This window comes from Methylobacterium sp. E-065 (assembly GCF_022829605.1).
GTDB lineage: Bacteria > Pseudomonadota > Alphaproteobacteria > Rhizobiales > Beijerinckiaceae > Methylobacterium.
Genome location: NZ_JAKSYD010000153.1, coordinates 1 through 55,118 on the forward strand (window position 1 = coordinate 1; position 55,118 = coordinate 55,118).

Annotated in this window: 54 protein-coding genes and 1 pseudogene (1 of these 55 running past the window's edge); 27 read left to right on the top strand and 28 right to left on the bottom strand. The window is 69.6% G+C overall.

Features of this window, described 5'->3' with window-relative positions; all coding sequences use genetic code 11:
- From MKK84_RS20245 to MKK84_RS20270, 6 genes are all read left to right on the top strand, one after another.
- The coding region (locus tag MKK84_RS20245) for a DNA translocase FtsK (RefSeq protein ID WP_279599624.1) at positions 1-1,073 on the top strand (1,073 nt) is incomplete at its 5' end.
- 469 nt (positions 1,074-1,542) lie between these two features.
- Entirely contained in the window at positions 1,543-2,031 is a 489-nt protein-coding gene (locus MKK84_RS20250) for an Hsp20 family protein (protein ID WP_243922892.1), read from the top strand.
- A gap of 128 nt (positions 2,032-2,159) precedes the next feature.
- Positions 2,160-2,696, top strand: a complete 537-nt coding sequence (locus MKK84_RS20255) for an Hsp20/alpha crystallin family protein (protein ID WP_243922894.1) — start codon at positions 2,160-2,162, stop codon at positions 2,694-2,696.
- A gap of 118 nt (positions 2,697-2,814) precedes the next feature.
- Positions 2,815-3,258: a hypothetical protein gene (locus MKK84_RS20260; protein WP_243922896.1), complete on the top strand. Its 444-nt coding sequence runs from the start codon at positions 2,815-2,817 to the stop codon at positions 3,256-3,258.
- A gap of 16 nt (positions 3,259-3,274) precedes the next feature.
- The gene (locus MKK84_RS20265) at positions 3,275-3,619 is read left to right on the top strand and encodes a hypothetical protein (RefSeq protein WP_243922898.1); all 345 of its coding nucleotides are present in this window, start codon (positions 3,275-3,277) and stop codon (positions 3,617-3,619) included.
- A 125-nt stretch (positions 3,620-3,744) separates the two neighbouring features.
- Complete coding sequence (locus tag MKK84_RS20270) at positions 3,745-4,482, top strand: NADH dehydrogenase ubiquinone Fe-S protein 4 (protein WP_243922900.1); 738 nt, start codon at positions 3,745-3,747, stop codon at positions 4,480-4,482.
- A gap of 183 nt (positions 4,483-4,665) precedes the next feature.
- Here the strand turns inward: MKK84_RS20270 and MKK84_RS20275 are convergent, their stop codons facing one another.
- From MKK84_RS20275 to MKK84_RS20285, 3 genes are all read right to left on the bottom strand, one after another.
- Positions 4,666-5,706: an aldose epimerase family protein gene (locus MKK84_RS20275; RefSeq protein ID WP_243922902.1), complete on the bottom strand. Its 1,041-nt coding sequence runs from the start codon at positions 5,704-5,706 to the stop codon at positions 4,666-4,668.
- A gap of 4 nt (positions 5,707-5,710) precedes the next feature.
- On the bottom strand, positions 5,711-6,994 hold the full coding sequence (locus MKK84_RS20280; protein WP_243922904.1) for a nuclease: 1,284 nt from the start codon (positions 6,992-6,994) through the stop codon (positions 5,711-5,713).
- 132 nt (positions 6,995-7,126) lie between these two features.
- Complete coding sequence (locus MKK84_RS20285; protein WP_243922906.1) at positions 7,127-8,029, bottom strand: hypothetical protein; 903 nt, start codon at positions 8,027-8,029, stop codon at positions 7,127-7,129.
- A 296-nt stretch (positions 8,030-8,325) separates the two neighbouring features.
- On the opposite strand from MKK84_RS20285, the gene MKK84_RS20290 reads away from it, so the two are divergent.
- The 3 genes from MKK84_RS20290 to MKK84_RS20300 are packed head-to-tail and all read left to right on the top strand — an operon-like array spanning position 8,326 to position 10,819.
- Positions 8,326-9,279 (top strand): lipid kinase, encoded by a 954-nt coding sequence (locus MKK84_RS20290; RefSeq protein ID WP_243922908.1) that lies wholly within the window; start codon positions 8,326-8,328, stop codon positions 9,277-9,279.
- Positions 9,276-10,034, top strand: a complete 759-nt coding sequence (locus tag MKK84_RS20295) for a TerC family protein (RefSeq protein WP_243922910.1) — start codon at positions 9,276-9,278, stop codon at positions 10,032-10,034. The genes MKK84_RS20290 and MKK84_RS20295 overlap by 4 nt, the downstream gene beginning before the upstream one ends.
- Complete coding sequence (locus tag MKK84_RS20300) at positions 10,034-10,819, top strand: ABC transporter substrate-binding protein (RefSeq protein ID WP_243922912.1); 786 nt, start codon at positions 10,034-10,036, stop codon at positions 10,817-10,819. Before MKK84_RS20295 ends, MKK84_RS20300 begins: the two co-directional genes overlap by 1 nt.
- 6 nt (positions 10,820-10,825) lie before the next feature.
- Here MKK84_RS20300 and MKK84_RS20305 read toward each other — a convergent pair whose 3' ends face one another.
- Both MKK84_RS20305 and leuS read right to left on the bottom strand, forming a co-directional pair.
- Positions 10,826-11,023, bottom strand: a complete 198-nt coding sequence (locus tag MKK84_RS20305) for a DUF2283 domain-containing protein (RefSeq protein WP_243922914.1) — start codon at positions 11,021-11,023, stop codon at positions 10,826-10,828.
- Positions 11,024-11,289: 266 nt separating this feature from the next.
- Positions 11,290-13,875: a leucine--tRNA ligase gene (leuS, locus tag MKK84_RS20310; protein WP_243922916.1), complete on the bottom strand. Its 2,586-nt coding sequence runs from the start codon at positions 13,873-13,875 to the stop codon at positions 11,290-11,292.
- Between the two features lie 176 nt (positions 13,876-14,051).
- Here leuS and MKK84_RS20315 point away from each other — a divergent pair, with 176 nt between their 5' ends.
- Positions 14,052-14,804 (top strand): YggS family pyridoxal phosphate-dependent enzyme, encoded by a 753-nt coding sequence (locus tag MKK84_RS20315; protein WP_243922918.1) that lies wholly within the window; start codon positions 14,052-14,054, stop codon positions 14,802-14,804.
- Between the two features lie 178 nt (positions 14,805-14,982).
- Here MKK84_RS20315 and MKK84_RS20320 read toward each other — a convergent pair whose 3' ends face one another.
- The 4 genes from MKK84_RS20320 to MKK84_RS20335 form a co-directional block, all read right to left on the bottom strand.
- Positions 14,983-15,930: a UDP-glucuronic acid decarboxylase family protein gene (locus MKK84_RS20320; protein ID WP_243922919.1), complete on the bottom strand. Its 948-nt coding sequence runs from the start codon at positions 15,928-15,930 to the stop codon at positions 14,983-14,985.
- Positions 15,931-15,997: 67 nt separating this feature from the next.
- Positions 15,998-17,326 (bottom strand): UDP-glucose dehydrogenase family protein, encoded by a 1,329-nt coding sequence (locus MKK84_RS20325; RefSeq protein WP_243922921.1) that lies wholly within the window; start codon positions 17,324-17,326, stop codon positions 15,998-16,000.
- A gap of 45 nt (positions 17,327-17,371) precedes the next feature.
- On the bottom strand, positions 17,372-18,313 hold the full coding sequence (locus tag MKK84_RS20330; protein ID WP_243922923.1) for a glycosyltransferase family 8 protein: 942 nt from the start codon (positions 18,311-18,313) through the stop codon (positions 17,372-17,374).
- Between the two features lie 357 nt (positions 18,314-18,670).
- Complete coding sequence (locus MKK84_RS20335) at positions 18,671-19,177, bottom strand: L,D-transpeptidase (protein ID WP_409566530.1); 507 nt, start codon at positions 19,175-19,177, stop codon at positions 18,671-18,673.
- A 471-nt stretch (positions 19,178-19,648) separates the two neighbouring features.
- On the opposite strand from MKK84_RS20335, the gene MKK84_RS20340 reads away from it, so the two are divergent.
- From MKK84_RS20340 to MKK84_RS20355, 4 genes are all read left to right on the top strand, one after another.
- Entirely contained in the window at positions 19,649-20,335 is a 687-nt protein-coding gene (locus tag MKK84_RS20340) for a response regulator transcription factor (RefSeq protein WP_243922927.1), read from the top strand.
- Positions 20,336-20,399: 64 nt separating this feature from the next.
- Positions 20,400-20,891, top strand: a complete 492-nt coding sequence (locus MKK84_RS20345; protein WP_243922928.1) for a cyclic nucleotide-binding domain-containing protein — start codon at positions 20,400-20,402, stop codon at positions 20,889-20,891.
- Between the two features lie 35 nt (positions 20,892-20,926).
- The gene (gene dapD, locus MKK84_RS20350) at positions 20,927-21,802 is read left to right on the top strand and encodes a 2,3,4,5-tetrahydropyridine-2,6-dicarboxylate N-succinyltransferase (protein ID WP_243922930.1); all 876 of its coding nucleotides are present in this window, start codon (positions 20,927-20,929) and stop codon (positions 21,800-21,802) included.
- Positions 21,803-21,880: 78 nt separating this feature from the next.
- On the top strand, positions 21,881-22,735 hold the full coding sequence (locus MKK84_RS20355) for an alpha/beta fold hydrolase (RefSeq protein WP_243923043.1): 855 nt from the start codon (positions 21,881-21,883) through the stop codon (positions 22,733-22,735).
- A 92-nt stretch (positions 22,736-22,827) separates the two neighbouring features.
- Here the strand turns inward: MKK84_RS20355 and MKK84_RS20360 are convergent, their stop codons facing one another.
- A complete protein-coding gene (locus tag MKK84_RS20360; protein WP_243922932.1) occupies positions 22,828-23,115 on the bottom strand; it encodes a hypothetical protein in 288 nt (95 codons plus the stop codon).
- Positions 23,116-23,329: 214 nt separating this feature from the next.
- Here MKK84_RS20360 and MKK84_RS20365 point away from each other — a divergent pair, with 214 nt between their 5' ends.
- The 5 genes from MKK84_RS20365 to holA all read left to right on the top strand — a co-directional run bounded on the left by MKK84_RS20365 (position 23,330) and on the right by holA (position 29,353).
- Complete coding sequence (locus MKK84_RS20365) at positions 23,330-24,229, top strand: acid phosphatase (RefSeq protein WP_243922934.1); 900 nt, start codon at positions 23,330-23,332, stop codon at positions 24,227-24,229.
- 129 nt (positions 24,230-24,358) lie between these two features.
- Positions 24,359-26,575: a TonB-dependent siderophore receptor gene (locus MKK84_RS20370; RefSeq protein ID WP_243922936.1), complete on the top strand. Its 2,217-nt coding sequence runs from the start codon at positions 24,359-24,361 to the stop codon at positions 26,573-26,575.
- Between the two features lie 107 nt (positions 26,576-26,682).
- A complete protein-coding gene (locus MKK84_RS20375) occupies positions 26,683-27,651 on the top strand; it encodes an AEC family transporter (RefSeq protein WP_243922938.1) in 969 nt (322 codons plus the stop codon).
- A 119-nt stretch (positions 27,652-27,770) separates the two neighbouring features.
- Positions 27,771-28,316 (top strand): LPS assembly lipoprotein LptE, encoded by a 546-nt coding sequence (lptE, locus tag MKK84_RS20380; RefSeq protein WP_243923045.1) that lies wholly within the window; start codon positions 27,771-27,773, stop codon positions 28,314-28,316.
- Positions 28,317-28,321: 5 nt separating this feature from the next.
- Entirely contained in the window at positions 28,322-29,353 is a 1,032-nt protein-coding gene (gene holA / locus MKK84_RS20385) for a DNA polymerase III subunit delta (RefSeq protein ID WP_243922940.1), read from the top strand.
- Between the two features lie 153 nt (positions 29,354-29,506).
- On the opposite strand, the gene MKK84_RS20390 is transcribed toward holA, so the two are convergent.
- The 4 genes from MKK84_RS20390 to mnmG form a co-directional block, all read right to left on the bottom strand.
- Positions 29,507-30,406, bottom strand: coding sequence for a ParB/RepB/Spo0J family partition protein (locus tag MKK84_RS20390; RefSeq protein ID WP_243922942.1), 900 nt, complete (start codon positions 30,404-30,406; stop codon positions 29,507-29,509).
- Positions 30,407-30,468: 62 nt separating this feature from the next.
- Positions 30,469-31,326, bottom strand: a complete 858-nt coding sequence (locus MKK84_RS20395) for a ParA family protein (protein ID WP_276081665.1) — start codon at positions 31,324-31,326, stop codon at positions 30,469-30,471.
- On the bottom strand, positions 31,323-31,961 hold the full coding sequence (rsmG, locus tag MKK84_RS20400; RefSeq protein WP_243922944.1) for a 16S rRNA (guanine(527)-N(7))-methyltransferase RsmG: 639 nt from the start codon (positions 31,959-31,961) through the stop codon (positions 31,323-31,325). Before rsmG ends, MKK84_RS20395 begins: the two co-directional genes overlap by 4 nt.
- Positions 31,958-33,850, bottom strand: coding sequence for a tRNA uridine-5-carboxymethylaminomethyl(34) synthesis enzyme MnmG (gene mnmG, locus MKK84_RS20405; protein WP_243922946.1), 1,893 nt, complete (start codon positions 33,848-33,850; stop codon positions 31,958-31,960). The genes rsmG and mnmG overlap by 4 nt, the downstream gene beginning before the upstream one ends.
- A 388-nt stretch (positions 33,851-34,238) precedes the next feature.
- Here mnmG and MKK84_RS20410 point away from each other — a divergent pair, with 388 nt between their 5' ends.
- Positions 34,239-34,388, top strand: coding sequence for a hypothetical protein (locus MKK84_RS20410; RefSeq protein ID WP_243922948.1), 150 nt, complete (start codon positions 34,239-34,241; stop codon positions 34,386-34,388).
- A gap of 153 nt (positions 34,389-34,541) precedes the next feature.
- On the opposite strand, the gene MKK84_RS20415 is transcribed toward MKK84_RS20410, so the two are convergent.
- On the bottom strand, positions 34,542-34,763 hold the full coding sequence (locus tag MKK84_RS20415; RefSeq protein ID WP_243922950.1) for a heavy-metal-associated domain-containing protein: 222 nt from the start codon (positions 34,761-34,763) through the stop codon (positions 34,542-34,544).
- Between the two features lie 64 nt (positions 34,764-34,827).
- Positions 34,828-35,700, bottom strand: a complete 873-nt coding sequence (locus MKK84_RS20420; protein WP_243922952.1) for a MipA/OmpV family protein — start codon at positions 35,698-35,700, stop codon at positions 34,828-34,830.
- Positions 35,701-35,987: 287 nt separating this feature from the next.
- Between MKK84_RS20420 and MKK84_RS20425 the strand changes: the two genes are divergently transcribed.
- Positions 35,988-37,427 (top strand): EAL domain-containing protein, encoded by a 1,440-nt coding sequence (locus MKK84_RS20425; RefSeq protein ID WP_243922954.1) that lies wholly within the window; start codon positions 35,988-35,990, stop codon positions 37,425-37,427.
- A 131-nt stretch (positions 37,428-37,558) separates the two neighbouring features.
- Here MKK84_RS20425 and MKK84_RS20430 read toward each other — a convergent pair whose 3' ends face one another.
- The 6 genes from MKK84_RS20430 to bla form a co-directional block, all read right to left on the bottom strand.
- On the bottom strand, positions 37,559-38,503 hold the full coding sequence (locus tag MKK84_RS20430; RefSeq protein ID WP_243922956.1) for an OprO/OprP family phosphate-selective porin: 945 nt from the start codon (positions 38,501-38,503) through the stop codon (positions 37,559-37,561).
- On the bottom strand, positions 38,449-38,826 hold the full coding sequence (locus MKK84_RS20435) for an OprO/OprP family phosphate-selective porin (protein WP_243922957.1): 378 nt from the start codon (positions 38,824-38,826) through the stop codon (positions 38,449-38,451). The genes MKK84_RS20430 and MKK84_RS20435 overlap by 55 nt, the downstream gene beginning before the upstream one ends.
- 235 nt (positions 38,827-39,061) lie before the next feature.
- Complete coding sequence (gene panC, locus MKK84_RS20440; RefSeq protein ID WP_243922959.1) at positions 39,062-39,910, bottom strand: pantoate--beta-alanine ligase; 849 nt, start codon at positions 39,908-39,910, stop codon at positions 39,062-39,064.
- 161 nt (positions 39,911-40,071) lie between these two features.
- Complete coding sequence (locus MKK84_RS20445) at positions 40,072-40,407, bottom strand: hypothetical protein (protein WP_243922961.1); 336 nt, start codon at positions 40,405-40,407, stop codon at positions 40,072-40,074.
- Between the two features lie 101 nt (positions 40,408-40,508).
- Positions 40,509-40,997, bottom strand: coding sequence for a YbaK/EbsC family protein (locus MKK84_RS20450; protein WP_243922963.1), 489 nt, complete (start codon positions 40,995-40,997; stop codon positions 40,509-40,511).
- A gap of 21 nt (positions 40,998-41,018) precedes the next feature.
- On the bottom strand, positions 41,019-41,900 hold the full coding sequence (bla, locus tag MKK84_RS20455) for a class A beta-lactamase (RefSeq protein WP_243922965.1): 882 nt from the start codon (positions 41,898-41,900) through the stop codon (positions 41,019-41,021).
- A gap of 141 nt (positions 41,901-42,041) precedes the next feature.
- Here bla and mnmE point away from each other — a divergent pair, with 141 nt between their 5' ends.
- On the top strand, positions 42,042-43,367 hold the full coding sequence (gene mnmE / locus MKK84_RS20460) for a tRNA uridine-5-carboxymethylaminomethyl(34) synthesis GTPase MnmE (RefSeq protein ID WP_243922967.1): 1,326 nt from the start codon (positions 42,042-42,044) through the stop codon (positions 43,365-43,367).
- A 14-nt stretch (positions 43,368-43,381) separates the two neighbouring features.
- On the opposite strand, the gene MKK84_RS20465 is transcribed toward mnmE, so the two are convergent.
- Both MKK84_RS20465 and abc-f read right to left on the bottom strand, forming a co-directional pair.
- Positions 43,382-43,861, bottom strand: coding sequence for a hypothetical protein (locus MKK84_RS20465; RefSeq protein ID WP_243922969.1), 480 nt, complete (start codon positions 43,859-43,861; stop codon positions 43,382-43,384).
- 84 nt (positions 43,862-43,945) lie between these two features.
- On the bottom strand, positions 43,946-45,568 hold the full coding sequence (gene abc-f / locus MKK84_RS20470; RefSeq protein WP_243922971.1) for a ribosomal protection-like ABC-F family protein: 1,623 nt from the start codon (positions 45,566-45,568) through the stop codon (positions 43,946-43,948).
- Between the two features lie 185 nt (positions 45,569-45,753).
- Here abc-f and MKK84_RS20475 point away from each other — a divergent pair, with 185 nt between their 5' ends.
- Positions 45,754-46,014, top strand: a complete 261-nt coding sequence (locus MKK84_RS20475) for a hypothetical protein (RefSeq protein ID WP_243922973.1) — start codon at positions 45,754-45,756, stop codon at positions 46,012-46,014.
- A 37-nt stretch (positions 46,015-46,051) separates the two neighbouring features.
- Here the strand turns inward: MKK84_RS20475 and MKK84_RS20480 are convergent, their stop codons facing one another.
- From MKK84_RS20480 to MKK84_RS20495, 4 genes and pseudogenes are all read right to left on the bottom strand, one after another.
- Complete coding sequence (locus MKK84_RS20480) at positions 46,052-46,438, bottom strand: PIN domain-containing protein (protein ID WP_243922975.1); 387 nt, start codon at positions 46,436-46,438, stop codon at positions 46,052-46,054.
- 20 nt (positions 46,439-46,458) lie between these two features.
- A pseudogene (locus MKK84_RS20485) lies at positions 46,459-46,700 on the bottom strand (AbrB/MazE/SpoVT family DNA-binding domain-containing protein).
- A gap of 190 nt (positions 46,701-46,890) precedes the next feature.
- Positions 46,891-47,805: a neutral zinc metallopeptidase gene (locus MKK84_RS20490; RefSeq protein ID WP_243922977.1), complete on the bottom strand. Its 915-nt coding sequence runs from the start codon at positions 47,803-47,805 to the stop codon at positions 46,891-46,893.
- A 143-nt stretch (positions 47,806-47,948) separates the two neighbouring features.
- A complete protein-coding gene (locus MKK84_RS20495; RefSeq protein WP_243922979.1) occupies positions 47,949-48,830 on the bottom strand; it encodes a uracil-DNA glycosylase family protein in 882 nt (293 codons plus the stop codon).
- A gap of 406 nt (positions 48,831-49,236) precedes the next feature.
- Between MKK84_RS20495 and MKK84_RS20500 the strand changes: the two genes are divergently transcribed.
- The 4 genes from MKK84_RS20500 to MKK84_RS20515 form a co-directional block, all read left to right on the top strand.
- The gene (locus MKK84_RS20500) at positions 49,237-50,910 is read left to right on the top strand and encodes an electron transfer flavoprotein-ubiquinone oxidoreductase (protein ID WP_243922981.1); all 1,674 of its coding nucleotides are present in this window, start codon (positions 49,237-49,239) and stop codon (positions 50,908-50,910) included.
- A 127-nt stretch (positions 50,911-51,037) separates the two neighbouring features.
- Positions 51,038-51,256: a hypothetical protein gene (locus MKK84_RS20505; protein ID WP_243922982.1), complete on the top strand. Its 219-nt coding sequence runs from the start codon at positions 51,038-51,040 to the stop codon at positions 51,254-51,256.
- A gap of 141 nt (positions 51,257-51,397) precedes the next feature.
- A complete protein-coding gene (locus MKK84_RS20510; protein WP_243922984.1) occupies positions 51,398-53,266 on the top strand; it encodes a tetratricopeptide repeat protein in 1,869 nt (622 codons plus the stop codon).
- A 343-nt stretch (positions 53,267-53,609) separates the two neighbouring features.
- Positions 53,610-55,118, top strand: the 5' portion of a protein-coding gene (locus MKK84_RS20515; protein ID WP_243922986.1) for a formate--tetrahydrofolate ligase. Its footprint extends 165 nt past the window's final position; the window shows 1,509 of its 1,674 coding nt (coding positions 1-1,509); its start codon is at positions 53,610-53,612; its stop codon lies off the right edge, out of view.

A 55,118-nucleotide genomic window follows, 5' to 3' on the forward strand; every position in this document is an offset into this window, starting at 1 on the left:
AGTCGGTGGCGATCAACACCATGATCCTGTCGCTGCTCTACCGGCTGAAGCCGGAGGAGTGCCGCCTGATCATGGTCGATCCCAAGATGCTGGAGCTGTCGGTCTATGACGGCATCCCGCACCTGCTCTCCCCGGTCGTGACCGACCCCAAGAAGGCGGTGATCGCCCTCAAATGGGCCGTGCGCGAGATGGAGGAGCGCTACAAGAAGATGTCCAAGATCGCGGTGCGGAACATCGACGGCTACAACGCCCGGGTTGCGGAAGCCGCCGCCCGCGGCGAGGTCCTGACCCGGACCGTGCAGACCGGATTTGACCGTCATACCGGCGAGGCGGTCTACGAGGACGAGGCCATGGACCTCGCGCCGCTGCCGTACATCGTGATCGTGGTCGACGAGATGGCCGACCTGATGATGGTGGCCGGCAAGGACATCGAGGGCGCGATCCAGCGTCTGGCCCAGATGGCACGCGCGGCCGGCATCCATCTGATCATGGCGACCCAGCGCCCGTCGGTGGACGTGATCACCGGCACGATCAAGGCGAACTTCCCGACCCGAATCAGCTTCCAGGTGACCAGCAAGATCGATAGCCGCACGATCCTGGGGGAGATGGGCGCGGAGCAGCTGCTGGGTCAGGGCGACATGCTGTTCATGGCCGGCGGCGGGCGCACGACCCGGGTGCACGGGCCGTTCTGCTCGGACAGCGAGGTCGAGACCGTGGTCGCCCACCTCAAGCGCCAGGGCCGCCCCAGCTACCTCGACGCCGTCACGGCCGATGACGAGGAAGGTGCCTTGGAGAAGGGCGCCAAGGGCAAGGCCGGTGCGGCGGAGCTGGAACTCGACGGCGCGGTGTTCGACCAGGGCTCCTTCGGCGAGACCGGCGGCGACCTCTACGACCAAGCCGTGCAGGTGGTGCTGCGCGACCAGAAGGCCTCGACCAGCTACATCCAGCGCCGCCTGCAGATCGGCTACAACCGCGCCGCCTCGCTGATGGAGCGGATGGAGGTCGAGGGCATCGTCGGCCCGGCCAACCATGCCGGCAAGCGCGAGATCCTGGTGGAGGATGCGGTCGGCTGAGGATCGTGGGGCGCCGGCGCATCCACGGGGGGCCTCCCCCGCTGGAGCTACGATGTTCAGACATCTCGGACTGAAGCGCGGGGCTCCCTCTCCCCGCGCGGGGAGAGGCCCGCATGGACCACGTCGTCCGTGCGGGAAGCGAAGCGGCGGCGAGGGGGCGGCTCTGGAAGATACTCCTCCGTTCGAGCCCTCTCACCTCCGGCTGCCGCCTCGCTCCGGCGATGACAAGGTCGCTGGAGCCCCCTCCGTGCTCGCGGGGCGAGGGGGGATCCCAGTCGGCACATCGCGAGGGCGATTGCCCCGTTCGCACACTCACTATCCAAAGCGCAAAAATTTTCGCTCGTTCCCGGAACCTACCCTTCATCCGCACGTTACGCGCGTGCGGGGCCTGAAAATGGGCTCGCTTGAGGGCGCCGGACCCGGTGTCTGGCGTCGCTTGTAGTCACGTTGCTCACAGGAGGATGTGGTTATGAGGACTTACGACGTTTCGCCCCTGTTCCGGTCGTCAATCGGGTTCGACCGCCTGTTCGAGCTGCTCAACCAAGCCGAGCGCGTCGAGCCGTCCACCGCTTGGCCGCCCTACAACATCGAGAAGGTCGCCGAGGATGAGTACCGCATCACCATGGCGGTGGCGGGCTTCACGGCCGACGAGATCGAGCTGACCCAGCAGGACACCACCCTCCTCGTCGCCGGCCAGAAGGCCGCTCAGGAGGGCGAGAAGCAGTGTCTGCACCGCGGCATCGCAGCCCGAACCTTCCGGCAGACGTTCAATCTGGCCGAGCACGTGAAGGTGGTGGACGCGAGCCTGGAGAACGGCCTGCTCACCGTCGCGCTGAAGCGCGAGGTGCCGGAGGCCCTGAAGCCCCGCCGCATCGCCATCGGCGGCGTCACGGCGACGGCGGGCCAGGACAACGCCCCGACGCAGATCAGCCGCGTGCGCGAGGCCCAGGCGGCCTGATCCCGCATCCGCCGGCCCGGGCTCCGCCGGGGCCGGACGGACGCCATTCCAGACGACACTCTCTTGGGGGTCCCCGGACCCGGGGGCCCGCTCCCGCAACTGGCAACATCTGCGATGGAGAGAGCATCATGAGCGTGAGAGATCTAATTCCCTGGAACCGCAGCACCGGCACCCCCGCCCCGGCCAGCCTGCCGAGCGAGCCGACGAGCCCGTTCCTGGCCCTGCACCGCGAGGTGAACCGCCTGTTCGACGACGTGTTCAACGGGTTCGGCGTGCCGAGCCTGGCGCATATGAGCCTCGCGACTCGGAGCGTCGGCTGGCCGAACGTCGAGGTGGTGGAGGCGGAGGGCGGCGCCCTGCGCGTCTCTGCCGAGCTGCCCGGGCTCGACGAGAAGGATGTCGAGCTCCTGGTCGAGGATGGCGTGCTCACCCTGAAGGGCGAGAAGCGCGCCGAGACCACCGACAAGGAGCGCGGCTATTCCGAGCGCAGCTACGGCCGCTTCGAGCGGTCGATCGCGCTGCCCTTCGCGGTGCAGGACGATAAGGCCGAGGCGACCTTCCGCAACGGCGTCCTCACCGTGACGCTGCCACGCTCGGCCGAGGTGCCGGAGCGTCGGCGCCGCATCGCGATCAACGGCGGCGGTGCTTCGGCGGCCAAGCACTGAGCGGCGCCGAGGCGGTTGAGACCGAACGCATGACGGAGCGGCCGGCGCGTCCTCCAAAGGGGGCGTGCCGGCCCATTCCAGCCTTTGCCCGCCTGCGGCGGGTCCCGAGGAGGATTTCATGCAGCAGATCGACATTCATCCCATTCAGGCCGGCCCGGTCGGTGCCGGTATCGAGCGCCTGGGCGTCGAGCGTCTGGGCCCGGTGACGGCCGCCAACCTGCGGCCGCCGGCGGTCGACCCGTTCGAGGCCTTCGTGGCGCCGGGCGACGTCTTCCGGCAGCCCCGCGAGGTGCTGACCTATCCGGGCTTATCGGTCGCCGAGAAGCGGGCGATCCTGGCCTCCTGGGCCTCCGACGCCCGGGCGGTCGAGTCCAACCCGACCCTGCGTTGCCTGCCGGGCTGCCGGGCCGAGCCCGTCCCGATCGACGAGATCCTGGAGGCGCTCCAGGCCCTCGACGAGGGCTCCCCTGCGCCGGCTGCGCCGCGCCGACCGCTCTTCCCGGCGGCCTTCACCCGGCGCTGGGACGGAGGCCGGAGAGCGCCCGGATCTGCCTTGAACTGAACCGGGAGGGCGTTCCATGACGATGGTCCACCTGAACAATCCGCATCACGACCTCTGGCGCCGGCGGCGGCACCGCGCCCGCAACCAGGCGGGCGTGACCAACGAGTCCATGCTGGTCAGCTGGCTGCTGACCGCCGTGATGTGCCTCGCCCTGGCGGCGCCCTGCCCGCCCGCGGCCCTGCCCTGGGTGGCGGCCGGGCTGCTGAGCCTGTCGGGCTTCGCGTGGCTCGGCCTCGCCCTGATCCGGGGCGTCCCGCCGGGCGCATCCCCCGCCCTGACGGCCTGGGACGCCGCGCTGCTGTCTTTCGCGGCGAGCTTCGGCGTCCAGACGGCTGCGCGGCTCGGGCTCCTCGGAGCCTGACACCCGTGAACGATAGCCATGCGCCTTACCCCGGAGGATGCCACCGGCCCCCGGGGTGAGGCGGGATCGGGGCCCGGCAGAGCTCCGGTCCCGGTCGCGATACTGAGATATGTCGGGAGGTCACCATGGAGGAACGGACGATCGAAGCTGGCCACAACAACCCGCCCATGGCGGTGCCGCCCGGCTGGCTCGCCGGCCGCACGGCCCGGATCCGGCGCCGCGAGCGCCCGGTCGACACCGCGGGCCGCGCCCGGACGGGGACGTGGCTCCTCACCGTCGAGCGCGAGACGCCGCCCGAAATCGAGCCCCTGATGGGCTGGACAGCCGGCGACGATCCCCTCGCCACGCAGGTTCAGCTCGGCTTTCCCACCCGGGCCGAGGCGATTGCCTATACCGAGCGCCACGGCCTGACCGACACGGTCGAGCCGGAGACCGCCGTCACGGGCCCGACCCCGGTCGCGCCGACGATCCCGTCCTGGCGGCCCGGCCTGCGGCCGCGGCCTCCGCACCCACCGGCTCGACGCGCCGCGGGGCGCCGCCGGGCCACACCGGAGCTTCCGGATCTGGAGCGGGCGCTGGTCAACCCGGCGGCGGTGTTCGCCGCGCCCGCGCAGGTGCTCGACCATCCTCGGCTGCTGCCCGGCTGCAAGCGGGAGATCCTGCGGCGCTGGGCCTGGGATGAGTACCTGAAGGAGGTGGCGGCCGCCGAAGGCATGGCCGAGGGCGAGCCGTCGCAGCTCGACGCCGTGACGGCCGCACTCCTGGCGCTCGGCGAGACCTGGCGTCCCCACCCGGCCGCGCCGGCCGCCGCAATGCCCGTGTCGGAGGAGCGCGCCTCAAGGGATCTCGCGCGGGCCGCATGAGGCCGGATCGAGCGCGGGTCCTCTCTGCCGCTCGGGCTGGGAGATTCATAGGGGACGGTCTGAAGCCCGCGCGCGCCTCTCCCCGCACGTGGAGTGGGGGGAACACGGCGTTCAGCCGCGGCGCAGCCGGCACCGTGCGAATCCGCTTGCACCGCGCAGGAGCCGCTGTGAGACCAGCGTCGCCTATGCCACCGAGAACCGGAACTCCGTGGCCGCCGAAAAGGTCTCGCCGGGGCGCAGCACCGCGGACGGGAAGCTCGGGTGGTTCGGGGCGTCGGGGAAGCCTTGCGTCTCGAAGCAGACTCCGTCGCCGGAGCGATAGATCCGGCCGGACGGCCCGATCAGCGTGCCGTCGAGATTGTTGCCGCTGTAGAGCTGCAGCGCCGGTTGCGTGGTCCACACGTCGAGCCGGCGCCCGCTGCCGGGATCGATGCAGGTCGCAGCCGGCCGTAGGGTCCCGGCCGGGCCGCGCAGCGCGAAGGTGTGGTCGTAGCCCTTGGCGTAGGCGACCTGCGGATCCCCGGTCCGGATCCGCTCCTCCAAGGTCCGCGGATCGCGAAAGTCGAACGGCGTCCCGGCGACAGGCTGGAGCGCGCCGGTCGGGATCTGGGTCGCATCGGTCGGCGCGAAGGCATCGGCCTCCACCTGCACCCGATGGCCGAGGACGCTGCCCGCCCCCTCCCCGGCGAGGTTGAAGTAGCTGTGGTTGGTGAGGTTCAGGATCGTGGGCCGGTCGGTCTGGGCGGCATAATCGATGCGCAGCACCCCGTCCGCCGGCAGGCTGTAGGTCACGCGGACGTCGAGGGTCCCGGGGAACCCCTCCTCCCCGTCCGGCGAGCGGCGGCTCAGGACGAGGCGCGTCGCGTCGGAGCCTTCCACCCGCCACAGGCGCCTGCCGAAGTTCTGCGGGCCGCCGTGCAGGGTGTTGGGCCCCTCGTTCACCGGCAGCTGATAGCCGTGTCCGTCGAGGCTGAAGCGCCCGTTCGCGATCCGGTTGGCGTAGCGGCCGACGATCGCGCCGAAGCTCGGGCTCACGGTCTCGTAGCCCTTGAGCGTCGCGAGGCCGAGCACGACGTTGGCCGTGCGCCCGTCCCGGTCGGGCACCTCGATCGCCGTGACGACGGCGCCGAATTCGATGACGGCGACCCGCAACGAGTCCCGGCTCAGGCTATGGCGGGCGACCGGGTGGCCATCCGCGGTCCGTCCGAAGGTCTCGGCCGGCATCCGCCTAGCGCTTCCACACGCCGAGCCGCTCGCTCCGGGCGTGATCCTCGGCCGCGACCAGTTCGGGGCTCGCCTCCGGGGAGGCACGGCCGCCGCCGTTGAACAGCACCACCTCGGAGATGTCGCGCCCGTCCACGAGGCAGTTCATGGTGGCGCTGCCGGGGGCGGGCTGGCAGGTCACTTGCCGGCTGCCGATGTAGCGGGCCAGTTCCTCCGCCTGTCCGCCCCGCACCCACTCGACGCCGAACAGGTGCACCACCTTGCCGCCAACCTTGAGGGTCGCGGTGTCGATCACCTGCGCCTGTCCCGCGATGGCGTTCGGCGGCAATGGTGTGTCGGGCTCGGCATCGCCCGCGGTTTCAGGGGGCGGCGTGACCGTATCGGGGGCGGCGGACGGCGCGCTCGGGGTGCCCCCACCCTGGGCCGCACTGTTCGGGGCTGTGCCGTTCGGAGCCGTACTGTTCGGAGCCTCCCCGCGGGACGCCGCCGGAGCGGCGGGGCGCGGCGCGATCGGCCCGCTTCTCTCCAGGACAAGACCGGCGGCGATCACAGCCACCAGCGTGCCGGCGGCCGCACCCAGGAGCAGGCGGCGCTGCCGGTGGGACCCGTCATCCACGCCGCCGAAGCCGAACCGGTCGCGCAGGCGATCCCGGCCGTCGCGGAGCGTCTCGCCGAACCGGCCGGGCCCGCTGTTCCAGGCCGCCGCCGGATCCGTCCCCGGGGCTGCTCCGCCCGCCCCCTCGGCCGGGCTGGCGAGCCGGCCGCGCAGGCGCGTCCGCAGGGTCGCGAACCGGCCGGCGGCGTTTTGGGCCAGGACGCGACCCTGCTCGGAGGAGCGCTCCGCCAGGGAGCGGGCCCGTTCGGACTGCGCGCCGACGAAGCGTGCGGTGGCGGCCTTCATCTCGTAGGCGCCGGTCAGCAGGGCCGAATCCCGGGGCTCCTCGATAGCGGGCGCGGCCGGTTCGACCTCCGGCTCGGGGGGGAGGAACAGGGCGGGATGGCGGCTGCGCAGTTCCACGACGAGATCCGCCAGGGTCATCGGTGCATCGGACCCGTCCCGGTGGCGCACGACACCCTGCCGGTCGAGCACGCGGATGCCGGTCCCGGCCTCATCGGGGATGCAGGCGGCCTCGGCCAGAAGTTCGAGGGTCCGCACCGCCACGGGCCGCGGGCGGGCGCGGGCAATCTCCTCCCGGATCGCCGCGCGCAGGGCGTGGCGGCTGGGATCGTCGAGGGCCGGACGGGCCGGTTCCGCCTCCTGTTGCTCCACCAGAGTCGACGACGTCATTCACCCGATCCCGGCACCACCCAGGCGCGGCCCGGAATCGATCGGCCGGGGCCTGCGCGGGAGCGCCTTACAATACATCTGATCGCCGGGATTCGTCTCCTCGGCGATCCGCCGCACGCGGCGACAGGCTCCTTACGCCTTGCCGGGCGAGGCGGCCAGGGTCCCGGCCTGGATGCTCCGCCGCAGGACACGGCCGGTCTCGCCCAGGATGTAGGGCCGCGCGCCGGCAAAACCCACCTCCAGGATCAGCTCGGCCTCGCCGATGGACACGGCGCCGCGCCCCGGATTGGCGGTGCGGAACTCGACCAGCGTGCGGATCGTGCAGGTCTCGGCGTCGCAAGCGGCGCGCATGGCCCGCGGCTCATAGCGCCGCTCGGGCCAGCGCTGGACGAAGCTGCGCTTCTCGGCGACGAGCCCCGCCGTGGTGACCGGACGGCCGTAGAAGCGCACGCGCGACGCGTAGTACCGGGTCGCCGCGCCCACCATGGTGTCGTCGGACCCCGAGACGGTGGCGAGGTAGCTCGCCGTCAGCGCCCGGGCGGCGGCGACGCGCTCGGCCGACACGCCCGGTGCCGGGCCGAATGCGGCCGGCGTCTCCGCAAGGCGGTGCGGACGATGGGTCTCCTGACGCGCTTCCTGGCGCGCTTCGTGGTGCTCCCGGCGGCGCAGGCTCTCGCGGACCGGCGGACGCTCCAGGGCAGCCGCCCGCTTCGGACCCGGCGCCCGCGTCGCCGCAGCCTTCGGCAGGGCGTCCTCGCCGGGTTCCGGCTTGGCGGCCTGACGGACCGGCGCGGCGTCGCGCGGCGTCTCGGGCTGGGCCTTCGCGGCATTCGTCTCCGGGTTCTGGGGCATGGCGGCCTTCAGCGATTCCTTCGCGGCACCGGCGGCCCGCGGCGGCGGGTCGACCCAGCCCCCCTGGCTCGCCGCGCCCTGCTGCTGGGCCGCAGCCGTGCCCGCGAGGGCGAGCGGCAGGAGCATGCCAAGGACGAGCGATTGGGTGCGTGCCTGGAGTCGGGCGGGGCGGGTGGCGGACATCGGTGCCTTCCTGGCGGCCGGGGCGGACAGTGACGAGAACGCGCCCGCGGGGGTGGGGAGTTCCACGCAGATCTCGGGCGCGATTGACATCCTGCCTGATCGTACGGCGGCGGGCAGCCTTGGATTGCGGGGATGATGGGGTTGCGTTCGTCCGTTTGGGTACCAAGTCGGGGACAGTCTTGGCTTTGGTCGTTCCCAGGCTCCATTCCGCCCGCTCTCCCGCCGCTGCGCATCGAGGTTTTCGTGGCCCGACCTGACGCCAAGGCCTGCCCGACCCCGCGACCCGGGAGCCCCCGATGAGCGCCGCGCCGCGCCGGGCCTTGCTGATCTGCAACGCCAAGGCCCGCAATGGCGGGTCCGACCTGGACGAGATCCGTCGGATCCTGCGCGCGGGTGGGATCGAGCCGGTGGAGCCGCCGCCGGATGCCGATTGCCGCGCCGAGATCCGCAAACACGCCGGGGCGGTCGATCTCGTGATCCTCGGCGGCGGCGACGGCACCATGAACTTCGCCGCCCCGGCCCTGGTGGAGACCGGCCTGCCGCTCGCGATCCTGCCGCTCGGCACGGCCAACGACCTCGCCCGCTCCCTCAACCTGCCGCCCGATCCCCTGGACGCCGCCCGCTTCATTCCGACCGCCGAGGCGCGGCCGGTGGATCTCGGCTGGGTCAACGGGCACTACTATTTCAACGTCGCGAGCATCGGCTTCTCGGCCGAACTCGCGGGTGAGCTGACGGCGGAATCGAAAAAGACCTTCGGCGTGCTGGGTTACGCGGTGGCGGCGATCCGGGTGCTGCGCCGGGTCCGGCCCTTCACGGTGACGATCGAGCATGATGGCACGGTCGAGAAGGTCACCACCATCCAGGTTTCGGTCGGCAACGGCCGGCACTACGGCGGCGGCATGACGGTCGCGGAGAGCGCCGCGGTTGATGACGGCAAGCTCGATTTCTACAGCCTTGAGATCGATCATTGGTGGCGGCTGATCGCGCTGCTGCCTGCGCTCCGGCGAGGCACCCACGGCCGGGCGGCCGACGTGCGGGCCTTCCACGCCCAGGAGATCCGGATCACGACCCGCCGGCCGCGGCCGGTGAACACCGATGGCGAGTTGACCACGCACACCCCCGCGCATTTCAAGGTCTTCCCGAAGATCCTGCAAGTCTTCGCCCCCGAGCCGGTGCGCGGCCCGAGTTCGTTCGACCTCGGCACCCTCGGCAGCCGCCTGTTCCCGACCAGCGAGGCCCCCCGCCCGTGACCGACCTGATCCAGCTCGCCAGCCAGCCCGCCGTCTGGGTCGCGCTCGCCACCCTCGTGGTGATGGAGGTGGTGCTCGGTATCGACAACCTGATCTTCATCTCGATCCTGACCAACAAGCTGCCGGCCGACCAGCAGACCCGGGCCCGGCGGATCGGCATCGGGCTGGCGCTGATCCTGCGCCTGGGACTGCTGGGCACGGTGGCGTTCATCGTGCACCTGACCGAGCCGGTCTTCTCGGTGTTCGGGCAGGACTTCTCCTGGCGCGACCTGATCCTGATCGGCGGCGGCCTGTTCCTGCTCTGGAAGGCCACCAAGGAGATCCACCACTCTGTGGACCCGGAGCCGAAATCGGAAGAACCCGGCGGCAGCCTGGGCTTCGGCGCGGCGATCGGCCAGATCCTGCTGCTCGACCTCGTGTTCTCGATCGACTCAATCATCACGGCGGTCGGCATGACCGAGCACGTGCCGGTGATGATGGTGGCGGTGATCGTCGCCGTGGCGGTGATGCTGCTGGCCGCAGAGCCGCTCTCGGCCTTCATCGCCCGCAACCCCACCGTGGTGATGCTGGCGCTCGGCTTCCTGATCATGATCGGCATGGTGCTGATCGCCGAAGGGTTCGGGGCGCACGTGCCGAAGGGCTACATCTACACCGCCATGGCGTTCTCGGCGGGCGTGGAGGGCCTCAACATGCTGGCCCGGCGGCGACGGCGTGGCACCAGGGCTGCAGTGCCCGGTCGGGTCGAGCGAGCCTGATGCGGATCCTCGCGGCGCTCGGCCTGTTGCTCGTCCCGGTCCTTGCCTACGCGGAGACGAAGCCTGCCATGTCCGATCCCGCCATCCTGCACGACCTCGCCCCCACCGGCACGCTCAGGGCGGCGATCAACCTCGGCAATCCGGTTCTGGCGCAGGCCGGACCGAACGGGCCCGCGGGGGTGTCGGTGGATCTCGCCCGGGCACTCGCCGCGCGGCTCGGCGTCAAGGTGGCATTCGTGACCTTCCCAGGGGCGGGCGCGGTCTCGGGCTCGGCGGGGTCGGGCACCTGGGACATCTGCTTCCTGGCGATCGACCCGAAGCGGGCCGAGGGCATCGCCTTCACGACGCCCTACGTGCTGATCGCCGGCAGCTACCTCGTGCCGGACTCCTCCCCGATCCGGACTCTGGAGGCGGTCGACCGCGACGGCGTGCGGATCTCGGTGGGCCGCGGCAGTGCCTACGACCTGTTCCTGAGCCGGAGCCTCAAGCACGCGACCCTGGTGCGGGCGCCGACCTCGGCCGAGGCAGTCACGGCCTTCGCGCAGGACGGGCTGGAGGTGGCCGCCGGGGTGGAGCAACCGCTCGCTGCCTACGCGGCGGCGCATCCGGAGGTGCGGTTGCTGCCGGGGCACTTCATGGAGATCCCGCAGGCGATGGGCCTGCCGGTCGGACGCCCGGCGGGGGCGGCCTACCTCGCCGATTTCCTGGCGTGGGCGAAGCGGGACGGGCTCGTGCGCCGCGGCCTGGAAGCCAGCGGACAGGATCCGGGGCTGGCTGCGCCCTGAGCCGCCTTACGCCGCGCTGAGATGCGCCAGATCCACGCCGGCCGAGAGATGCGCCTTGGTATCCAGGATCTCGATGGCGACGACGCGGCCCTCCGCATCGAAATCGAAGATGATACCGGGGCGCAGCTCTTCGCTCTCGCTGACCGATGTATCGGCCAAGCGTAGGTAGAGGGCGTCAGCCTCCGGGTCGTATCTGACTTTCATGTCGGCGCCTCCAGCCACGATCGAGGAAGAGCGTGATGATGGCCTTCGGCGACCCCGGCGCCATAACGGGGGCCTTGGACAGCAGCGCCGTCAGCTCATCGAGTCCGCTTATCCCACCCACACCCTCATCCTGAGGTGACCGCGTCAGCGGGCCTCGAAGGAACCCTCCAGGGATCGCGCGGCTGGCTGGAGCCCTCCTTCGAGGCGGCCGCTGCGCTGCGGCACCTCAGGATGAGGGACAGGGTGGGATCGGGCTGGTCGATGGATCACACCACCAGATTCACGATCCGCCCCGGCACCACGATCACCTTGCGGGGTGCCCTCCCCTCCAGGATCGTCTGGACCACCTCCAGCGCCAGGGTCGCGACCTCCACGGCTTTGGCGTCGGCGTCCCGCGGCACGGTGACGTCCGCGCGCTTCTTGCCGTTGATCTGGACCGGCAGGGTGATCTCGTCCTCGACGAGCAACCCGGCTTCCGCCTCCGGCCAGGGCGCCTGCGCGACGAGCCCGGAGCCCCCCAGCACCGTCCAGCACTCCTCGGCCAGATGCGGCATCATCGGCGCGATCAGCTGCACCAGGATGCTGGCCGCCTCCTTGGCGACAGCCGGCGTGACCGGGCCGCGCAAGCCATCCTCCAGGGCGTTGGCCAGGGTGTAGATGTGGGCCACGCAGCGGTTGAAGCGCAGGCGCTCGATATCGTCCTGCACGGAGGCCAGCGCCCGGTGGGCGGCCTTGCGCAGGGGCAGGTCCGCGGCGCCGTCACCGGTCGCCTGCCCGGCGGCGTTCACCAGACGCCAGACCTTCTGGACGAACCGGGCCGCGCCCTGCACGCCCTCCTCGGTCCAGATCACGTCGCGCTCGGGGGGCGAGTCGGACAGCATGAACCAGCGCGCCGTGTCGGCCCCGTAGCTCGCAATGATGTCGTCGGGGTCGACCACGTTCTTCTTCGACTTCGACATCTTCTCGATCGGGCCGATCGCGATCGGCGCCTGAGTTTTCACGTGAAACGCGCGGCGCTCGCCCTCCCCCGTGGAGAAGCGGATTTCGGCCGGCGGCACCCAGGCGCCGGCCGCATCCTTGTAGGTCTCGTGGACCACCATGCCCTGCGTGAACAGGCCGGCGAAGGGCTCGGCGACGCCGGCCCAGCCGGTCTCGCGCATCGCCCGCATGAAGAACCGGGCGTAGAGCAGATGCAGGATCGCGTGCTCGATGCCGCCGATATACTGGTCCACCGCCAGCCAGTGATCGACCACGGCGCGGTCGGTGGGCGCGTCGGTGAGCCAAGGCGCGGTGAAGCGGGCGTAGTACCAGGACGAATCGACGAACGTGTCCATCGTGTCGGTCTCGCGCCGCGCCGCCGCGCCGCAATGCGGGCAGGACACGTTGCGCCAGGCGGCGTCGCGCTCCAGCGGATTGCCGGGCTGGTCGAACGACACCTCCTCGGGCAGCTTCACCGGCAGGTCGGCCACCGGTACGGGGACCGGCCCGCAGGATTCGCAGTGGATGATCGGGATCGGGCAGCCCCAGTAGCGCTGGCGCGAGACACCCCAATCGCGCAGGCGGAACTGGACCTTGCGGGTGGCGACCCCCTCCCCTTCCAGACGCCGGGCCACCGCCTCGAACGCCGCGTCGGTGCTCATCCCGTCGAGGAAGCGCGAGTTGATCATCCGCCCGTCCTCGACATAGGCGGTGTCGGTGATCACGAAGCTCGCCGGGTCCTGGCCCTCGGGGCAGACCACGGGAATGTTGCCGAGCCCGTACTTGTTGGCGAAATCGAGGTCGCGCTGATCGTGCGCCGGGCAGCCGAACACCGCGCCGGTGCCGTATTCCATCAGCACGAAGTTCGCCACGTAGACCGGCAGCTCCCAGGATGGGTCCAGGGGGTGGCGCACGGTGAGGCCGGTGTCGAAGCCGTGCTTCTCGGCGGTGTCGATCGCGGCCTGGGCGGTGCCGGTGCGGCGGCATTCCTCGATGAAGCCCTGCAGCTCCGGCCGTCCCTCGGCCAAAGCGGCCGCCAGCGGATGGTCGGCCGCGATCGCCAGGAACTTCGCGCCGAACAGCGTGTCGGGCCGGGTCGTGTAGACGGTCACCGAATCGAGGGCGCCGGCGACCGGCTGTGCCAGGGCGAACCGGACTTCCAGGCCTTCCGAGCGGCCGATCCAGTTCTTCTGCATCAACCGGACCTTCTCCGGCCAGCGGTCCAGCCCGTCGAGGGCGGTCAGCAGATCCTCGGCGAAATCCGTGATTTTGAAGAACCACTGGGTCAGCTCGCGCTGCTCCACGAGCGCGCCCGAGCGCCAGCCGCGCCCGTCGATCACCTGCTCGTTGGCCAGCACGGTGTGGTCCACCGGGTCCCAGTTCACCTTGGCGGTGCGGCGGGTGACGAGGCCCTTGTCCAGGAAGTCCAGGAACATGCGCTGCTGGTGCTTGTAGTAGTCGGGATCGCAGGTCGCGATCTCCCGGCTCCAGTCGAGCGACAGGCCCATGGCCTTCAGCTGGTCGCGCATGGAAGCGATGTTGGCGTAGGTCCAGTCCCGCGGGTTGACCTTGCGCTCCATGGCGGCGTTCTCGGCCGGCAGGCCGAACGCGTCCCAGCCCATCGGGTGCAGCACGTTGAAGCCGCGGGCGCGCTTGTAGCGAGCCACCACGTCGCCCATCGCGTAGTTGCGGACATGGCCCATATGGATACGCCCCGACGGGTAGGGGAACATCTCCAGCACGTAGTATTTCGGGCGGCTGTCGGCGTTGTCGGTCTCGAACAGCCGCTGCTCCGCCCAGGCGCCCTGCCAGCGCGGCTCGGCATCCTTGGCGTTGTAGCGCTCGACGGGTTGGGGAACGGCGGTGCTGGTCATGGATCCGGCGGGGTCAGGGGCTCGTCGATCATTCCGCGGAATGACGACGGCACGGTCGCGTCGCGATAGCATATCTGCGCGGGAGCCGGTCAACGCAGCGTACGATTCGGGCTTGCACGGAGCGCGCGAGCGCATAGGTCGGAACCGGCGCCCGGCAGTGACAGGACAGGCACGCGATGGACGACGCGATCACTGATTCGAGCGCCCCGGCGACGGATGGGATGGGACACCCGACCGCGAAGCTGCCGGTCGGGCAGGCCGACGTCGCCGCTGGGCTCGCCGAGGTGCGGGCGGCGATCGCCCGGGCGGCCGAGGATTCGGAGCGTGACTCGTCCGAGGTCCAGCTGGTCGCTGTCTCCAAGACCGTGCCGGCCGAAGGCATCCTGCCGGCGCTCGAGGCGGGGCAGCGGGTGTTCGGCGAGAACTACGTGCAGGAATCGACGGCGAAGTGGCCGGACCTGCGCGCCCGCTACCCGGATGTGGAACTGCACCTCGTCGGGCCGCTGCAATCCAACAAGGCCCGGGAGGCGGTGGCGCTGTTCGACGTGATCCACGCCCTGGACCGGCCGTCGCTGGCCGCCGCGCTCGCCAAGGAGATCGCCCGGTCGGGGCGCGCGCCGAAGCTGCTGATCCAGGTCAACACCGGCGCGGAGCCGCAGAAGGGCGGTGTCCTGCCGGACCAGCTCGCCGCCCTGCTGGCGGAATGCCGCGACACGCACGGGCTGGCGATCCAGGGGCTGATGTGCATCCCCCCCGCGGAGGATCCGCCCTCGGCCCATTTCGCCCTGCTGGCGCGGCTCGCCAAGGAGCACGACCTGCCGATCCTCTCCATGGGCATGAGCGCCGACTTCCCGGCGGCGATCCAGCTCGGCGCCACCCATGTCCGGGTCGGGACCGCCATCTTCGGGGCGCGCAAGCCGAAAGGGTAGCGGCGCCTGGCCCATGTCCCGGTTTCGAAAGGGCGAGCCCTTTCGCGGGTCCAGGGCAGAGCCCTGGTGAACATCTCAGGGCCGAGCAACTCAGGGGCAAGCCACTCAGGGCTCTGCCCTGAGAACCCGCCCAAGGGCTCGCCCTTGGGAATCCCGATCTGGGCCGGCCAGCACGCCCCTAAAGCGTCGAGCGGAAATACGCGATCGTCCGCTCCAGCCCCTCGCGCAACTGCACGGTCGGCTCCCAATCCAGCACGGCCTTCGCCTTCCCGATATCGGGCCGGCGCTGCCGCGGGTCGTCCGGCGGCAGGGGACGGTGGGTGATCCGCGAGCGCGAACTCGTCAGCTCGATCACCATGTGGGCGAGGTCGCGGATCGTGAACTCGTTCGGATTGCCGATGTTGATCGGTCCGGTCACCTCCGGCCCGCTGTCCATCAGGCGGACGAAGCCCTCGATCAGGTCGCTCACGTAGCAGAACGAGCGCGTCTGCTCCCCGTCGCCGTAGAGCGTGATCTCGTCGCCCCGAAGCGCCTGCATGATCAGGTTGGAGACGACGCGGCCGTCGTTCGGGTGCATGCGCGGGCCGTAGGTGTTGAAGATGCGCACGACCTTGATCGGCAGATTGTGCTGGCGCCGATAGTCGAAGAACAGGGTCTCGGCGCAGCGCTTACCCTCGTCGTAGCAGGAGCGGAAGCCGATCGGGTTGACGTGGCCGACGTATTCCTCGACCTGCGGATGCACTTCCGGGTCGCCGTAGACCTCCGACGTGGAGGCCTGGAACACCTTGATCCGCAGCCGCTTGGCCAAGCCCAGCATGTTGATCGCGCCGATGACGCTCGTCTTCGTCGTCTGGACCGGGTCGAACTGGTAATGCACCGGCGAAGCCGGGCAGGCGAGATTGTAGATCTCGTCGACTTCGACGTAGAGCGGGAACGTCACGTCGTGACGCATGATCTCGAAGCGCGGATTGCCCAGCAGATGCGCGATGTTCCGCCGTGTGCCGGTGTAGAAGTTGTCGACGCACAGGACTTCATGTCCGTCATTGAGCAGCCGCTCGCAGAGATGCGAACCGAGGAAGCCGGCACCGCCCGTCACGAGGATCTTCTTGGTATCGTCGTAGCGCACGCTCGAACCCTCCTTCCACCCAACACGCCCTGCCCCGCCGGGGTGCGGCCGCGGCCCCGCCGATCCCTCACGCGTCGAGGGCGGGTCCGTCCCCGCGTCGACCGACGCTCGTGTAGGAAAATCCGTGACGGCGGGCCGTTTCCGGTTCGTAGATATTGCGCAGATCGATCAAGACCGGTGCTGCCATGATCGCCCGCAGCCGGGCCAGGTCGAGGGCCCGGAAGGCGTTCCACTCGGTCACGATCACCACCGCGTCCGCCCCCTCCGCGCAGGCATAGGCGTCGTCGGCGAAGTCCACGCCCGGCATCAGCGGGCGGGCCTGCTCCAGGCCCTCGGGATCGTAGGCGCGGACACGGCAGCCCGCATCCTGCAGGCCGGTGGCGATCGCCAGGGACGGGGCCTCGCGCATGTCGTCGGTGTCCGGCTTGAAGGTGAGGCCGAGCATGGCCACGGTCTTGCCTCGCACCGATCCGCCGCAGGCCCGGATCACCTTGCGGGCCATCGCGCGCTTGCGGCTGTCGTTGACGGCCACGACGGTCTCGACGATCCGCAACGGCACCTCGTGGTCCTGCGCGGTCTTCACCAGCGCCAGGGTGTCCTTCGGGAAGCAGGATCCGCCATAGCCCGGACCGGCATGGAGGAATTTCGGCCCGATCCGTCCATCGAGGCCGATCCCGCGCGCCACGGCCTGCACGTCGGCCCCGACGACCTCGCACAATTCGGCGATCTCGTTGATGAACGTGATCTTGGTCGCCAGGAACGCGTTGGCGGCGTATTTCGTGAGTTCGGCCGTGCGCCGGCCCATCACGAGGATCGGCGCCGCGTTGAGGTACAGGGGGCGGTAGATCTCGCGCATGACCGCCTCGGCGCGCGGATCGTCCACGCCGATGACGATCCGATCGGGCCGCTTGAAGTCGGAGATCGCGGCGCCTTCGCGGAGGAATTCCGGATTCGAGACGACCGCGATGTCCGCCTCGGGGGCGATCTCACGCACGATCCGCTCGACCACGTCGCCCTCCCCCACCGGAACGGTCGACTTGGTCACGATGACCGTGAATCCCCTCACCGACCGGGCGATTTCCTGGGCGGCCTCGCGGACATAGGTCATGTCGGCGAAGCCGTCCCCGCGGCGCGACGGCGTGCCGACCGCGATGAAGACGGCCTCCGCCTGGGCGACCGCGGGGCCGAGATCCGTCACGAAGGCCAGCCGGCCCTGGGCGACGTTGTCGGCGACGAGGTCGCCGAGGCCCGGCTCGTAGATCGGCATCCGCCCCGCATTCAGGGCGGCGATCTTCGCGGGATCCTTGTCGATGCAGACGACAGAATGGCCGAAATCCGCCAGGCAGACCCCGGTGACCAGCCCGACATAGCCCGATCCGACCACGGCCAGACGCATATGCTCCTCCTCGGACCTCGGTCCGCAAGATCTGCAGGATCCCGTTCAGATGATCGTATCCAGCTCCTGCACGATCCTCCTGCGGCGGGAGTAGACATTGTCCCAGATATACGGCTCGACGATACACTTGTACCGGGTCTGGAGGATATATTTGACCTTCTTCAGGCCTTTGAGAGGCTGGGTCTTCCGATTGGTGTTCGGAAAGGATTTCGCAAACTCGGTATAGACCTGAAAATAGGCGTCTCCCCAGGGGGTGAAAGGGCCGTGCCAGGGGCGTGGGTTCGAGCAGAAATGCAGCAGATGGGCGGGCACCTCTCGGAAATGGCTGTAGTTCATGAGGAAGGTGGGAAAATTCCATCTCATGGACATCAAATTCTTGTTGCCAGCTAATATAATATTCAGAGCGTCCTGATCGAAGAAGGTGAAAGCGTTCTTGTTCCGGGCGAGCAGACCTTTGATCTCCGACCGCAGGTCGCCGATGATGCTCCGCTTGAGTTTCATCACGCCCGAATTGAAGTACCGCTCGTGATCGGCCTCGTTGATGTCCAGGGATCGGAAATATCGCTTGATCCGCTTCGCCATCCGGGTGTTGTCGTTGACGATCAAGGTCATGGCATCGCGGGCCGCCACGAAATCGTGGTGCGCCAGACCGGGCGCGAACAGGTCCTCGAGGGAGTTGGGCACCTGTGTATCGCCGTCGATATACACCAGATTCCTGTATTGTGCCGGAAGCGCCTTGTCGAGAAACAGCCGCGCGTAGGCCAGGGGGACGCCCTCAAGTTCAGATTGCGGCATCAGGATGAATTTGACTCCGGACGCCTCGGAAAGTGTCGCCGCCAATCGTGTGTTGTCGTTCGGCTCATCGAAACACACGATGGCAACATCGGCGCGCTCATGCGGCGTGTTTTTTCTGACCTGCAGGGCACTCAATGTTGCAGGAAACAGATAATTCGAATCGACAGCATAGCAAACACAATTGTCCTGCATTGCCGCCTCGGCTTCAGATCTTAATCCATGCTTAAAAGTGGCATATCATGAAGCATTAACGAAAGCAAATTGTGCATTTGTAAGTTTTTCAAGCTAAAATACTTGTATTTTTTAAAACAGTATTCGGTTCGCATCAAAATATTTCTGAAATCGAGTCGCCCCACCGTAGAGCAGAAATTCGACAATCCGGTCGCTCGCCGAGATCACTCTGAATAGAAACGAATGCAGATTTGCGATGTTTTCTCATACCGAAGACGGCTATACACAGCCTTCTTGACAGTTCGAAATCAGAATTCATAAATCGCGGATACATTCCGATCGGCGAACTCACGAACGCGTGAACAAGCCGGTGCGCCCTCACCCGATCCGCAGACAGGTCCGTGGCCCGAGCCGCCGCAGCAGCCGCAACAGATCGGCCCGGGCGAGCGCGACGCAGCCTTCCGTGGGGCGGTAGCCGTCCCGGGCGAGGTGCAGGAAGATCGCCGACCCCCGCCCCCTGCGAATCGGCCCGCGGTTGTAGTCGAGGTCGATCACCACGTCGTAGAGCCCGTCGTCCCGCCAGAGCGTTTCGGCGCTGACGCCCGGGGCCGGCAGGCGGATCGGGCGGTTGTAGCGGCGGTCCCGGCTTTCGTCGCACCAGCCGTCGCCGGGCCGGGTCGCCCGGAGCGGCAGGGCCGTGCGTGGGCGAAGCCCGAGATGGTCGGGCCGGTAGGCGCCGCCGCGCAGCCGGAACCGTCCGCGAGGCGAGCCGCCGTCGCCCTCACGCTTGTCGACGACGATGCCGCCGGCGCCGAGCGCGCAGGGAATCACCGTGGGTCCGACCAGCAGGTGGCCCCGGGACCGGTTGCCGATCACCGCGCGCATGCGGATCTCGCGCAAAGTCACGGGGACGCCGTCCTCGGCCCGTCCGCCCGGCCGTCGCCGCATGTCCGCCCTCCCCTCAGCCAGCCGGCTGGCCGGCCTCGACCCGCGCGCCTTATGCCCGATATTCGTGCCCGGACGGATGAAAATTGCGCACAAGGCAATTTCCCGCCACAAAGTGTGCTCTATCCTTGCCCGGAGCCTGGGGCGTCAGCCGGGACTTGGGAGGAGACCGGTCCCGCGCCAGCGCGAGAGGGGCACCTTCGGAGTCCGGCACGGCGGCCCGGCCACCGCAGCAGACCCGCTCGCCGGGGCGCCCTCCGCCTCGACGGTGCAATGATGCGGAAACGAAGGCCTCCGCAGGATCGCCGCGATCACGTATCGCGGCGATCCTGCCGAGAACCGCTAGTCTTGCGTGCTGCCCCCCGGGAGGATCGCCCTCCCCCACCGGCGGCCTGTCCTGGGACCCGGACGATGTCGAATGCCTACCGCCTGCTGATCTGCGATGATGACGCGATCCTGCGCGACACCCTGACCGAGCAGCTCGATCTCTGCGACGAGTTCACGGTCTTCACCGAGGCGAACGCCACGGACGCGATCCGGCGGACCGCCACGGAGCGCATCGACCTCGCCGTGATGGATGTCGGCCTGCCCGATCTCGACGGGCGCGAGGCCGTGCGCCGGATGCGCGCCGGCGGCTTCCGCGGACCGGTGATCATGCTCACCGCCCAGGATTCCGAGGCCGATCACGTCGAGGGGCTGGAGGCCGGCGCCAACGACTACGTCACCAAGCCGTTCAAGTTCGGCATCCTGCTGGCCCGGATCCGCGCCCACCTGCGCAGCCACGAGGCCTCCGAGGACGCGGTGTTCCAGATCGGCCCCTACACGTTCCGGCCCGGCGCCAAGCTGCTGGTCGGCGAGCGCGGCTCGAAGCTCAAGCTGACCGAGAAGGAGACCGCGATCCTGCGCTTCCTCTACCGGGCGGGCCGGGCCGTGGTGAACCGCGACACATTGCTGGCGGAGGTCTGGGGCTACAACGCCCACGTCACCACCCACACGCTGGAGACGCATATCTACCGGCTGCGCCAGAAGATCGAGCCCAACCCGGCTACCGCCGCGATCTTGGTGACGGAGGGCGGTGGATACAAGTTGCTGCCCTGACGAAAAGACGTTTTACGTATATGCGACCAATCGGTACGCGTATGCGCAGGGTAGTGAGGCGTTCTTGGGGCTCGACGACGATATCGCGATCCTCGCCGGTGCGCCGCTGTTCGGCTTCCTTGATCGGGATGCCCTGCGCCTGCTGACCTTCGCGGCCGAGCGACGCGACCTCGCGGATGGTGACCTGCTGTTTGCCCGCGGCGACCCGGCCGATGGCGGCTTCGTGGTGATGTCGGGCACGATCCGGCTCGAACCCCGGGACGCCCACGCCGAGCCGGTCCGGGCCGGCCGCTCCGCGCTGATCGGGCAGCTCGCCCTGTTCGTGCGCGGGACGCGCCCGACCGTGGCCCGGGCCGAGAGCACCACCGCGGTCATGCGCATCACCCCGACGCTGATGCGCCGCGTGCTGGAGGAATTTCCGGAGGCCGCGCAGGCCGTCCACGCGACGCTGGCGGACGACCTCGCCGACTTGGTGGCCGACCTCGACCGGGTGCGCGCGCTCCTCGACGTGATCGACGGCATCTCCTCAGGTGACAGCCCCGGTGCCCGCTTGTAAGCACGGGCTCCCGCCACGAGAGTGTTTCGACCTCCATGTCCCAGGCCGGCAAGCCCATTTCTGATCTCGCCCATTCCGATCTCGCCCAGACCATCGAAGCCGCCTGGGAGGACCGCGCCACTATCTCGACCGCGACCCGCGGCGCGGTGCGCGAGGCTGTCGAGGCGGCACTCGATCTGCTCGATTCCGGCAAGGCCCGGGTCGCCGAGAAGAGCGGCAACCACGATTGGGTGGTCAACCAGTGGCTGAAGAAGGCGGTGCTGCTCTCCTTCCGTCTCAACGACATGGCGACGATCGCGGGCGGCCCCGGCGGCGCGCCCTGGTGGGACAAGGTCGCCTCCAAGTTCGCCGGCTGGGGCGAGGCCGAGTTCCGCGCCGCGGGCCTGCGCGCCGTGCCGGGCTGCTTCGTGCGCCGCGGCTCCTACATCGCGCCCGGCGCCGTGCTGATGCCGAGCTTCGTCAATCTCGGCGCCCATGTCGGCGAGGGCACCATGGTCGACACCTGGGTGACGATCGGCTCCTGCGCGCAGGTGGGGAAGAACTGCCACATCTCCGGCGGCGCCGGGATCGCGGGCGTGCTGGAGCCGCTCCAGGCCAACCCGGTGATCATCGAGGACGATTGCTTCATCGGCGCCCGCGCCGAGGTGGCCGAGGGCGTGATCGTCGGCCAGGGCAGCGTCCTGTCGATGGGCGTCTATATCGGCGCCTCCACCAAGATCGTGGACCGCACCACCGGTGAGGTGATGTACGGGCGCGTGCCGCCCTACTCCGTCGTGGTCTCGGGCACGATGCCCGGCAAGGCCCTGCCGGACGGCTCGCCCGGCCCCGGCCTGTACTGCGCGGTGATCGTCAAGCGCGTCGATGCCGGCACCCGGTCCAAGACCGCCATCAACGAGCTGCTGCGCACCTAAACCGCACGCCAGGGCTTTGCCCTGGCAACCCACCCAAGGGCGCGGCCCTTTGGGATCCCCGATCGGGTGGACCGCCGGATGGACACGCAGGCGCTGAACCTCACGGTGGCGGGCCGGCCGGTGCCGACGCCCTGCGACGTGATCGGGCAGGGGAAGGCGGCGCTGCTGTTGCCGGCCCTGTCGACCATCTCGGCGCGGGCCGAGATGCAGGCCCTCGCCCGTGCCCTCGGGTCCGCCTATCGCTGCCGCATGCCCGACTGGCCGGGCTTCGGCGCCCGGTCGCGGATGCGGGTGCCCCTGGCCCCGGAAACCTTCCACACCTTCCTGGATGCGCTGCTCGAAGCCGCCCCGGGCCCCTACGCCCTCGGGGTCGCGGCCGGGCACGCCGCCGGCTATCTGGTCGCGGCGGCGCGGCGTCATCCGAAAGCCTTCGACCGGCTGGTGCTGGTGGCGCCGACCTGGCGCGGGCCGCTGCCCACCGCGATGCCGGCCCGCGCCCACTGGTTCCCGCGGATCCGCCGGGCCGTGGAGGCGCCGCTCCTCGGCGAGGCGCTTTACCGGATCAACATCAGCCCGCCGATCATCGGCCGGATGATGCGCGCCCATGTCTACGCCGACGCCGCCCGGGTGACCCCGGCCCTGATCCGCGAGAAGCACGCCATCACCCGCCAGCGCAACGGCCGGTTCGGCACCGCCGCCTTCGTGACCGGCGGCCTCGATCCGGTGGGCAGCCGCGCCGATTTCCTCGACCTGTTCGCGGGCGACCTGCCGCCGATCTTGGTTCTGCGCCCCGACGGCGCGCCGCGGCGTTCGGGCGCCGAGATGGACGCGCTGATCGCCTCGGGCCGGGTGACCGGCGCCGCGATCCCCGGTGCGCTCAGCCCGCATGAGGAGCACCCGGAGGCGGTCGCGGCCGCGATCCGGGCGGCTTGAGGATCCATAGGGCAGGGCGCCCGGAGGATATCGAGCGGCATTGCGACCATGCCGCCCCGGTCTCGATCCGGCTTCAGGCGCGGCTCAGATGTTCACGCCGACGCTGCCGCGCTTCTGAACCCGCGGGCAGCCGCCTCGGTCTCCTCGATAAGCGTATCGAGAGCCGTCAGGCTGCTGCTGATCTGAGCGTTCAGGTCGGCGCGGATCTTGTCGATCCGTGTGTGACCGGTCAGCTCTTGTCCTTGCAGGCCGGCAATTTGCGCCGTCAGGTCGGCACGTCTCCGTTGCAGGTCTATCAGGAGCACCTCGACCTGCGCCGTCATCAGGTCCGCGGCCTGAGCTGAGTCGGCCAGTGAAAGGGTTGCTTCCGCTTCGGTCATGGCAGCTTGATTCTCCCTCCGGCGGAGAGGGCTAGATCATGTGGCTCGTTCCAAGCTTGGCGGCGACCCTTTGGGTCAAACGCTGCGCTTGGCGAGGGTCGAGCGCCCCCTGGACACGATCCTCCGCCTGTGCGCGGACTGACTGGGCCGGCTGAACCGTTCGTCCGGCAGAGCGGGAGCACCCGCGGAAGCATCCGATAGAATCCCGGATCCAATGATGCGCCTCTTGCTCCGGCCCCCCTGCCTTTCGGCAGTCCTCGTCCTTCTGCTGGCGTCCGCCGGTCCGGCCTGCGCCGAAGAGGCGCCCCGCCCCGCCCCATCGCCTGCACCCTCGGCTCCGCCCTCCCTCGGCGCCGACACGCTCAAGCCCGGCAAGCCGGCCGTGAAGCCCTACCTCGCCGATACGGCGCTGCCGGACGCGATCCAGATCCTGCCGCCGCCGCCGGCCCACGACGCGCCCCTCGACAAGGCGGACCGGGCGGCCTTCGCCACCACCCGCGCCCTCAAGGGCAGCCCCCGCTGGGAGATCGCGGCCAACGACGTGTCCGAGGGGGCGGCCGCGGTGCTGGAGAACTTCGCTTGCGTGCTCGGGACGCGGATCGACCAGGCCCGGGTGCCGGCGGTGATCAACCTGCTGGAGCGCGCCCGCCTCGACCTCGCCCATGCCACCCGGGGTCCAAAGGTGCATTACCGGCGCCTGCGCCCGTTCGTGGGCAACGAGGCGCCGATCTGTGTGCAGCGGACCGAGAAACTCGCCGACAGCTTCAGCTACCCCTCCGGCCACGCCACCCAGGGCTGGGCCTATGCGCTGATCCTGGCCGCCCTGGTGCCCGAGAAGGCGACCGCGATCCTGGTGCGCGGGCGGGCCTACGGCGAGAGCCGCGTCGTGTGCGGCGTGCATTGGCTCAGCGATGTGGTGGCCGGGCGCCTCACCGGCACGTCGGTCTTCGCCGCCCTGATGGGTGATCCGACCTTCCGGGGCGACATGGAGAAGGCCCGCGCCGAACTCCGCGCCGCCATGACGAATGCCGGGACGGGCGCCGGGGCGGCCTCTGATCAGGCCATCTGCACCCGGGAGACAGAGGCTCTGCGCGAGCCGCCGCTGGAGTTCTAGGCTCGAACGATTACAGTTTTTAAGTCTTCTAAGTGTGTGATTTACAACACGTATTTGGCTTGATCAATAAACCGTGAACGATCAATCGTGAGCCCAGTGCCGATCTAAAGGCACGCAACAGGGTTCTTGATGTCCATGCGTACCGCCCGACTCGGGCTGCTCCTCGCCTCCACCACCCTCGCGGGTCCCGCCCTCGCGCAGGACCGAAGCGTGCAGCTCAACGAGATCTCCGTGGAGGCCGTCGGCCCCGGCCCCGCGGTGGCGGCCGGCGCGGGGCTGGGCGGGAACGTGAGCAGTGGCGACGGCGGCACGGCGGCGACCAGCGGCGGGGGCGGGGGGCCGTCCGGCATCACCGGCTACGTCGCCCGGATCAGCCCCACCGCGACCAAGACCAACACGCCGCTGATCGAGACCCCGCAATCGGTCTCGGTCGTCACCCGCGAGCAGTTGAACGACCGCAACGTCCAGAGCTTCAGCGACGCGCTGGCCTACGTGCCGGGGGCGAGCGTCAACGTCTCGGGCTTCGATCCGCGCTTCGATCAGGTCTTCATCCGCGGCTTCGACGTGCTGTCCAACCAGGGCACCTACCGCGACGGCCTGCGCCAGATCGGCAGCGGCTTCATCTTCCCGCGCATCGAACCCTACGGGCTGGAGGCCGTGACCGTCCTGCGCGGGCCGACCTCGGGCCTCTACGGGCTGGGCTCGCCCGGTGGCATCCTCGACGCGACCTCGAAGCGCCCGGTCTTCGCGCGCTTCGGCGAGGTCTGGTTCCAGAGCGGCAGCTTCGACCGCTTCCAGGGCAACTTCGATGTCGGCGGCCCGGTGGAGGGCTCGGGCGGCACCATGGCGTACCGGCTGACCGGCGTGCGGCGGGAAGCCGGCACCTTCATCGGCCGCGGCACCAACGACGACCAACTCAACATCGCCCCGGCCTTCACGTGGAAGCCCTCGGCCGATACCACCTTCACCTTCCTGAGTGAGTTCCAGGTCCGGAACACGCCCGCGACCGTGTTCTACTACAACGATCCCGGCTTCCGGGTGACCAAGTACTACAGCGGCGACCCGCGCTTCGCGGGTCTCGACCAGACCCAGTACCGGGTCGGCTACGCCTTCGAGCACCGGTTCTCGGAGGATCTGATCTTCCGCCAGAACTTCCGCCACTACGGCGTCTTCCTCAGCGCCAAATACACCGGGATCGATTCGATCAACGCGGCGCGCACGCTGGGCTCCCGCTCGACCGGCTACATCCGCGAGGGGCTGGTGCAGCAGACGTTGGACAACCAGCTCGAGGCGCACTTCGTCACCGGCCCGGTCGCCCACACCCTGGTGGCCGGCGTGGACTACGCTCATTACGGGCTGAGCAACCGCTTCGGGGCCGGCCCGGCGCCCGACCTCGACCTGCTCACCCAGAATTACGGCCGGCAGTTCATCCCGACCCCGACGCTGGGGAGCCCGACCCGGCAGGCGCAGGATCAGATCGGCGTCTACCTGCAGGATCAGGCGCGGTTCGGCGACTTCATCCTGACCCTGAACGGGCGCCACGACTGGATCTCCCAGGACAACCGCGCGACACCGGTCAGCGCAGTCACACGCCAGGACAACACCGCCTTCACGGGCCGCGTCGGCCTAGGCTACGTCCTGGCGCCCGGGCTCGTGCCCTATGCCAGCTACGCCACGACCTTCACGCCGCAGGTGGGCACCGACGTGCGCGGGCAGGCCTTCAAGCCCGCGACCGGCGACCAGATCGAGGCCGGCGTGAAATACCTGATCCCCGGCACCAACATCCAGACGGCGTTTGCGGGCTTCGACATCGAGCAGTCGAGCATCCTGCGGACCGACCCGACCAACCTCGCCTTCCAGGCCGCCACCGGCGCCGTGCGCTCCCGCGGCTTCGAAGCCGAGGCGACCGCCAACCTCGCGCCTGGCACGAACCTGACCATCGCGTACACGCACCTCGACTTCCGCTTCGTGAACCAGACCTCGTTCACGGGCGCGACGCAGGACGGGAACCGCGTTTCCGGCATCCCGAGCGACACCTACGCGTCGTTCCTGACCTACGCGTTCCCGACCTACTCGCCCCTGCGCGGCCTGACGATCGGCGGCGGCATCCGCTACATCGGCACGAGCTTCGCGGATGACGACAACACGGTGCGCAACCCGACCGTGACGCTCTACGACGCGCTGGTCGCCTACGATTTCGCGGCGATCGACCCGAAATACCAGGGCCTGCGCGCGCAGATCAACGCCACCAACGTGTTCGACCGGACCTATAACACCTGTGCATTCGGCAATTGCTACCGCGGCGCGCCGGCCACGGTGATCGGCAGCCTGATCTACCGCTGGTAGCAGGCCCGGCAGGGGACACCGGCATGGCAGGCTCCCGCTCCCGGCACTGGAGATCGGCGCGCATTTCGTCCTAAGGCCGGAGCCTCGTCCTCCGGTCCGGACCCGCCATGCTGTCGACCCTCTTGGTCGTGCTGCCGATCTTCGCGCTTGTCTTCGCCGGGTGGCTCGCCCGGCGGACCGGCGTGCTCGGCGCCGCCGCCACCACGGAACTCAACCGCTTCGTGGTCTTCCTGGCCCTGCCGGCGCTGCTGTTCGACGTCACCGCCCACGCCCATTGGGCCGATCTCTGGAAGCCCGGCTTCATCGGCGCCTTCGGGCTGAGCAGCCTCGCGGTCTTCGCCTTCACCGTCCTGATCCGGTGCGGGGCCGGGCGACCGCTCGCCGATTCCGCCCTGGACGGACTCAATGCCGGCTACGCCAATACCGGTTTCATGGGCTTCCCTCTGGCGCTCGTAGTCTTCGGGCCGGAGGCGCTCGCACCCACCACGGTGGCGGTGATCCTCACCGTCTGCGCGGTGTTCGCGGTGGCGATCGTGCTGATCGAGATCGGGCTGCGCCGGGCGGACTCGGCGGGCGGGCAGGGGAGTTCGCGCGTTCCAATCTGGCTCGCGGTCGGCCGCTCGCTGGTGCGCAACCCGCTGCTGGTCGCCCCGGCGCTCGGCGCCCTGGTGCCGAGCCTCGGCCTCGCCGTCCCGGCGCCGGTGGAGACGTTCCTGAAACTCCTCGGGGGGGCAGCCTCGCCCTGCGCCCTGGTGGCGCTCGGCCTGTTCCTGGCTCAAAGGCGCCGGAGCCGGGGCGGGGCAGGGCGGGATGGGCATGCGCGGATCGCGGCCTTGCTGGTCGCGCTGAAGCTCGCCGCCCATCCGCTGCTGACCTACGGGCTCGGCCGGTACGTCTTTGATCTGCCGCCGCTCCAGCTGCACACCGCCGTGCTGATGGCGGCGCTGCCCACCGGGACCGGGCCGTTCATGCTGGCGGAGTTCTACCGGCGCGAGGCCGACCTGACCGCCACCGTGGTGCTGGTCTCGACCGTGCTGGCGGTGCTCACCGTCTCGGGATACCTGGCGACACTCTGAAACCAGCCGACCACGCTCTCGCCGCAGTGGAATCGTAACCCGCGCCGCGTAGCTTGGTGGCGCGGCACGCGGTGTCCGCGCTAGAACGATCCGGCGAAGCGGGGCGGAACGACGGCGTGATGGTGGGTTCGGGCGTATCACTCGCGGGGCGGATCGCCCGCTTGACCTGCGTGGCCGGCTTGGCCTTGAGCCTGTCGGCCTGTTTCCGTCCGCTCTATGGCCCGACCGCCTCGGGTGAGTCGGTCCCGGCGCTGCTGGCCGCCGTGCAGGTCGACGACGTCGCGATGGCGCAGGGCCAGGAGCGGCTCGGCCACTATCTGCGCAGCGAACTGGTGTTCGACCTCGACGGCTCGGGCCAGCCAGCGACCAAGCGCTACCGGCTCAAGCTCTCGGGCTCCGAGATCGTGCAGACCCCGATCGTGTCGTCGACCACCGGCCGCGCCGAGGCCGGCACCCTGGTGGCCAACATCAAGTACAGCCTGGAGGACATGGCGGGCACCAAGGTCTACAGCGATGGCGTGGCCACCTCGACCGCGACCTACGACCGCTCGGTCCAGCGCTTCGCCAGCCAGCGGGCGGCGCGCGATGCCGAGATCCGGCTCGCCAGCGTGCTGTCCGACCAGATCAAGAGCCGACTGGCCGCCGTCCTCTCCACCAAACCGTAACCGGCATGACAGCCGTCAAGGCCGGTGAGATCGAGGGGCTCCTCCGGCGGGGGCCCGATCCGCGCATCCCGGTGATCCTCGTCTACGGGCCCGATACCGGCCTCGTGACCGAACGCGCCCGCAAGCTCGCCGAGGATTTCGTCCCCGATCCGGCCGATCCCTTCGCGCTGGTACGGATCGACGGCGATGCTTTGGCCTCCGACCCGGGCCGCCTATGCGACGAGGCCGGCACGATGGGCCTGTTCGGCGGCCGCCGGTCGATCTGGATCCGGCCCGGGAGCCGCAACTACGCACCGGCCGTCGAGGCGGTGCTGTCCGCGCCGGTGGCCGAGGCCCGCATCGTCGTCGAGGCGGGCGACCTCGCCAAGAACAACCCGCTGCGCACCCTGTGCGAGCGCTCCCCCCGGGCGCTGGCGATTCCCTGCTACGCGGATGACGAGCGCACGCTGGCCGACCTGATCGACCGGACCCTTCAGGAGCGCGGCCTGCGGATCGACCGGGCCGCCCGGGAGGTGCTGGCCCGTAGCCTCGGCGGCGACCGCCGGGCGAGCCTGATGGAGATCGAGAAGCTCGCCCTCTACGCGGCCGGAGAGGGCACCGTGACGCTGGATCACGTGGAGGCCATCACCAGCGACGTGGCGGCGAGCGTGCTCAACACGCTGATCGACGCCGCCTTCGACGGGCGCCACGCGGCCGTGGAGCGCGATTACCGGCGGTTCCGGCACGAGGGCCTGGATCCGGGCGTGGTGCTGGGCTCGGCCCTGCGACACGCCCTGACGCTGCTGACGACGCGGCTGGACAACCCCGACAAGACGCCCGCCATGATGGTGGCGACGTGGCGGGGCCTGCATTTCAAGCGCAAGGCCAGCCTGGAGGGGCAGCTCGGCACCTGGGGGCCCAGCACCCTGCGTCAGGCCGCGGTGGCCCTGCAGGGGGCTGTCCTGGCCTGCCGGCGGGCCGAACCGGAGCTGGCGCACGCGCTTGCCTCCGCGGCGCTGCTGCGGGTCGCGGAAGCAGGCGCGCGTCGGCGTCGGTAGAAGTCCCGGTTTCAAAAGGCCGAGGCCTTTTGCGGGTGCAGGGCAGAGCCCTGATGGATTCGGGCGAAGCCCGTTTGTCGGTCTTCGCCCGATGTCGGAGCTCCGCCCCGACACCCCGCCAAAGGGCTCGCCCTTTGGGAACCTCGACTCCGCTCAGCCGTCCGAGACCTTGAACCGGTTCAGCAGCGCCTGCAGCTCGTCCTGGGTCTCGTAGCGGATCCGGATCTCCCCCGAGGCCTCGTCCTTCGGGCGGTACGACACCTCGACGCCCAGTGCCCGCCGGATCCGCAGCTCCAGATCGCGCACCGGCGCGGCGCGCTCGGCCGACAGGCGCGGGCGGCCGGGGCGAGGGGTCTCGCTCGGCTCGGCCTCAGCCTCGGCCGAGGCCAGGGCCTCCACCTGCCGCACCGATAGGCCCTCGGCCACGACCCGACGGGCCAGACCCTCCGGGTCCTTCACCGACAGCAGGGCGCGGGCATGGCCGGCGGTCAGCTCGCCGGCGGAAAGGCGGTCCTGCACGGCGGGCGGCAGGTTGAGCAACCGCAGGGTGTTGGCGAGGTGGCTGCGGCTCTTGCCCAGGATCTCCGCCAGATCCCGTTGGGTATAGGAGAAGTCCTGCATCAGGCGCTCGTAGCCCGAGGCCTCCTCGATCGGGTTCAGGTCGCTGCGCTGGACGTTCTCCAGAATGGCGAATTCCAGCGAGGCGCGGTCGTCGATCTCGACCACCACCACCGGCACCTCGTCGAGCCCGGCCCGCTGGGCCGCCCGCCACCGCCGCTCGCCGGCCACGATCTCGAACGTGCCCGGCACGTCGCCGATCGGGCGGACCACGATCGGCTGGATCAGGCCGCGCTGGGTGATCGAGGTCGCGAGTTCGGCGAGTTCCACCTCACCGAAGCTGCGCCGCGGGTTACGTGGGTTGGGCCGCAGGAACTCGATGGCGACCTTGCGTTGCCCCTCGATCTTCGCGGGCGTCGGCGCGGCATCGCTGAAATCGCCGATCAGTGCGGCGAGACCGCGCCCCAGCCGGGGTCTTGCCCCCTCCTCCGCCATGCTTGCCACCCGTCTCACGCTCCACACGCACCCCCGGTTTCGTGGGGGCTCTCTCGTCGCCGTCAGGCCGCCGCCGGAACCCGGCCCTCGCGCTGGATCACCTCCGAGGCGAGGCGCAGATAGGCTTGGCTGCCGGCGCATTTCAGGTCGTACAGCAAGGCCGGCTTGCCATGCGACGGGGCCTCCGAGATCCGCACGTTGCGCGGGATCACGGTCTCGTAGACCTTGTCGCCCATGAAGCCGCGCACATCCGCCACCACCTGGGCGGAGAGGTTGTTGCGCGGGTCGAACATCGTCAGCACGATACCCTGGATCGTCAACTTCGGATTGAGAGCGCCGCGCACCTGCTCGACGGTCCGCAGCAGCTGGCTGAGGCCCTCCAGGGCGAAGAACTCGCATTGCAGCGGTACCAGCACGGCATCGGCCGCCGCCAGGGCGTTGATGGTCAGCAGGTTGAGCGAGGGCGGGCAGTCGATCAGCACGTAGCTGATCCGGCTCAGGCTCGGCGCCTGGGTCAGGCTCTTGAGCGTGCCGCGCAGCCGGTGCGCCCGATCGGGCAGGGTGGCGAGTTCCAGCTCCAGCCCGAGAAGGTCCATGGTCGAGGGCGCGATCGACAGGCGCGGCACCGCCGTGGGAATCACCGCCTGGGCCAGCGACGCCTCGCCGGCCATGACCTCGTAGGTCGAGACCCGCCGGCTTGCCCGGTCGATCCCGAGGCCCGTTGAGGCGTTGCCCTGGGGGTCGAGATCGATGACCAGCACGTCCTCGCCGATCGCGGCGAGCGCGGTGCCGAGGTTGATCGCCGTCGTCGTCTTACCGACGCCGCCCTTCTGGTTGGCAAGCGCCAGGACGCGCAGAGGTCGACGCACGGAAGACTCCATGGACCGGTCGGCGGGCTCGCCGAGGATGGCTTCGCTCATCGATGACTCGGGGCGGCGAGGGCGGTGACGCGCACGATTCGGGCTTCGGAATCGGTCCGGCTCGGCACGAGGTCGTTAACGACTGTCCACTGCGCGGCAGCCTGGGTCAATTCGGCTTGCGCATCCCGGCCCTTCGGAAACAGACCGGTGGTACCCGTTTTCAACAATGGCTCCGTCCAGGCGAGAAGTTGGGGCAGGGGCGCGAGGGCCCGGGCGCAGACGATTTCGGTGGCTCCGACATAGTCGCCGATCACGGTCTCGATCCGCGCGTTGCGCACCCGGACCGGAGCCCCGGTGAGACGGGCCGTCTCGGTCAGGAAGGCGCATTTGCGGGCGTTGCTCTCCACGAGATCCACCCGGATGCCCCGCTCCGCCCCCGCGATGGCAAGGATCAGCCCCGGGATACCGGCGCCGGAGCCGAGATCGAGCCAGGTTTTCGCCTCCGGGGCCAGATCGAGGAGCTGGAGCGCGTCGTCGATGTGCCGGCTCCAGACCTCCGTCAGGGTGGCGGGGCCCACGAGATTCTTGATCGGCTGCCAGCGGCGAAGCTGAGCCACGTAGATGTCCAGACGCTCGGCTGTTTCACGTGAAACATCCGAGGCGGCGAGGATGCGGGCGCGGTCGGGATCGGTCATGCCGACGGACGACCCAAACCTACCCGATCACCCCGGCGGGCATGGGCGGCCAGCAGCGTCAGGGCGGCAGGCGTCACGCCCTCGATCCGGGCCGCCTGCCCCAGCGTGCCGGGCCGCACGGTCTCGAGCTTCGTGCGCATCTCGTTGGAGAGCCCGCTGATCGCCGCGTAGTCCAGACCTGCCGGCAGCCGCACCGCCTCGTCCCTTCGGAAGGCCGCGATGTCGGCGTTCTGCCGGTCGAGATAGACCGCGTAGGTCGCGTCGGTCTTCAGACGGTCGGCGACCAGCGACGGCACGGCAGCGAGGTCCGGCCAGATCGCCGCGAGATTCCACCATTCGATCTCCGGATAGGCAAGGAGCTGAAAGGCGGTCCGCCGGATCCCGTCGCGGTTCAGGCTGAGGCCGTGGCCGGCGGCTTGGCTCGGCGTCAGCGTCAGGGCATCGAGCCGGGTACGGGCCGCGTCGAGCGTCTGCTGGGATGCCGCGAAATGCGCTGCGCGCCGGGAGCCGACGCAGCCCAGTTCGACCCCGCGGGGCGTCAGACGCGCATCGGCGTTGTCGACCCGCAGGGACAATCGGTACTCCGAGCGCGAGGTGAACATCCGGTAGGGCTCGCTGACCCCATGGGTCACGAGGTCGTCGATCATGACGCCGAGGTAGGATTCAGCCCGATCGAAGATCGCCGTCTCGAGGCCACCCGTGCGACGGGCCGCGTTTAGGCCGGCCACCAGACCCTGCCCCGCCGCCTCCTCGTAGCCGGTGGTACCGTTGATCTGCCCGGCGAGGAACAGGCCGGGACACCGCTTCACCTGCAGCCCCGTATCGAGTTCGCGGGGATCGACGTAATCGTACTCGATCGCGTAGCCGGGCCGCAGGATCTCGACGCGCTCCAGGCCCGGGATCAGCCGGACGAGGTCGTGCTGCACCGCCGCGGGCAGGGCCGTGGAGATGCCGTTCGGGTAGATCGTCGGATCGTCGAGCCCTTCAGGCTCCAGGAAGATCTGGTGGCCCTCGCGGTCACCGAAGCGCACCACCTTGTCCTCGATCGACGGGCAGTAGCGGGGGCCCCGGCTGGCGATGCCGCCGGAATACATCGGCGAGCGGTGCAGGTTGGCGCGGATCAGATCGTGGACGGCTTGCGTCGTCCGGGTGATGCCGCAGCGGATCTGCGGGTTGGTGATGCGTTCGGTGAGCGTCGAGAACGGCACCGGATCGGCATCGGCATCCTGCATCTCCAAGCTGGCCCAGTCGATGGTCCGGCCGTCGAGGCGCGGGGGCGTCCCGGTCTTGAGGCGGCCGAGGCGCAGGCCGAGGCGATCGAGGGTCCGAGCCAGCCCGATCGCGGGGGCCTCGCCGACCCGGCCAGCCGGGATCTGGCGCTCGCCGATATGGATCAGGCCCCGCAGGAAGGTGCCGGTGGTCAGCACCACCGCACCGCAGGCGAGGCTGCGCCCGTCCGCCAAGACGAGGCCCTGGATCTGGCCCGCCGCATCCAGGACCAGATCCTCGCAGGCGCCCGCCACCACGGTCAGGCCCGGGATTTCGGCGATGGCAGCCTGCATGGCGGCGGCATAGAGCTTACGGTCAGCCTGGGTCCGCGGCCCGCGCACGGCTGGCCCCTTGCGGCGGTTGAGCAGGCGAAACTGGATGCCGGCCGCATCCGCGACCCGGCCCATCAACCCGTCCAGGGCATCGACCTCGCGCACGAGGTGGCCCTTGCCGAGCCCCCCGATGGCGGGGTTGCACGACATCGCACCGATCGTGGCCGGATCGTGCGTGACGAGGGCCGTGCGCGCGCCGCAGCGCGCCGCGGCGGCCGCCGCCTCGACGCCGGCATGGCCGCCACCGACGACCGCGACGTCGAACCGGTCGGAGGAGGGGAGGGGCATCGAATCTCGAACTGCGTCTGCGGACATGTCGCCGGATGGTCCCAAGGGGACGTTGGCGGCCAAGCGTTGTGTCAGCCGGTCTAGAGGCGCGCGGCCGCAACGGTCAACGGGCCGGCGCCGGGTGGCCCCAGCCCACTCGGGCGCCAAATTTCTCGATACGGTGCACGAATACTGTATTTTTGATTCTATCTGGATGCGATGAAACTGATCAGCGTTGCTTTACTTTTCATCGGCCGATGAAGACCTGATGAACGCGTCTTGCCAGCTGGATGTCCGCGTGCAAACCTGCCCTGTCCCCGATTCCTAGCTGGGCGCCGGTGTCCGGCAGGCACCCGGGAGACCTCGCTTCGCAGCGTCGCCGTGGTGACGCGCGGTGGGGGAGACAACGATGTCCTCGCTTACGATCGGTCTTGGCGCTGCCTGCTGCGCGGCCGGCGCCGCCGCCCACTTCCTCGACACCACCCATCGCAAGGAGGGCGTGTTCGGGCTCGCGGCCTTCGCCCTGCTGCTGACCGGGATGTACCTGAGCCGCGCTTAGCGGTTGATCGCTTCGCAATCCCGGGTTTCCAACGGGCGAGCCCTTTGGGGGGTGCTCAGGGCGGAGCCCTGAGAGGCTTGGCCCTGAGACATCGACCAGGGCTCTGCCCTGGACCCGCGAAAGGTCTCGACCTTTCGAAACCAGGACTGGGGCTCAGCCCGTCATGGCCGTGGCCGTGTAGCCGGCCTTGGTGAGGGCCTCGGCGATCGACAGCGCCTGCGCGTCGGTGCGGATCGCCACCCGTCCCGCCGCCCGGTCCACCTCAACCTCGGCTGCGGGGTCGAGGCGCTTCACCGTGCGGATCACCGCAGCGGCACAGCCGTCGCAGGTCATGCCCTCGACCCGCATCAGCAGGTCGGCGTGCGTCGCATCCATGTGAGCCTCCGTGATCCGTATCGCCGGAATGTCGGAGCCCGGAGCGACCTGCGCAAGCGTGGGCTCAGAACAGCGCCGGCATCCGGAACGCGTAATCGATCCGCAGGCCGAACTGGTACTGGTTCGGGTTGCCGAAGGGCCGGCGCACCAGCGGGCTCGCGCCGGAGGCCCCGAGGATGCGGTTGTAGCCGGCAAAGGCCGAGTAGGCCCACGTCTCGCTCTGCGTGTAGGTCACGCCGCCGAGCACGCCTGCCGAGTAGAAGCTGGCCGGATCGTACGGGGTGACGCGGCCGTTGAGCGCGGCCTCGACCGGCGACACGCCAAAATACTTCCGGGCGTAGCTGGCATCGCCCATGTTGAAGCGCGGCCCGATCGAGAACAGGAAATTGTCCACCGGGATCAGGTAGTCGGCCGCCAGGGAGCCCACCGTGCCGTGATGCCCGTAGACGCCCTGCCGAGCCTCGACCCGGGTGCGGATGAAGGAGACCGGGTAGAACTCGGCGAACACGCCGGGCTCGACCGCGAAGCGCGCGTCGCGGAAGCCGAACAGGTGCCGCCGGTCGTCGCCGTAGTAGCGCCCGGGCACGAACCGCGCGGTCGGACCGATCCGGAAGGTCCCGTTGTCGAAGACCGACAGGCTGAAGCCGTCGTCCGGCGTCGAGAAGCGGCGCGGCTCGCCCACCTTCCGGATGTCGATCGAGGGATAGAACACCGCCGCGTAGTCGCTGGCCCCGGGGTAGCGCGGGATCGCCTGGATCGAGCCGCTCAGGGTCACGATCCACGTGCTGGGATCGACCATGGTGAAGGTCGGCGTTTGCCGCGGACCATCGACGGCGAGATCGGCCGCGCGGGACGCGGTGGTGCCGCACGCGGCGAGAAGCGCACCAGCGCCGAGAAGGGCGCGGAGTCGGGATTTACGCGGGGGCACAGACGTCATGGCCACGCTTTATGGCGCGTTTTGCTGACCGGTGCATTTGCAAGGCGCGCAACCCATCCCGGATCGCCACGCAATCAGGCGCGCCGTGACGATTCCGCAACGTTCCAGCGGGCGCGGGCGTCACACCCCACGGAATTAACAGGCTTCCGATCGCTGGGCGTCGGCCCACGGCCTTGCCGCGCCGGTCCCTCCGGGCCATTGATCGACGCATTCGATTCGCGCCCGGCGGGGCTTCGCCTGGGACCTTCCCCGGCGACCGGTGCGCGAATCCGGCAGGTGTTCAGACGATGGTCCCGGTCCTCGGCCGGTACGCGGGGCTGTTGACGGCTACCCTTCTCGGGCTCGTCGTGTTCGGGCCGCTCGCCGTGTTCCTGCCGCTCTGGAGTGCCCTGACGCTCGGCGCCGTGTCAGCCGCGGCGTCCGGCCTCGCCCTCACCCGCATCAAGGCCCTGACGGCACGCTGCGAGAAACTGTCGGGCGAAGTCGACCTTCTGTCCCGGCGCCTGCTCAAGGTCGAGACCACCGCGGTCAAGCCGGCGCCTGACTCCGTCGAGGCGGCGCTGCGGGCCCAGATCGAGGAGCTGACCGTCGAGTTCGGCCTCCTCTCGGGCATCGTGCGCGACCTCACCACGGTGGTGAGCACGCAGGACGTCGAGATCGCGGGTCTCAATGCCCGGCCCGCACCGGCGCCTCCTGCACCACCTCTTCCCGCGCCGGCTCCACTGGAGCCCATCCCCGCGGCGGCTCCGCCCCAGGCGGTGACCGCAGCGCGGCAGCCGGCGGTCTTCGAGCCCCCTGCCGTGCAGCCGTCTGCCCTCGAACCGCCGGCCCCGGTGCCGGTCCCGCCGCGGCCGATCCCGCCTCGTCCAATCCCGCCCCGGCCGGTGCGCGACCCGGCGAGCGAGGCCGAGATCATCCGGGCCTTCGAACAGGACGGGCTGGAAATCCACCTACAGCCGGTGGTCAGCCTGCCCCAACGCAAGGTCGTAGCGTACGAGGCGCTGGCGCGCCTGCGGATCGGGGCTCCGGGCACCGCCCCGGCCGAGCCGGAGACGTTCCTGCCGGTGCTGGAGCGCTATGGCCGGACCACCGAACTCGACCGCCGCATGCTGCAGCGGGCCGCCCTGGTGGTGCGGCACCTCGCCCGCCGCGGCAGCGACACCCTGCTGACCTACGCGCTCTCGCCGCTCTCGCTGTTCGAGCCCGGCCTGCTGCGCGAGCTGGGCCGCGCGGTGGCGGAGGATCCGTCCCTGGCCGGGCTGGTGATCGCCCTGCCGCAGGCGAGCTGGCGGGGCCTCGATGCCGGCCAGCGCGGCCTCCTGATGCCGCTGCGCGGACGGATCGGCTTCAGCCTCGACCGGCCGGACGATCTGCGCTTCGACGCGGTGGACCTCGCCGCCCTCGGCATCGGCCAAGTCCGGGTGCCGGCCGCGATGCTGCTGCGGCCGCAGGCGATCCCGGGCAGCCTGTCGGACCTCGCGGTCGAGGATACGGGGCCGGCCCTGGCGCGGGTCGGGATCCGTCTCGTCGCCACGGGCATCGCCGACGAGGCCGACATCCCCGACCTGATCGACCTCGACGTACCCTTCGCGCAGGGCGCGGCCTTCGCGGCGCCGCGCCCGGTGCGGACCGAGGTCCTGACAGCGCCGCCCGAGACCCCGGAGCCGCCCACCGAGCCGGGCCCCGAGCGGCGGCCCTTCCGCTCGGTCCTGCGCCGGGCCGTCTGAGCGCGTTCCGCGTCGCAAGGTCATGGTTTAGAAAGGGCGAGCCCTTTCGCGGGCCCAGGGCAGAGCCATGGAACGTCAGGGGCTCCGCCCCCGAACCCTGCCAAACGGCTGAGCCCTTTGGAAACCCGGACTTACCAGTAGATCTGCAGGCGCCCGACCACGGTGTCGACCGAGAACGGGGCGCGCCCGAACGTATCTGCCTGGGCCTCGCCCGGCCGCACGCGTCCGCGGACGTAGTTGGCGATCAGGCGGAGATTGGGCTCGGGATACCAGCTTAGGCCGAGGGTCACGTCCCGCTCGAGCCCGCCGCGGAAGCCCCGGGCGTCGAAGTCGATGGCGCTGTAGCGCGCCGCCAGCTCGAACACGCCGATCCCGCCCCGGGAGACCCGCTGGCCGTCCGCCACGGCGACGCCCTTGAAGGTCGCGTAGGTTGTGCCCCCCTGGGGCGTGAGCGCGTAGCCGCGCCCCTCGCCGTTCAGCACCCAGGCGGCCTCCACGTAGCCCCCCTGGAAGCCGAGCGCGGAGGCGGGCATCCCGGGTCCGCTGAACGGCTGAAGCTCAGCCCGGATATACTCGGCCTGAAGCAGGACCGGGCCCCGGCGATAGGCGAACTCGGCCCCCAACCGGGTGACGCTCGCGGCATCCGGGAGGTCGCCGGTATCCACCAGCTGGCGCTCGAACAGGGCCGTACCCGCCGGGGCCGAAAAGCTGAAGGCGCCGTCGCTGCGGGACCGGCGGCGGTAGGTCGCCGCCAGCCCGAGATGCAGGGTCTCGCGCTCCTCCAGGATCGGCGCGTAAGTGGCGCGGCCCGCCACCGCGACCCCGTCGCCAGAGATGCCGTTGCTGGCGGCGTTGCCGAACACACCGGCCACGGCGGTCCAGGCCTGCCCGTTCCGCCCGACCGCGACGCCGAACCGGCGCTCCGGCACCAGGGCGTTGGCTCCTGAGCGCTCGACGAACAGGGTGTCGTTGTTGCTCTGCAGCCATTCGAGGCTGAGCGGCACCTTCATGTTGCCGAGCGTCACGATCGTGTCCGGCAGCCCCTTCCAGGCCACGAAGGCGTCGTTGATCGGCACCACCGATCGCTGAAATCGTACTGGAAGGCGATCACCCAGTCCCGGCCGATCGTGAGCGTCGGCTCGATCCACGAGCGGCGCACCACGAGATTGTCGGGGAAGGCCTCGGGCCCCTCGGGCCGGCTGAAGCGCGCCCCACCGGCATCGAGATGGAGCCGTCCGCCGATCTGCAGGGTGACGTCCGGCTCGGGAAAGGTGAGGCTCAGGCCCTTCTCGTCGTAGCGCAGGCGCTCGCCGTAGGGCCCCGCCAGGCCCTCGATGGCATCGCCCGCGCAGGCGAGGGTGGTGGCCAGGAAGGTCGAGGCCGGGCGTGCTCTGATCACGCCACGAGCAGAGAGCAGGTCAGCCTGGCGCCGCCAATATCATGGGATTGGATTGTGGGAGAAATCCAACCGGGGTGTCTCGGCGGCCACGGGGAGGCAGCGGCAGAGCTCGTCATGGCCGGCCAGCGAAACCCGGAGGTTTCCGAAGGGCTTCAGCCCTGAGACGGTCACTACGGCTCCGCCCTGGACCCACGAAAGGTCTCGACCTTTCGAAACCAGGACGTGCTGACGGGTCTCAGACCGCGAGATTATCGATCAGCCGGGTCCGCCCCAGGTAGGCCGCCGCAAGGACGCGGGCCGGGCCCTCGACCCGCTCGACCGACGCCAGGGTCCGGGCATCGCAGATCGTGAGATACTGGACCCGGAAACCCGCCACCTCCAGGGCTGCCCGTCCGGCGGCGATCCGCCCGGCGACGCCGGTGCCGTTGCGGGAGGCGAGGGCGATGTCGGACAGCACGGCGTGGAGTTTCGGGGCGACGGCACGCTCCTCGGGCGACAGGTAGCGGTTGCGCGACGACAGGGCGAGGCCGTCGGGCTCGCGCAGGGTCGGGACGCCACGGATCTCGACCCCCATGTCCAGATCGGACACCGCCTGCTGGATCACCCGGAGCTGCTGAAAATCCTTCTCGCCGAACAGGGCCGTGTCGGGCCGGACCTGATTCAGGAGCTTTGTCACCACCGTGGCGACCCCGGCGAAGTGGCCGGGCCGGAACGGCCCGCACAGCCCCTCGGACAGACCCGCGACCTCGATCCGCGTGGCGAAGCCCGGTGGGTACATGGTCTCGACCGTGGGCGTCCAAGCGGCGTCGGCCCCCGCCTCGCCCAGCAGGGCGAGATCGGCCTCGAGGTCGCGCGGATAGCGCGAGAAATCCTCGTTGGGGCCGAACTGAGTCGGATTCACGAAGATGCTGACCACCACACGGTCGCCGGCTCGCCGGGCCTCCGCCACCAGGGCGAGGTGTCCCCGGTGCAAGGCGCCCATGGTCGGGACCAGGACGATCCGCTCGCCCGCCGCACGCCAGTCGGCCACGCGTTGGCGCAGGGCTGCCGGGTCGCTGAAGCGCTGGGGAACCGAATCGGACACGGCACGGGCTCCGGAGAGGGGCGGGACCGCCTGTCTCAGCAGGTTTCGCAAAAGTGGCCGCCGGTTTTGCGATGAAAATTTGCGACCGGCCAAGGACCTAAGCAGAGCTGCGTCGGCACGCCAACGCAGCTCTGCTTAGAGCATGATGTCGGGGAGGGGAATTAGCGACAGTAGGGCAGCAGGGAGCGGCCGAAGGGATCATCGACGCCGAGCGGTGGCGTGAACCCGTAATAGCTCGGATGGGCCAGCCCATATTCGGAGCCGACATAGCTCGGATCGTCCGGGGCGTTGGTGGGCACGGGCGCCCGCCGCGGCGTGCAGCCGACCGGCACCACACGGGTGCGCAGGGCATAGACCGGCGGGCGGTCGATCCCGTCGCTGCGCGGGAAGAAACGGAGGCGGGCGGTGACCTCCGCCGCCCCGTAGGCGGAGCCCCGGGCGTCGAGATCCGCGGCTGCGCCGGGGCCGGCGAGCAACAGGGCGAATCCGAGCGCCATCGTCCTCCTGCGCCCGATCATCCGCATCCCGTCCCCAACGCCATCGCGAGCCGGCAGCGTGGTGAAGCAAGGTAAACGGGCAATTACCCGATGGGCAGACATCAGGTCAGCGGCACGACCAGCGCCTGCAGAACCGCGACGAGATCCCCCTCGGTCAGCCGGATCTGCAGGCCCCGTCCGCCGCCGTTGACGTGGATCTCGGTACCCGGATCCCCCAGGGAACCGGAATCGATCGCGGTCGGGAATGCACGCTTCTGGCCGAGCGGGCTGATGCCACCGACATGATAGCCGGTCAGCCGCTCGGCATCGGCGGGCTTGAGCATGGCGGCGGCCTTGCCCGAGAAGGCGGCCGCCACCCGCTTCATCGAGACCTCCCGATCGGAGGCGACCAGCAGGCAGATTGTCCGCCCGTCGACCGCCGCCATCAGGGTCTTCAGCACGCGGCCGGGCGGCACGCCCAGTGCCTCCGCGGCCTGGAGGCCGATGCGCGGGGCATCGGGATCGTAGTCGTAGGCATGGAGGCTGTAGCGCAGGCCGACCTTATCGAGGGCCTGGGTCGCCCGGGTGGTCTTTGCGGCTGATTTGGCCATGACGGTTTCGTGGATTCGGCCTCACGCGGCGACGATCCGCGCAGCGATGAGCCGGCCGATCTCGGCATGAACCGAATCGACCGCTTCGACGGGCAGGGTGGAGCCGGTGATGTACACGGCCACGGTCACAGGCGCACGGCCCGGCGGCCGCAGGATCGCCACGTCGTTGAACGTGCCCTTGTCGCCGGTGCCGGTCTTGTCACCGACGGTCCAGTTCTTCGGCAACCCCGCCCGGAGCCGCTTGAATCCGGTCTGGCTTCCGACCATCCAGCCCTCCAGCCGTGCGCGCGACGGCGGCGCCAGGACGGTGCCGAGCAGGATCCGGCCGAGGGTCGCGCGCATCGCCTCCGGGGTGGTGGTATCGCGGGGATCGCCGGGGATCGCGGTGTTCAGCGTCGGCTCGTCGCGATCGAGACGTGTGACGGGATCGCCGGTGTTCCGCAGCCAAACGGTCAGGCCCTCCGGCCCGCCGAGGCGTGCGAGGAGCAGGTTGGCCGCCGTGTTGTCGCTCCATTCGAGCGCGGCGGCGCAGAGTTCGGCCACCGAGAGCCGGCCGGCGCCGCCCTGCGTCTCCAGGGCCTTCCGGGTCACGGGCGCGTAGCTCAGGAGAGCGTCTGCCCGGTACGGTACCGGCGCATCGAGTTGTTCGGATCCGGCATCGACCCGCGCCAGCACCGCCGCCGCGGCCAGCACCTTGAAGGTGCTGCACATCGGGAAACGCGTATCCGCCCGGTGCTGGAGCAGGACGCGATCCACCGATCCGGCCGCGACACCGATACGGCCGCCGATACGCCGCTCGAGCGCTTCGAGGTCCGGTTCGGCCGCCGCAGTCGCGGGCCGCATCGGCAGGAGCAGCGGCGCGGCGAGCAGGCTGCGGCAGAGTGTGCGGCGTGTGGGATGCATCCTTGCCTCCATCGAGGTTCGATGGGTCTGCATGAAGCGGGATCGGCCCGGCCACCGGATGGGGTATAGGGGCTTGGGCTGTTTCACGTGAAACACACTCGCACGACATGAAGAAGGCGAAGCTTGCGCGTCGCAGCTGCCATGACTGAAACCGAAACGCTCTTCGCCCCGGCCAGCGGCTTCGGCCGGGCGGCTGTCGCGGTGATCCGCCTCAGCGGCCCGGGGGCCCGAACCGTGCTCACCGGTCTGTGCGGAGCCCTGCCGGCGCCTCGCAGGCTGTCGCTGCGGACGCTCCGCAACCCGGCTGACGGGACCGAGCTCGACCGGGCGCTCGTGGTCTGGCTGCCGGGGCCGAACACCTACAGCGGCGAGGACATGGCCGAGCTGCACCTCCATGGCGGGCCAGCGGTGCGGATGGGCGTGCTCGCCACCCTGGCCCGGATGCCGGGATGCCGCGCGGCCGGGCCGGGCGCCTTCACGCGACGAGCGGTCCTCAACGGCCGGATGGATCTGGCCGAGGCCGAAGCCGTCGCAGACCTGATCGACGCGGAAACCGAGGGCCAACGGCGGCAGGCCTTGCGCCAGCTCGACGGGGCCCTCAGCCGACAGGTCGCGGCTTGGCGCGCGGAGGCGATCGATTGCCTCGCCGCTGCCGAAGCGGCCCTGGATTTCGCCGACGAGGGCGACGTAGACGAGGCCGGGCTCGATGCCGCGCTGCTCGGACGGGCCACTGCCCTACGCGACCAGATCGCCGCAATCCTGCGGGACGGGCACCGGGGCGAGCGGCTGCGGGATGGGTTCACCGTGGTGCTGGCGGGTGCGCCCAATGCCGGGAAGTCGACGCTGCTCAACGCCCTGAGCCGGCGGGACGTCGCGATCGTGTCGGACGCGCCCGGTACGACCCGCGACGCGATCGAGGTGCGGCTGGATCTGGCTGGGCTGCCGGTGCTGCTGGTGGATACCGCGGGTTTGCGCGAGACGGTCGAACCCGTCGAGGCCGAGGGGATCCGGCGGACCCGCGCGCGGATCGAGACCGCGGATTTGGTGCTGGCGCTCGTGCCGCCCGACGGCGCCGAACCCGACCTCGCCGGCACCGCAGTTCAAGTCCTGACGGTGCACACCAAGATCGATCTCTTAGCCGGCTATAAAAATCTGCGATCGGACGGCGTTCTGGGTGTTTCCGCCCGGACCGGTCATGGGCTCGATGCCCTCCTCGACGCCATCCAGGCCCAGGCCGAGGCCGGCCTGGGCCAGGGCGATGCGCTGATCACCCGGGCGCGCCATCGGGCTGCGCTGGAAGCCTGTACGGCCCATCTCGATCGCCTGGTCGTAGGGGCCAACGGCCCGCCGGAACTCGTCGCCGAGGATCTTCGCCTCGCCGTCCGAGCGCTGGGCGAGGTCGCCGGCCATGTCGGAGTCGAGGATGTGCTCGATCGTTTGTTTGCCGGCTTTTGTATCGGCAAATAGCGGTCGAGTCGCGACTAGCTCGGAATCCGCAGGATCCGCGGACGCCAGATCCCGAGGGCGACGTTGGCAGCCGAAATCGCAAGCAGGACCCACAGCGTCCCGCGCTCGCCGGGGAGCGAGACGGCCAAAGCCGCCGGGTCGAGCAAGCCGGCCAACGCCCGGGCGCTCTGCGCGGCCTCCTGCTTCATCGGCCCCTGCACGTAGACCAGCCCGCCCTCGAACATCAGGACGCCGGTGGCGAGCTTCAGCCACGCCCAGCCTGCGTTGAGGTAGGCCCGGTTCACCGCCATGGCGATCAGGCCCGACATCAACGTCACGGCGAGCGACGGCAGGAACACCCAGGTGGCGACCGCGCCCATCGCGCCGCGCATCGCCGTGTAGCCGGGCAGGGCGCTCGGAGGCGGGGTCAGCGCCAGCATGACCACCAGGGACGCCAGCGCCCCCAGCAATCCAGCCGAGCCCATCGTGTGGAGGAATTTCAGAAGGCGTCGCACGGCGTCCCGGATCCGGCCGTTTCGCGCGAGCCTACCCGGGGTTGTCGTGCGACGTAAGCGGCGCAGCCGTCGCAGGGTTGCCGGTCAGCTCCGCAGGCCCGGCGCCTCCTGGCCGGTGCGGGCGACATACTCGGTGTAGCCGCCGCCGTATTGATGGATGCCCTCGGGCGTGACTTCGAGCACCCGGTTCGACAGCGCCGCCAGGAAGTGCCGGTCGTGGGAGACGAACAGCATCGTCCCCTCGTAACTGGCGAGCGCCGTGATCAGCATCTCCTTGGTGCCCATGTCGAGGTGGTTGGTCGGCTCATCGAGCACCAGGAAGTTCGGCGGGTCATAGAGCATCAGCGCCATGACCAGCCGGGCCTTCTCGCCGCCTGACAGAACCCGGCAGCGCTTCTCGACATCGTCGCCCGAGAAGCCGAAGCAGCCCGCCAGCGCCCGCAACGAACCCTGGCCGGCCTGCGGAAAGGCCTCCTCCAGGGTCTCGAACACGGTGCGGTCGCCGTCCAGCAGGTCCATGGCGTGTTGGGCGAAATAGCCGAGCTTGACGCTGCCGCCGATCGTGACCGCCCCGTCGTCGGGCGCGGTGGTGCCGGTCACGAGCTTCAGGAGCGTCGACTTGCCGGCGCCGTTGATGCCCATCACGCACCAGCGCTCCCGGCGGCGCACCGAGAAGTCGAGCCCCTCGTAGATCGTGCGGCTGCCGTAGCGCTTGTGGACACCCTTGAGCATCACGACGTCGTCGCCCGAGCGCGGCGCCGGCTGGAACTCGAACGCCACCGATTGCCGCCGCCGGGGCGGCTCGACGCGCTCGATCTTGTCGAGCTTCTTCACCCGGCTCTGCACCTGGGCGGCGTGGGAGGCCCGGGCCTTGAAGCGCTCGATGAAGGCGATCTCCTTGGCGAGCATCGCCTGCTGGCGCTCGAACTGCGCCTGCTGCTGCGCCTCGTTGAGCTTCCGCTGCCCCTCGTAGAACGCGTAATCGCCCGAGAAGGTGGTGAGCGCGCCGCCGTCGATCTCGATCACCTTGTTGACGATGCGGTTCATGAACTCGCGGTCGTGCGAGGTCATCAGCAGGGCGCCGTCATAAGCCTTGAGGAACGATTCGAGCCAGATCAGGCTCTCCAGGTCGAGGTGGTTCGACGGCTCGTCGAGCAGCATCACGTCCGGGCGCATCAGCAGGATGCGGGCGAGCGCCACGCGCATCTTCCAGCCGCCCGAGAGGGCGCCGACATCGCCGTCCATCATCTCCTGGCTGAAGCTGAGGCCGTCGAGCACCTCCCGGGCCCGGCCCTCCAGGGCGTAGCCGTCGAGCTCCTCGAACCGCGCCTGGACCTCGCCGTAGCGCTCGACCAGGGCGTCCATCTCGTCGGCCCGGTCCGGATCGGCCAGGGCCGCACCGATCTCGGCGAGTTCGGCCGCGACCGTGCTCACCGGCCCGGCGCCGTCCATCACCTCGGTGACGACGCTGCGGCCCGACATCTCACCGACATCCTGGCTGAAATACCCGATCGTGATGCCCCTGTCGGCCGAGACCTGCCCCTCGTCGGGCTGCTCCTCGCCGATGATCATCCGGAACAGGGTGGTCTTGCCCGCCCCGTTCGGGCCGACCAGCCCGACCTTCTCGCCGCGCTGCAGGGCGGCCGAGGCCTCGATGTAGACGAGCTGCCGCCCGTTCTGCTTGGTGATCTTGTCCAGGCGTATCATGGCGGTGGGCGCTGTCCGGGGGAATGCCCTGGCGCTTACGGCATCCGCCTGGGCTGCGCAAAGCGTGATGTCGCAGTGCGGGATAACGCTTGCACCCCATGCAGGCCTGGGCGCATGCCGGGAGCCGGAACCAGGCTCGACCGTTGCCTTGTGCAACAGTTGCCACGGGCAACATGAGGAACGCGATGCTGTTCGGTTGGTGGAAGACGGGCATGGACATGGCCATGCTGGGGCTGGAGGCGCAGGGCGTGATCGCCCAGCGCCTGGCGATGTTCGCCCTCGGGGGACCCGCAGCCCAGGCCGAGGCGCAGCTGATGGTGACCGAGAAGGTCATGGCCGCCGGCGAGGCCGCCTTCATGCTGGCCGCAGGCGCCTCGAACGGCAAGGTGATCCGCAGCTACCGGCGGAAAGTGCAGGCCAATGCAAGGCGGTTGAGCAAGAGCTGACCTGCCCCGGTCGGACGGGTTCCGAGCAAGTCTGCGATCAGGCCAGGAGGTGGGCGGCTTCTCCCTGCTGCAACAGCAGCGCCACCGCCTTCTGATCGAAGGAGACGAAGGTCTCCCCGCCCAGCCATCGGCCTTCATCGGCGAAGTGGCCGCCGGCTTCGAGTAGCATGAGCCCGGCTTCCACGGCGGGCCGGTTCCTGGCGACGTTCCCGGTATTGAGCAACGCGCGTATCGCAGCCGCCACATCAGCCGTCGCGAGCTTGGCCCCGTCGCGCCGAAGTATCCAGACCAGTTCACACAGGCACGGCAGTGGCACCGCGATCGAGGCCGCGTCCCGGCGCAGCCTTCGCGCCGCGCGTGTTTGTGCGGGATCGTCGGCCAGAATCGCTCGCGCCAGCACGTTGGTATCGACGGCGACGTTCATTCGTCGTCCCGCACGCCGGCTCAGCCCGCGGCGGTGATATCGTTCATCGCCTCGATCGTCAGCAGCTGATCCAGCTTCACTTTGCCGTCCAGGCTATGGAAAAAATCGTCGATGGAGCCGGCGGGCCGGGTCGCCCGCACGCGCAACTCGCCACCCGGCAGTTTCTCGAAGTTGATTCGCTCCCCGGCTTGACGCCAAGGTGCTGCAACAGGTCACGTGCGAGCGTGATCTGTCCTCTTGCTGTCACCGCGAGGGACGCCATCGCGATCTCCAAAGGTCCCACTGTCCGGACTTGAAGGGACGATTCGAGGTTCCGTCAATCCGGACGCGATCGTGACCGGCGACCTCCGCCACTCTCGCGCGCCACGCCCTACGGCAGAGTGGCCTCCGAAGCCGAAGCGCTGCTGGTCACGTCGCTGCGCTCGCTGAGACGGAGCGTTACTTGAGTCGCCTCAGTTCCCCGCCGTGCGGAACGTGTCGCACGCCTTGGTCTGGCCGCTCTTGTAGCCGGCCGTGAACCAGCGCTGGCGCTGGGCCGAGGAACCGTGGGTGAAGGAATCCGGCACCACGTAGCCCTGCGAGCGCCGCTGCAGCGCATCGTCGCCGATCTGCGCGGCGGCGTTCAGGGCCTCGTCGATATCGCCCTGATCCAGCTCGGCGTACTTGTCGTTGGAGTTCTTGGCCCAGACACCGGCGAGGCAATCGGCCATCAGCTCGATCCGCACCGAGAGGGCATTCGCTTCGGTCTTGCTCGACGCCTGCTGCTGGCGGGCCTGGACCTTGCCGAGGATGCCGAGCACGTCCTGGACGTGGTGGCCGACCTCGTGGGCGATGACGTACGCGTAGGCGAAATCACCCTTCACGCCGAACTTGGTGGCCATCTCCTTGAAGAAGCCGGTATCCAAATAAACCTTCTTGTCGAGCGGGCAGTAGAACGGGCCCATCGCGGCCTGGGCCGAGCCGCAGCCCGAGCGGGTGCCGCCGGTGTAGAGCACCAGGGTCGTCGGGGTGTATTGCTTGCCGGTCTGCTGCGGCAGGATCTGACTCCACACGTCCTCGGTGTTGCCGAGGATCTTTGACGCGAACCGGCCGCTCTCGTCGGTGGGCGCCTGGCGCCGCTTGGCCTGCGTCTGCGGATCGGCCGGCTGCTCCTGCTGGCTGTGACCGCCGCCGATCCGCTCGGCGCCGCCGATCAGGATCGCCGGGTTGATGCCCGTGAAGTAGCTGACGATCAGCAGCACCACGATAGTGCCGATCCCGAGGCCGCCGGCACCGCCGCCGGGGAAGCCCATGCCGCCACCGCCGCCACCGCCTTCGCCCCGGCGATCCTCGACGTTGTCGGAGCTGCGTAGATCGTCCCAGCGCATGGTCGGGTCCCGCTATCGGTGCTGCGCCGGCCGCCGCGGGCGGGACGCAAGGTGTCGTGCGTCGTCCTGTCCGGACGGCGGCGAACCGCCGGCGGGAACGAAACTCTAATGGCGGGAGGGGAGAGCCGGTTCCGCTTCCGCGGTCAAGCTGTCCCGTCGATGAGCGCGCGCAGGGCGCGGAAGTCCCGCCACGCCAGCCGCTTCTGCACCGGCTGGCGCAACAGGAAGGCCGGATGGAGCGTGGCGAGCAGCTTCACCTCACGATTCGGCAACGTGTACGGGAACAGCCGGCCGCGGGTGCGGAGAATGCCGTCCTTGGACCCGGTCAGCGTCTGGGTGGCGGGCGCGCCCAGGCAGACGATGATATCGGGATCGACCAGCTCGATCTGCCGCTCCACGAAGGGCCGGCACACCGCCACCTCCTGGGGGGTCGGGTTGCGGTTGCCCGGCGGCCGCCAGGGCACGATGTTGCCGATATAGGCGCTGGTCCGGTCGAGCCCGACCGCCTTCATCATCTTGTCGAGGAGCTGGCCCGAGCGGCCCATGAACGGCTTGCCGATCCGGTCCTCGTCGGCCCCCGGCGCCTCGCCGAGAAACATCACCCGCGCCTCCGGATTGCCGTCGCCAAAGACGAGGTTCTTGGCGGTGAAGCGCAGCGGGCAGGCATCGAAATCCGCGAGGATCCGCTCCAGCTCCACCAGCGACTTGGCTTGGCGCGCCCGGACGCGGGCGTCGCTCGCGGCCTCGTCGGGCTGGGCGCTGGCGGCCCGACCGAAGGTGCGCGGCGCCACGACGGGCGGCGGGGCGCCGGGGGGTGGCACGAGGCTGTTGGCCACCGCGACGACCGGCGGCTCCACGGCCCGGGGCGGCGCGGCTCTGCGCGGGGCGCGCAGGGTCGGTGCGGGTGAGTCCGGCTCGCCGAAGCGGTCGTGCGGCTGCTCGTCGAGCGCCGCGTCGGCCCCGGCCTCCACGTGGAAGTCGAGATAGGCGATCAGGTCGGCTTGCGCGTCGGAGGGGCTCGGCATCAGAGACATCATGTGGGATTGCCGGGGCCTGTGGACAACTTTTGAAACGGGCCGGCCCCCAAGGACTTGCGTGACCGAAGGGCGCAGGGCCGGCGTCCGGAGACACGAATCGTCCAACCCACCCCCCCATCGTGAGGTGCCGGAGCGCAGCGCAGGTCTCGAAGGAGCCCTCCAGCGGTCTCGCGATCCCTGGAGCCCTCCTTCGAGGCCCGCTGCGCGGTCACCTCAGGATGAGGGGGGTGAAGTGAGAGTGCCCCGGTACGCCCTCCGGTGCGGCAAAGGGAACTTTGCCTTGAGCTTGAGCGTCGGCAACTTGCCTTTCTAGCTTGGAATCGCTTGAGACGGCAGAAGGAACGCCGGCCCGGCGATGAATCGGGTCCTGAAACAAAGAAAAGGAGAGGCGAGGATGGCGCTGCCCGAACGCGAGAGCATGGATTTCGACGTGGTCGTGGTCGGCGCCGGCCCGGCCGGGCTCGCCACCGCGATCCGCCTGAAGCAGCGCGCCGCCGAGATCGGCGAGGAGATCTCCGTCGTCGTCGTCGAGAAGGGCTCGGAGGTCGGCGCCCACATCCTGTCCGGGGCGGTGGTCGATCCGATCGGCCTCGACCGGCTGCTGCCCGAGTGGCGCCAGGACCCGGAGCGTCCGCTCAAGACGGAGGTCCAGCGCGACGAGTTCATGATGCTCACCAAGAACAGCGGCATCACCCTGCCGAACCTGTTCTTCCCCAAGTTCATGTCGAACCACGGCAACTTCGTCGGCTCACTCTCGAACACGTGCAAGTATCTGGGCGCCCAGGCCGAGGCGCTCGGCGTCGAGATCTACCCGGGCTTCCCGGCCTCCGAGGTGCTGTTCGACGCGAACGGCGCCGTGGCGGGCATCGCCACGGGCGATCTCGGCATCGGCAAGTCGGGCGAGCCGCGCGACGACTACACCCGCGGCATGGAGTTGCGCGGCAAGTACACGGTGTTCGGCGAGGGCGCCCGGGGCAACCTGACCAAGGGGTTGATCCAGCGCTTCTCGCTCAACCGGCACAGCGACCACTTCAAGTACGGGCTGGGCGTGAAGGAGCTGTGGCAGCTCGCGCCCGGCAAGTTCGAGCCGGGGCTGGTGCAGCACACGATGGGCTGGCCGCTGCCCAACCGGGCCGGCGGCGGCTCTTGGCTCTACCATTTCGACGACCACCTGCTTTCGGTCGGCTTCGTCACGCACCTGAACTACGAGAACCCGACCCTGTCGCCGTTCGAGGAGTTCCAGCGCTTCAAGACCCACCCGATGATCGCCGAGACGTTTGAGGGCGCCAAGCGCATCGGCTACGGCGCGCGGGCCATCATGGAGGGCGGCTGGCAATCGGTGCCCAAGCTGGTCTTCCCCGGCGGCTGCCTGGTCGGTTGCTCGGCGGGCTTCGTGAACGTGCCGCGGATCAAGGGCTCGCACAACGCGATCCTGTCCGGGATGCAGGCGGCCGACGCCATCGCGGATGCGCTCAAGGCCGGCCGCGCGGGCGACGAGCTCACCGCCTACGAGGCCGGCTGGCGCGAGAGCCCGATCGGGCAGGACCTCAAGGCCGTGCGCAACGTCAAGCCGCTCTGGTCCAAGTACGGCACGCTGGTCGGCGTTGGGCTCGGCGGGATCGACATGTGGGCGACCACGATCCTCGGCGCCTCGCCGTTCGGCACGCTCAAGCACGGCAAGCCGGATCACGCCTGCCTCAAGCCGCTCTCCGAGGTGACGCCGATCACCTACCCGAAGCCCGACGGCAAGCTGACCTTCGACCGGCTCTCCTCGGTCTACCTGTCGAACACCAACCACGAGGAGGACCAGCCGCCCCACCTCAAGGTCCGCGACCTGGAGCTGCAGAAGCACTCCGAGCACGACATCTACGGTGGCCCCTCGTCCCGCTACTGCCCGGCGGGCGTCTACGAGTGGGTGGAGGATGCCGCGGCGAGCGACGGCGTGCGCTACCAGATCAACGCGCAGAACTGCGTCCACTGCAAGACCTGCGATATCAAGGACCCGAACCAGAACATCGACTGGGTGACGCCGGAGGGGCCGGGCGGGCCGAACTATCCGAATATGTGAGGGGCTGATCGAAGGCGGCGATGAAGGCCGGGCGCGTTCCGGGCCCGTGCGGTGACGAACTGGCCCGGAATACGATGCCGTAGCGATCCTGACCGAGCGACATGGCGGGTTCCTGATCCCCCGCGCGTTGATCGAGCCCCTGCGTGAGGTCGATATCCCCGCCTTGTCACGTCTTGAGCTCTGGCCGGGAGGAGCCGCCTTCGAGATCGCGGATCTCGACATTCACGTGAGCGTACACGGGCTTTTGACGACCGTGCTGCCGGCTATGATTCCGTCGGAGATCTTGTCGGGTCTGCTCGGCGAGCGGGGCGGGCGTCCACGGAACCCAGCGCCCGAGCCCGCCTGAACCAGTCTCCCCCCGCGCCATCCTTTCGCCTTGCGGGGCTGGCGGGATGGGTTCAGTGTCCCCGACGCTTTTTCGGGGATAACCCGCCATTCTCGCGCCCGGCCTCTTGGTCGGTCGGCGCCCAGGAGCCGCGATCGGTTCATGATGACATCACGCGCCCGCCGGAGCGTCTCGGCGCTCGCCCTGCTGCTGGCCGCAGGTCTGCCGCAGACCGTGCTTGCCGCGCAGCCGAAGGAATCGACCCCGATCCTCGACTACGAGCCCGCGGATTCGCTCGAGGGCAACTTCCTCTCCGCCTACATCGCGGGCGCCGCCCGGGACACGGCGGCGGCCGCGACCTTCTACCGCGAGGCGGTCAAGGCCGACCCGCGCAATGCGGAGCTGGTCGAGCGCGCGTTCATCTCGCTGCTGGCCGACGGCGCCCTGCCGGACGCGTTCCGCACCGCCGAGAAGCTGATCGCCCGCGATCCGACGAACGGGCTCGCCAACCTCTCCCTCGGGGTGCGCCAGATCAAGGCCGGCCAGTGGGCCGCCGCCCGCCAGAATTTTTCGCGCAGCGGCCGGGGCGCGGCGACCGATCTCACCGCCACGCTGCTGACCGCCTGGTCGTACGCGGGGGCGGGTGATGGCAAGAAGGCGCTGGAGACCGTCAACAAGCTCCGGGGCGAGCGCTACTACAACACCTTCCGCGACTACCATGCCGGCCTGATCGCCTCGGTGACCGGCGACAACGCCGAGGCCGAGCGGCGCCTCAAGGCGGCCTACGAGGCCGACCGCAACACCCTGCGCATCGTCGATGCCTATGCCCGGATGGAGGCGAGCCTCGGCCGCACCGATCTCGCGATCCAGGCCTATTCGGACTTCGACCAGCTCTCGCCCCGCCACCCGCTGGTGCGCGACGCCCTCGACAAGCTGAAGGAGGGCAAGCCCCTCACGCGGCTGATCGGCACTGCCCAGGAAGGCGCCGCCGAGGTGCTGTACGGGCTGGGCTCGGCGGGCTCGACGCAGGGCGACGAGCTGCCCGCCGTGATCTACCTGCGCCTCGCCCTCTACCTCGCCCCCGACCACGCGCTCGCCCGGCTGACGCTGGCCGACACGCTCGACCGGATGAAGCAGCCCGAGCGCGCCAACGAGGCCTACGCGCAGATCCCCGCGATCTCCCCGCTCAAGCTCAACGCCGACATTCAGGTCGGCCTGAACCTGGAGCAGATGGGCAAGGGCGACGAGGCGCTGGAGCACCTCGACGCCACCATGAAGGCGCATCCCGACGACATCGACGTGATCACCGCGCTCGGCAACGTCCAGCGCGCGCGCAAGAAGTACGAGGAGGCGGCCGCCACCTACACCCGCGCCATCGACCTGATCGGCAACCGGCCGCAATCGAACTACTGGACGACCTACTACTTCCGCGGCACCGCCTACGAGCGGGCCAAGCAATGGCCGAAGGCCGAGGCCGACCTGAAGAAGGCGCTGGCCCTGGTGCCGGCCAGCCAGCCGGCCGCCAAGGCACAGGTGATGAACTACCTCGGCTATTCCTGGGTCGACCAGAACACCAACATCGACGAGGCGTTCAAGCTGCTGCAGCAGGCGGTCGATACCAGTCCCCGGGACGGTATGATCGTCGACAGCCTCGGCTGGGCCTATTACCGCCTCGGCCGCTGGGACGACGCGGTGCGCGAGCTGGAGAAGGCGGTCGAGCTGAAGCCGGGCGACCCGACCATCAACGACCATCTGGGCGACGCCTATTGGCGCGCGGGCCGGCGGCTGGAGGGCAAGTTCCAGTGGCAGCACGCCAAGGACCTGAACCCCGAGCCGGACGACCTCACCCAGATCAACGCGAAGCTCAAGGACGGCCTGCCCGACATCGAGAAGCCGACCGCCACGGCCGAGACCGTGCCGGCCCCGGTCGCCGCCCCGCACAGCGCCGAGAACCCCGAATTGCCCAAGGGCGCGCCGCAGCCGCACGAGGCACCGGGCGCAGCCGACAAGGCGAAGAAGTCAGGGGGGTGAGTCCGGCGCACAGCTCGGTGCTCTCCCTCCCCCCTTTGCGGGGGAGGGGGTGACGCGGAGCCGTTCGTGCCTCTCCTCCAACGGAGATGTGTGAATCCGATAGGCCGCAGCGGGGGGAGGGAGAGCGCGCGTGACAGCGGACTTGGGCATAAACCTGCGCTGATGGTGCTCCGCCTCGACAAAGGTATTTTGTCGCCCACCTCATAAAAATCGACGCGCATTTCCTGTCCGTTTGACGCACACTGCGCAGCCGTTCGCGGGCGGCCGCCCGCACGGTTGGACACATCCGCACGGCAACAGCCGGCGGCGGGCTCCGAGCCCGCAACTCAGCGAGGGAACGCCCATGCCGTCAGACATCGAGATCGCCCGCGCCGCGACCCTGAAGCCGATCGCGCAGGTCGCGGAAAAGCTCGGCATCCCGGATGACGCGCTCCACAATTACGGCAAGCACATCGCCAAGATCGACCACGGCTACATCGCCGGGCTGGAGAGCCGGAAATCCGGCAAGCTCGTGCTGGTCACCGCGATTTCGCCGACGCCCGCGGGCGAGGGCAAGACCACCACCACGGTGGGCCTGGGCGACGCCCTGAACCGGATCGGCGCCAAGACCATGATCTGCCTGCGCGAGCCCTCGCTCGGGCCGTGCTTCGGCATGAAGGGCGGGGCGGCCGGCGGCGGCAAGGCCCAGGTCGTGCCGATGGAGCAGATCAACCTGCACTTCACCGGCGACTTCCACGCCATCACGGCGGCCCACAGCCTCGCGGCCGCGCTGATCGACAACCACGTCTATTGGGCCAACGAGCTCAACATCGACGTGCGCCGCATCCACTGGCGCCGCGTGGTCGACATGAACGACCGGGCGCTCCGCCAGATCACCCAGTCGCTGGGCGGCGTCGCCAACGGTTTCCCGCGGGAGGACGGATTCGACATCACGGTGGCGTCCGAGGTGATGGCGGTGTTCTGTCTCGCCAAGGATCTGGCCGATCTGGAGGAGCGCCTCGGCCGGATCGTCATCGCCGAGACCCGCGATCGCAAGCTCGTCACGCTGAAGGACGTGAAGGCCACCGGCGCCATGACGGTGCTGCTCAAGGACGCCCTGCAGCCGAACCTCGTGCAGACGCTGGAGGGCAACCCGGCGCTGATCCATGGCGGCCCCTTCGCCAACATCGCCCATGGCTGCAACTCGGTGATCGCCACCCGGGCCGGCCTGCGGCTCGCCGACTACACGGTGACGGAAGCCGGCTTCGGCGCCGATCTGGGCGCTGAGAAGTTCCTGGACATCAAGTGCCGGCAGGCGGGGCTGACCCCCTCGGCGGTGGTGGTGGTGGCGACCGTCCGCGCCCTCAAAATGCATGGCGGTGTCGACAAGAAGAACCTCGGTGGTGAGAACATCGACGCCCTGGAGAAGGGCTTTGCCAACCTCGCCCGGCACGTCACCAACCTGCGCGGCTTCGGCTTGCCGGTCGTGGTCGGCGTCAACCACTTCTACGCCGACACCGATGCCGAGCACGCCAAGCTCAAGGAGCTGTGCCGTGAGCGGCTCGACGTCGAGGCGATCACCTGCCGCCATTGGGCGGAGGGCGGGGCCGGCGCCGAGGAACTGGCCCGCGCCGTGGTGAAACTCGCCGAGGCCGAGCCGGCACCGATCCGCCACGCCTACGAGACCGAGGCGCCGCTCTCCGAAAAAATCCGGGCGATCGCCACCAAGCTCTACGGCGCCGCCGACATCCAGATCGAGTCCAAGGCCGCCGGCAAGCTCGCCGCCTTCGAGAAGGATGGCTACGGGAACCTGCCGATCTGCATGGCCAAGACCCAGTACTCGTTCTCCACCGACCCGACCCTGATGGGCGCC

Bases quoted from the DNA above. Each gene is read 5' to 3' on its own strand.
- MKK84_RS20250 (WP_243922892.1), top strand. From the start codon at position 1,543: ATGAGGACTTACGACGTTTCGCCCCTGTTCCGGTCGTCAATCGGGTTC.
- MKK84_RS20255 (WP_243922894.1), top strand. From the start codon at position 2,160: ATGAGCGTGAGAGATCTAATTCCCTGGAACCGCAGCACCGGCACCCCC.
- MKK84_RS20260 (WP_243922896.1), top strand. From the start codon at position 2,815: ATGCAGCAGATCGACATTCATCCCATTCAGGCCGGCCCGGTCGGTGCC.
- MKK84_RS20265 (WP_243922898.1), top strand. From the start codon at position 3,275: ATGACGATGGTCCACCTGAACAATCCGCATCACGACCTCTGGCGCCGG.
- MKK84_RS20270 (WP_243922900.1), top strand. From the start codon at position 3,745: ATGGAGGAACGGACGATCGAAGCTGGCCACAACAACCCGCCCATGGCG.
- MKK84_RS20275 (WP_243922902.1), bottom strand. From the start codon at position 5,706: ATGCCGGCCGAGACCTTCGGACGGACCGCGGATGGCCACCCGGTCGCC.
- MKK84_RS20280 (WP_243922904.1), bottom strand. From the start codon at position 6,994: ATGACGTCGTCGACTCTGGTGGAGCAACAGGAGGCGGAACCGGCCCGT.
- MKK84_RS20285 (WP_243922906.1), bottom strand. From the start codon at position 8,029: ATGTCCGCCACCCGCCCCGCCCGACTCCAGGCACGCACCCAATCGCTC.
- MKK84_RS20290 (WP_243922908.1), top strand. From the start codon at position 8,326: ATGAGCGCCGCGCCGCGCCGGGCCTTGCTGATCTGCAACGCCAAGGCC.
- MKK84_RS20300 (WP_243922912.1), top strand. From the start codon at position 10,034: ATGCGGATCCTCGCGGCGCTCGGCCTGTTGCTCGTCCCGGTCCTTGCC.
- MKK84_RS20305 (WP_243922914.1), bottom strand. From the start codon at position 11,023: ATGAAAGTCAGATACGACCCGGAGGCTGACGCCCTCTACCTACGCTTG.
- leuS (WP_243922916.1), bottom strand. From the start codon at position 13,875: ATGACCAGCACCGCCGTTCCCCAACCCGTCGAGCGCTACAACGCCAAG.
- MKK84_RS20315 (WP_243922918.1), top strand. From the start codon at position 14,052: ATGGACGACGCGATCACTGATTCGAGCGCCCCGGCGACGGATGGGATG.
- MKK84_RS20325 (WP_243922921.1), bottom strand. From the start codon at position 17,326: ATGCGTCTGGCCGTGGTCGGATCGGGCTATGTCGGGCTGGTCACCGGG.
- MKK84_RS20330 (WP_243922923.1), bottom strand. From the start codon at position 18,313: ATGCAGGACAATTGTGTTTGCTATGCTGTCGATTCGAATTATCTGTTT.
- MKK84_RS20335 (WP_409566530.1), bottom strand. From the start codon at position 19,177: ATGCGCGCGGTGATCGGCAACCGGTCCCGGGGCCACCTGCTGGTCGGA.
- MKK84_RS20340 (WP_243922927.1), top strand. From the start codon at position 19,649: ATGTCGAATGCCTACCGCCTGCTGATCTGCGATGATGACGCGATCCTG.
- dapD (WP_243922930.1), top strand. From the start codon at position 20,927: ATGTCCCAGGCCGGCAAGCCCATTTCTGATCTCGCCCATTCCGATCTC.
- MKK84_RS20355 (WP_243923043.1), top strand. From the start codon at position 21,881: ATGGACACGCAGGCGCTGAACCTCACGGTGGCGGGCCGGCCGGTGCCG.
- MKK84_RS20360 (WP_243922932.1), bottom strand. From the start codon at position 23,115: ATGACCGAAGCGGAAGCAACCCTTTCACTGGCCGACTCAGCTCAGGCC.
- MKK84_RS20365 (WP_243922934.1), top strand. From the start codon at position 23,330: ATGATGCGCCTCTTGCTCCGGCCCCCCTGCCTTTCGGCAGTCCTCGTC.
- MKK84_RS20370 (WP_243922936.1), top strand. From the start codon at position 24,359: ATGTCCATGCGTACCGCCCGACTCGGGCTGCTCCTCGCCTCCACCACC.
- MKK84_RS20375 (WP_243922938.1), top strand. From the start codon at position 26,683: ATGCTGTCGACCCTCTTGGTCGTGCTGCCGATCTTCGCGCTTGTCTTC.
- lptE (WP_243923045.1), top strand. From the start codon at position 27,771: ATGGTGGGTTCGGGCGTATCACTCGCGGGGCGGATCGCCCGCTTGACC.
- holA (WP_243922940.1), top strand. From the start codon at position 28,322: ATGACAGCCGTCAAGGCCGGTGAGATCGAGGGGCTCCTCCGGCGGGGG.
- MKK84_RS20390 (WP_243922942.1), bottom strand. From the start codon at position 30,406: ATGGCGGAGGAGGGGGCAAGACCCCGGCTGGGGCGCGGTCTCGCCGCA.
- MKK84_RS20395 (WP_276081665.1), bottom strand. From the start codon at position 31,326: ATGAGCGAAGCCATCCTCGGCGAGCCCGCCGACCGGTCCATGGAGTCT.
- rsmG (WP_243922944.1), bottom strand. From the start codon at position 31,961: ATGACCGATCCCGACCGCGCCCGCATCCTCGCCGCCTCGGATGTTTCA.
- mnmG (WP_243922946.1), bottom strand. From the start codon at position 33,850: ATGCCCCTCCCCTCCTCCGACCGGTTCGACGTCGCGGTCGTCGGTGGC.
- MKK84_RS20410 (WP_243922948.1), top strand. From the start codon at position 34,239: ATGTCCTCGCTTACGATCGGTCTTGGCGCTGCCTGCTGCGCGGCCGGC.
- MKK84_RS20415 (WP_243922950.1), bottom strand. From the start codon at position 34,763: ATGGATGCGACGCACGCCGACCTGCTGATGCGGGTCGAGGGCATGACC.
- MKK84_RS20420 (WP_243922952.1), bottom strand. From the start codon at position 35,700: ATGACGTCTGTGCCCCCGCGTAAATCCCGACTCCGCGCCCTTCTCGGC.
- MKK84_RS20425 (WP_243922954.1), top strand. From the start codon at position 35,988: ATGGTCCCGGTCCTCGGCCGGTACGCGGGGCTGTTGACGGCTACCCTT.
- MKK84_RS20445 (WP_243922961.1), bottom strand. From the start codon at position 40,407: ATGGCGCTCGGATTCGCCCTGTTGCTCGCCGGCCCCGGCGCAGCCGCG.
- MKK84_RS20450 (WP_243922963.1), bottom strand. From the start codon at position 40,997: ATGGCCAAATCAGCCGCAAAGACCACCCGGGCGACCCAGGCCCTCGAT.
- bla (WP_243922965.1), bottom strand. From the start codon at position 41,900: ATGCATCCCACACGCCGCACACTCTGCCGCAGCCTGCTCGCCGCGCCG.
- mnmE (WP_243922967.1), top strand. From the start codon at position 42,042: ATGACTGAAACCGAAACGCTCTTCGCCCCGGCCAGCGGCTTCGGCCGG.
- abc-f (WP_243922971.1), bottom strand. From the start codon at position 45,568: ATGATACGCCTGGACAAGATCACCAAGCAGAACGGGCGGCAGCTCGTC.
- MKK84_RS20475 (WP_243922973.1), top strand. From the start codon at position 45,754: ATGCTGTTCGGTTGGTGGAAGACGGGCATGGACATGGCCATGCTGGGG.
- MKK84_RS20480 (WP_243922975.1), bottom strand. From the start codon at position 46,438: ATGAACGTCGCCGTCGATACCAACGTGCTGGCGCGAGCGATTCTGGCC.
- MKK84_RS20490 (WP_243922977.1), bottom strand. From the start codon at position 47,805: ATGCGCTGGGACGATCTACGCAGCTCCGACAACGTCGAGGATCGCCGG.
- MKK84_RS20495 (WP_243922979.1), bottom strand. From the start codon at position 48,830: ATGCCGAGCCCCTCCGACGCGCAAGCCGACCTGATCGCCTATCTCGAC.
- MKK84_RS20500 (WP_243922981.1), top strand. From the start codon at position 49,237: ATGGCGCTGCCCGAACGCGAGAGCATGGATTTCGACGTGGTCGTGGTC.
- MKK84_RS20510 (WP_243922984.1), top strand. From the start codon at position 51,398: ATGATGACATCACGCGCCCGCCGGAGCGTCTCGGCGCTCGCCCTGCTG.